The following is a 56,278-nucleotide window of genomic DNA, read 5'->3' as shown; positions in this document are numbered from 1 at the left end:
TCTTCGACATGCGGCGGTTGTTGAGCTTCACGCCGGCGAGCACGTTGTCGCGAATCGACATCGTGGGGAACGGGTTGGGGCGCTGGAACACCATGCCGACCTGGCGGCGCACGAGCACCGGGTCGACGCCGGGGCCGTAGAGGTCATTGCCGTCGATGAGCACCTCGCCCTCCACGTAGGCACCGGGGATGACCTCGTGCATGCGGTTGAGCGTGCGGAGGAACGTCGACTTGCCGCAACCTGAGGGGCCGATGAACGCGGTCACGGTGCGCGGTTCGATCGTGATGTTGACGTCTTCGACAGCGCGGAACTTGCTGTAGTAGACGTTGAGGTCTTTGACTTCGATGCGCTTGGACACTGAGGTTCCTTTTCGGGACGGAGCGGGGGAGAGCCGGGCTGAGGCGATGCCGCAGCTAGCGGCTGAGCTTGGGGGCGAAGAAGCGGCCGATGAGGCGGGCCAACAGGTTCAGGGCCATGACGATCAGGATCAGCACGAGGGCGCCGGTCCAGGCGCGCTCCACGAACGGTGTGGCATTTGGCCCCTGGTTGGCGTACTGCGTGTAGACGAACACCGGCAGGGTCATCATGCGGTCTTGGAGCAGGTCGTAGTTCATGCTCGTCGTGAAGCCGGTCGTGATGAGCAGGGGCGCGGTCTCGCCGATGACGCGCGAGATCGCCAGCATGACACCCGTCGTGAGACCGGCGATCGACGTCGGCAGGATGACCTTGACGATCGTCAGCCACTTCGGCACACCAAGAGCGAAGCTCGCCTCGCGCAGCTCGTTCGGCACGATCTTCAGGATCTCTTCGCTGGAGCGGACCACGACCGGGATCATGAGCACGCTGAGCGCGATCGAGCCGACGATACCGGCACGGTACGCCGGACCGAGAAGGAGGGAGAAGAGCGCAAAGGCGAACAGGCCGGCGACGATGGAGGGGATGCCCGTCATCACGTCGACGAAGAACGTGATCGATCGAGCCAGACGACCCCGGCCGTACTCGACCAGGTAGATCGAGGTGAGCAGGCCGATCGGGACGCTGATCAGTGTCGCGATGGCCGTGATCTCGAGGGTTCCGACGATCGCGTGCAGGGCGCCGCCGCCGTCGCCGATCACGTTGCGCATCGACTCACTGAAGTAAGCGGAGTCGAAGCGGGCGAGCCCGCGTGACAACACCGTGTAGATGAGCGAGATCAGGGGGAGCAGCGTCACGATGAAGGCCGTGGCGACCAGCGAGGTGACGAGGCGGTCCTTTGCCTTGCGACCACCCTCGACGACCATCGAGATCACGACGATGAGGATGTCGAAGAGGATGGTGCCGAAGAAGAGAGCGCCGACGATGTTGAAGTCGCGGGTGGTTCCCGACGCCTCGAGCAGCAGGAAAATGACCACGAAGATCGCCCAGCTGACGATGAGCAGGCCCCACGGGGCGCCCTTCGGCAGCTTGCCGGCGGTCAGCGTGTTGGTGCGAGTGGACGTGTTGCGGACGGCGACCGACATCAGTTGGCTCCCGAGAAGTCTTTGCGGCGGTTGACGACGAACCGGGCCGCCATGTTGACCAGCAGTGTGATGACGAAGAGGATCAGGCCCGACGCGATGAGGGTGTTCAGACCGACTCCCTGCGCCTCGTTGAATTGGAGCGCGATGTTGGCGGCGATCGTGTTCGGGTTCTGACTCGTCAGAAGGAAGATGTTCACGACCGCGGCCGGCGACAGCACGATCGCGATGGCCAGGGTTTCACCGAGGGCGCGACCGAGGCCGAGCATGACCGCGGAGACCATGCCGGAGCGAGCGAACGGAAGCACTGCCATCTGGATCATCTCGAAGCGCGTCGCGCCGAGGGCCAGAGCGGCCTCCTCGTGCAGACGCGGAGCCTGCAGGAAGATCTCGCGCATGACCGCGGTCATGATCGGCAGGATCATCACGGCGAGCACGATGGACGCCGTGAGGATTGTCTTGCCGGTGCCGGAGACGGGCCCCGCGAAGAGGGGAATCCAGCCGAGCTTGTCGACGAGAGTCGAGTAGAAGGGCTGGATGAAGGGGGCGAGCACGAGCACGCCCCAGAGGCCGAACACGACGCTGGGCACGGCTGCCAGCAGGTCGATGATGTAGCCGAGCAACTGGCTGATGCGGCGCGGTGCGTAGTGCGAGATGAAGAGCGCGATGCCGAGCGCGAGCGGGGTAGCGATGATGAGGGCCAGCAGGGCAGCCCAGATGGTGCCGAAGACGAGGGGGCCGACGTAGTCCCAGAAGCTCTTCGCGCCCTGAGGGATCTCGCCGGGCTTGGCGGTCAGGGCCGGGATGCTCTGCACGATGAGGAACAGGGCGACCGCGACGAGCACGACGAGGATCAACGACCCCGAAAGCACCGTGGCGGTGGAGAAGACGCGATCGCCGAGACGAACGACGGACTTGGGTCGGGTGTCTGCCTTGGAGGGGCGTTCCGCGGTAGCGGTCATGAAGAGGAGATCCTGCTCTGGCTCGGTGGGCCGCACGACTGTTCGGGATAGAGGAGCTGGGCACTGGGTGGTGCTAGTGAAGCAGAGGAATCCGGGCCGCGGAAGAGTCCGCGACCCGGATCCTGGTCGTGCTGGTGTTACTTGATGGTGGCGGCAGCCGTCGCGACCTTGGAGGCGAGGTCGCTGGTCAGCTCAGCCGACTTGGCCTGCTCGGCGGCGGCCTTCTGACCGTCGGAGCTGGCTGCGTAGGTGGCGTAGGCCTTGACCAGGTTGCCCTTGGCGCTGTCCTTGTAGGTGTCGCAGGCGATGATGTAGCTCACGAGCACGAGAGGCCAGTCACCCTTGTCGGTAAGCGTCCGGTCGATGTTGATCGCGAGGTCGTTGTCAGCGCGGCCTTCGACCAGCGGGGACTTGGAGACGACCGCAGCGGCGCCGTCGGCGCTGAGCTCGGTGGCGGTTCCGCCGACCATCAGCTTCGCGACGGAAAGGTCGCCCACAGCCGAGTCGTCGAGGTACGTGATCGAGTTCTTCGAGTTCTTGGTGGCGTCGGCCACACCGGAACCACCCTTGGCCGCGTCACCCACGGAGTAGGGGAACGTCTGCGAGGCCTCTTCGGTCCAGACCGACTTGGCCTGGCTCGCGAGGTACTGCGAGAAGTTGAAGGTGGTGCCGGAGTCGTCCGAACGGTGCACGACCGTGATCGCAGCGCTGGGGAGCTTCGCGTCGGGGTTCAGCTTGGTGATCGCCGCGTCGTTCCACTTGGTGATCGTGCCCTTGAAGATGCCGGCGATGGTGTCGGCGTCGAGGGTGAGGTCGGTGAGGCCGTCGACGTTGTACGCGATGGCGATCGGCGAGATGTAGACGGGGAGGTCGATGGCCTTGGAGTCGGCAGCGCACCCGGCGAAGGTCGACTTGAGCTCGTCGTCCGAGAGAGCGGCGTCGGAGCCGGCGAAGTCAGCAGCACCCGAGATGAAGCTGGTGCGACCGGCGCCGGAGCCCTGCGGGTCGTAGTTGACGTTGGCATCGGCGTTGGCCTGCTGGAAGGCGGAAGCCCAGGCGGTCTCAGCGGCCTGCTGAGCAGACGAGCCGATGCCGTTGATGGTGCCGGAGAGGTCGCTCGAGCCAGTGCCCGAGCCGCCCTCGTTCGATGCACAGGAAGACAGTGCAATTGCTCCGACGATGGCGATGGCGGCGATGCTGCCAACTCGCTTGATGTTCACAGATTTCCCTTCGGGGAGGACTAAGTCGTGATGCAGGGGTATGCCCCCGTGAGGGAGCGAGACTCGAATGAGTCACGGGCCGGTGCTGACCCGCGAGCGAGGCTACGTTTCTGCGTTAACGACGTTCGTCTGTACCGGTGAACGGAAGGTGAACGGCCGGAGAACAAGCGCCGGGGATCCGAGGGGTTGGCAGGGTGAGGAGTAGGGCGGTTCGCCAGGACGCGCCTCCTGAGTTCAGGTGGGGTGCTCGGCGAGTCCTGCGTTAGGGCCCTGGCAGCGCCACAACGCCTTGGCTCAGGATCCGGGGCGCCGCTCACGCCTGAGTTGTGCGCCCGTTGTCCTGAATACAAGAGCCCTGAGTGCAGGTGCCCTGGCGGCGGATCCTGAGCCCCTGCCCGCCTACAGGCCTGACCCGTGCGTCTCGATGGCGACGAGCGTCGCGTCAGCGCGAGACAGATGCAGCACGGTGTAGTCGCCGGTGCTCAGCGAGCCGAAACGGCGGAGGTCGAGCGCGTAGCCGCCGTTCGCCTGGGACGCGATCTGGCGGATGATCTCGGGCAGGACAGGGCCGTGGCTGCAGAGGACGGCGTCGACTCGCTTCTTCAAGCGCTTCTTGACGACGCCCGCGACATCGGCGGTGCCGGCCTCGAACGCGTCTTGGCTGAGGGCGTCGGTCTGGCGGACACCCACGTGCGAGGCCGCCGACAGCGGCTCGACCGTGGCCAGGCAGCGGGCGGCGGTGCTGCTGATGATGCGTGCGGGTCGCCAGGAGGCGATTCCCGGTGCGATCGCCTTGGCCTGTTTGCGACCCACCGGCAGCAGGGGCCTCGTCGAATCGGCGCCCGACCACTCGCCGGGTGCGACGGTCTTGGCGTGCCGCAGAGCCACGATCGCGAACGTGCGCGCCTGGTCGGCGGCGACTCGATCGGCGAAGCGGTCGAGGATCTCGGCGTCACGCTCGTAGGTGAGCTGCGCACGAGCCTTGGCAAGGGGGACCCACTCGATCTTCTGCACCTCGTCGTTCGGAGAGAAGGATCCGGCCGCAGCGAACTCGGCATCACCGACCTCAGCGGCCCAATAGTGCACCACCTTGTCGCGCCCGCCCGGCAGAAGGTATTCGGCCGTGCCGAGCGGTGCGCCGAGGGCGACGGAGTAGCCGGTCTCTTCGCGGATCTCTCGCACAGCCGTCTGGGGGGTCGACTCACCGGAATCGACCTTGCCCTTCGGCAGCGACACGTCGTGGTGGTAGTCGCGGTGGATCAGAAGCACCCGGACTTTTCCGTCGACGAGCCTCCAGCACACGGCGCCCGCGGCGACGATCGTGGTGGCGGCCGGCTTCGAGGCCGTCTGCAGGGGCGTGTCTCGCCTGGGTGTCACCGTGTGGAACGCCTTCTCTTGCTGATCTGCTTCATGAGGCCATCTTGCATGTCGGCGAGACGTTCGCCCGAATCACTGCGCGAGTGGCGCTCCCACGAGCCCTCGGGCGTGAGGTACCACGACGATGTCTCGGGCGACATGGCCAGGTTGAAGAGCGCCTCGATCTCGGCGAGGTGATCGTCTTGGACGAGCCGGACCAGCACTTCGACACGGCGATCGAGGTTGCGGTGCATCATGTCGGCGCTGCCGATGAACACCTGCGGGTCGCCGTCGTTGTGGAACGAGAACAGACGGGAGTGCTCGAGGTAGCGGCCCAGAATGGAGCGCACGCGGATGTTCTCGCTGAGGCCGGGGATGCCCGCCTTGAGCGAGCAGATGCCGCGCACCCAGATGTCGATCGGCACCCCCGCGTTGCTCGCGTGGTAGAGCGCGTCGATGATTTCTTCGTCGACCATCGAGTTGATCTTGATGCGGATGCCCGAGGGCTTGCCGGCGGCGGCGTTCTCCGCCTCCACGGCGATGCGCTTGATGAGGCCCTTGCGCAGGTGGAGCGGTGCGACGAGCAGGCGCTTGAACTTCTTCTCGATGGCATAGCCCGAGAGCTCGTTGAAGAGGCGGGTGACGTCTTTTCCGACCTGGTCGTCGGCGGTGAAGAGACCCATGTCTTCGTAGATGCGGCTGGTCTTGGGGTTGTAGTTGCCCGTGCCGATGTGCGTGTAGTGGCGGAGTCGACCGCCCTTCTCCTGGCGGATGACCAGCGCGAGCTTGCAGTGCGTCTTCAGCCCGACGAGGCCGTAGACGACGTGCACGCCGGCCTTCTCGAGCTTGCGCGCCCAGGTGATGTTGTTCTGCTCGTCGAAGCGGGCCTTGATCTCGACCAGTGCGAGCACCTGCTTGCCGGCCTCGGCCGCGTCGATGAGGGCCTCGATGATGGGGCTGTCACCCGACGTGCGGTACAGGGTCTGCTTGATTGCCAGCACGTTCGGGTCGGCGGCGGCCTGCTCGAGGAACGCCTGCACGCTCGTCGCGAACGACTCGTAGGGGTGGTGCACGAGCACGTCACGACGCGAGATGCTCGCGAAGATGTCGGGCTTCATGTTCGGCTCGGTCGGCAGAAGCTGCACGGCCGTGGTGGGGAGGTGCTTGGCGTAGTGCAGCTCGGGGTTGGTGATCTTGGCGATCTCGAACAGGCCGGCGAGGTCGAGCGGCGCCGGAAGGCGATAGACCTCTTGGTCGGTGATGTCGAGCTCGCGGACGAGCAGCTCGAGCGTGACGGGATCCATGTCTTCGGTGATCTCGAGACGGATCGGCGGGCCGAAGCGGCGGCGCAGCAGCTCTTTCTCGAGCGCCTGGATGAGGTTCTCCGACTCGTCTTCGTCGATCTCGACATCTTCGTTGCGGGTGACACGGAAGACGTGGTGCTCGTTGACCTCCATGCCCGGGAACAGGTCTTGCAGGTGGTTCGCGATGAGGTCTTCGAGCGGGATGAAGCGGAGGCGACCGCTGCCGTCGTCGGGCAGCTGTACGAAACGGGGGAGCACCTGCGGCACCTTGAGGCGCGCGAACTCCTGCTTCTCGGTCTTCGGGTTGCGCACTCGCACAGCGAGGTTGAGCGACAGGCCGGAGATATAGGGGAACGGGTGGGCCGGGTCGACGGCCAGCGGCATCAGCACCGGGAAGATCTGGTTGGAGAACACCTCGTGCATGCGCTCGCGGTCGGTCGCGTCGAGGTCGGACCACATCTCGACGTGGATGCCCGCGGCGTCGAGGTCGGGCTTGACCGAGTCGCTGAAGGCGCGCGCGTGGCGGGCCTGGAGCTCGTAGGCGCGCGCGTTGATCGTCGCGAGGACGTCTTTGGGCGAGGTGCCGATGTTGGTCGGCACGGCGAGCCCGGTCGCGATGCGGCGCTTGAGGCCGGCCACCCGCACCATGAAGAACTCGTCGAGGTTGCTCGCGAAGATCGCGAGGAAGTTGGCGCGCTCGAGCAGCGGGGTGTCGGGATCTTCGGCGAGCTCGAGAACCCTCTGGTTGAACGACAGCCAGCTGATCTCGCGATCGAGGAACCGGTCGGTCGGCAGGGTGGCGTCGACGTCGAAGGTGACCATCTCGTCGAAGTCGTCGATCAAGTCGTTCGAGACGGCTGCGCCGTCGACGTAGGGTTCGCTATCCATCTCTCAATCCTGCCACCCGTGGCTCTTCGCGAGGGTCGTGGCGTGTGAACTGTTGGTAACTCCGCTTTGTGCACACGCGGCGTTGTGGCAGTATTTCGTCAATTTGCGAGCGATTCGACGAGGCAGTCACACCAGTTACTGCCGTTCGGCGTCTGCGCCGACGGATCGCTCTCAAATTGGCGTCGCGCGCGGGGTGGGCAGAACGGGCAGGCAGAACGGGCAGGGGGGCGAGGTCAGCGCGAGAGGGTGTACTGCACGTCGATCGCGTGATCGGTGAAGCCCCGCGTCGCGTAGAGACCGAGCGCCGCGTCGTTGTCGCCCTCGACGTAGAGGGTGGCCGTCGCGACGCCGCGCTGAGCAAGCCGTGCCAGGCCGGCGTCGACGATCGCGCCGCCGAGGTGCTCGCCCTGGTGGTCGGGCGAGACGCCCACGGCGTAGAACTCGCCGAACGAGCCCGAGCCCGAATCAGCGCCCGAGCCCGACCCTGAATCAGCACCCGTACCCACCTCCACCTTTAACCAGGCGAAGGCGAGCAGTTCGTCGTCTTTCCACAGCAGTAAAAAGTCGCCCGGATCGAACCAGTCGTCGGCCTTGCGGGCGTCGAGGTCGAGTTGCGTGAGCGACCCCTGCTCCGGGTGCGAGGCGAAGGCGCGCGCGTTGAGGTCGAGCCAGGCGGCGTCGTCGATGCCGGGGCGGAACGCCCGGACAGCCAAGCCTGAAGGAAGTGCAGGATCCGACGCACCCGCATCGACCCTGGCCCGCTGCTGCAGCAGGCGCCGCGTCGGCACGAAACCGAAGCCCTCGGCCAGGCGGCGGGCGGCCGGGTGGTCTCCGTGTGCCCACACGGCGAGCGGCCCTTCGGTGACGTCGATCACCGCGCGCAGAAGGACGGTGCCGAGGCCGGCCCCGCGAACGGCCGGGCGAACGACGAGTTCGGCCTCGCCCGGGCGCAGGATGGCCGCAGCGTCGCCGTCGCCGAGAACGGTCGCGTCGCCCGAACGGGCCTCGACGAGAGCCTGGTCGGAGAATGGCGGCGAGCCGTCGGCGGCGGTGGCCTCGGCGGTGAGCGGGGCGAGCATCGCGGCGGCGGCGGCCCCGCTGCGGTCGGGCTGACCGACCGGGGTGGCGTCAGCTTCTGAGGGCATCTCGCTGCTCGTCGTCGTAGACGTTGAAGCGGTAGCCGACGTTGCGCACGGTACCGATGAGCGACTCGAGGTCGCCGAGCTTCGCGCGGAGGCGACGCACGTGCACGTCGACCGTGCGGGTGCCGCCGAAGTAGTCGTAGCCCCAGACCTCGCTGAGCAGCTGCTCGCGCGTGAAGACGCGCGACGGATGCGTCGCGAAGAAGCGGAGCAGTTCGAATTCTTTGAAGGTGAGGTCGAGGGGCTTGCCGTGCACCTTCGCCGAGTAGCTTGCCTCGTCGATGACGACGCCGGAGGCCTGGATCTTCGACCCGGTCTGGCTTTGGGCGAGGCGGCCGGTGACCAACCTGATTCGCGCGTCGACCTCGGCGGGGCCGGCCGACTCGAGGATGACGTCGTCGACGCCCCACTCGGAGTTGACGGCGGTTAGGCCGCCCTCGGTGAGGACGAGCACGATGGGCACGGTGACGCCGGTGGTGCGCAGGATCTTGCAGAGCGACTTCGCGCTGGCGAGATCGGTGCGGGCGTCGACGAAGATGAGGTCGCTCGAGGGGGCGTTGACGAGATGCGCGGGCTCTGCCGGGATCTGCCGGGTACGGTGACTGAGAAGCGCCAGTGCGGGCAGGACCTCGGGCGTACCGGAGGAAGTCAGGACCAAGAGCTGCGCCACACGACCTCCAGTTGATGTTCTCTCGTGATTCTAATTCACAGAGAAGTTGACCCCGGACCACCCTAGTGGGTGCCCCCATCAGCGCCAGTGGGCCAGGATGGAGGGGTGGAAACCAGCAACCGCCGAGTGCGCCTCCGTCTCGCGACGACCATTCCCGTGTGGTTCGTCGCTCTCGTGGGCGCCGTAGTCGTCGGCCTGACCGTCGACGGTGACGGCTATCTCGTCTGGCTTCCGCTCGTGCTGGGTTTTACCATTGTGCTGACGTTCTGCCTGCAGCTCGCGACCCGCGAGAAAGACGGGCTCGTCGACCGGACGATGCTGAGCCTGTCGGGAAGTCTCGTCGTGCTGGGTATCGCCACCGGGATCCTCGCTCTCCCCTCCCTCTGACCAGGCCTCGCGGGTAGGCTGACTGCATGGATTCTCTGCTTGCCCTCGAGATGTTCTACATCGGTCTGCTCGTCGTCGCGTCTCTCTGCATTGCGTTCGTTGCGGTGACGGTGCTCGTGAAGCTGTTCAAAGGTCAGCGCTGACCCTTGATCGAAATTCCCGTCGACCTGCCCGCCGAGCTCGTTCCCCTCTCCTGGCTCATCGGGGTGTGGGAGGGCACCGGCGTCGTCGACTACAAGACCGGCGACGACCCCGAGTCGCGCCGCACCCATGAGTTCGGCCAGCGCGTGAGCTTCAGTCACGACGGCCTGCCGTTTCTTAACTACAGCTCGTACTCCTGGCTGCTCGACGAAGAGAACACGCCGCTCGTCAGCGAGACCGGCTACTGGCGGCTCGACCGCCCGTCCGAAGAGGGCGACCGGGGCCCTGGCATGCTGCCGGGCGTGGGAATCCAGCCGTTCACCACGCCTCGGGCAGTCGAAGTGCTCCGCACGCCCGACGACGGGTTCAACATCGAGGTGGCGCTGGTGCACCCGACCGGTGTGAACGAGCTCTACCTCGGCCGGGTCAAGGGTCCGCGAATCGATCTCTCGACCGACGCGGTGGTCCGCTCAAGCAACGCCAAAGAGTATTCGGCCGCCACTCGCATGTACGGGCTCGTAGACAACCACCTCCTCTGGGCGTGGGATGTCGCGGCTCTCGGAAACGAGCTGCGCACGCACGCGTCGGGTCAGCTCGCTCGTGTCGAGTAGCGTTCCGGCGACGTCGTTCGCCGCACGACCGGGCTTCGTGGCCGACGACTCCACCGGCGTCGCCGCGCACTTCGGTAACCCCCTCGTCGAACAACGGGCACTTCTTTCCGGATCCGCGGTGGTCCAGGTGCCGTCGAGAGGTCTCGTCACGGTCTCGGGGCCCGACCGGCTGTCGTGGCTCGACTCGCTCACCAGCCAGAGCCTCAAGAGCCTCGCTCCCGGCAGCTCGACCGAGACGCTGCTGCTCGATCCTTCGGGCCGGGTGGAGCACGCGGCCGGTGTGCTCGACGACGGCGAGACCACGTGGTTGCTCGTCGATGCGGCCGAGGCCGAGAGCTTTGCCGCGTGGCTCGATCGGATGCGCTTCATGCTGCGCGTCGAGGTCGCTGACCGCAGCGCCGACTTCGCGGTGCTCGGATCGTTCGCCGACCTCGCCCTTCCCGCAGCCAGCCCCGCCGGCATCCCCCTCGTCTGGATCGACCCGTGGCACGAGGTCGCCGTCGGCGGCGTCGGCTACGCCGCCGAGGCCGGCCACCCGGCCGCCGACTGGAGCTACCGCGAGACGCTCGTCACGGCCGAGTCCCTTGCCGACGTCGCCGCATCCGAGGTGCCCGTCGCCGGTGCCCTCGCGCTCGAGGCGCTCCGGGTCGCCGCCTGGCGTCCGCGCCTCGCGACCGAGGTCGACGAGCGGAGCATCCCGCACGAGCTCGACTGGCTCCGCTCGGCCGTGCATCTGGCCAAGGGCTGCTACCGCGGGCAAGAGACCGTCGCGAAGGTGCACAATCTCGGCCACCCGCCGAGGCGCCTCGTCATGCTGCACCTCGACGGCTCCGACAATGTGCTGCCCGGTCACGGTGACGTCGTGCGCAAGGGCGACCGCGAGGTCGGTTCGATCACCTCGTCGGGCACCCATTACGAGCTCGGCCCGATCGCGCTCGCCCTCGTCAAGCGCAGCCTCGACGTCACCGCGCCGCTGACCGTTCTGGCCGGCGACGACGACACCGTCGTGGCCGCCGCGCAGCAGACCATCGTTCCCCCCGACGCCGGCGCCGCTGCCGGTGTTCCCCGGCTGCCGCGGCTCGGTGCCGTCCGGCGCTGACCGTGCGGTTCTCCCTCCCTCGGGCCGGGGGCTTCGACGTTCGTGCGTCGGCGTTGCGGGTGCGCTCCTCGCTGCCGGCGATGGTGCAGATCGTGCTCGCGGCCGGGATCGCGTACTCGATCGCCCGCCTCGGCATCGGTCACCCGATGCCGATCCTGGCCGTGACCGTCACCATTTCGTCTCTCGGTTTCGCCCGTGACGCGAGGCCACGCCGCGTGCTCGAGAATGCTGTCGGCGTGGTCATCGGCATCGCCCTCAGCGAGCTCCTGCTGCTGGTCTTCGGCAAGGGCTTCTGGCAGTACGGCATCGTGCTCTTCGTCGCGCTTGCCGTGGCCAGGTTTCTGTCGCCGACCAGTGCCTTCGCCATCGCGGCGGCGACGCAGTCGATGTTCGTCATGCTCCTGCCGGATCCCGCGGGCGGGCCGTTCACCCGGTCGCTCGACGGGCTGGTCGGCGGGGCCGTCGCTCTCCTCATCACAGCGCTCGTTCCGCGGGACCCGATCGGCCTCGCCCGGGCCGATGCCCGTCGCCTCTTCGCCGAGCTCGACCCCGCGTTCGCCTCGCTCGTGCGGGCACTCCGGCACGACGACGTCCGGCAGGCCGATGCGGCCCTCGATCGACTCCGCACAACGCAGCCGCTCCTCGACGACTGGGCGGCGACCCTCGACACGGCGTCGTCGATCTCGCGGATCTCGCCATTTCTGCGACGCAAGGTGCCCGTCATAGCTACGGAAGCGCGGATCCTGCGCTATCTCGACCTCGCGGTGCGGAACCTCCGGGTGGTCACCCGACGCATCGACACCACGATCGGCGACGGCCGACGTCGGCCCGAGGTGGCTGACCTCGTGGCGAGCATCGCGCTGGCGACGAGTGTGCTGGGGGAGTCGTTGGAGGCGGTGGAGCGGGTGCCGGCCGCCCAGGAGGCGCTGGTCGCGGTGGGGCGGAGGCTGGATCCTGCGGTCGTCCTGCCCGGGGCGCCCGTGGCCGAGACGGTGCTCGTGCTGATGCTACGGCCACTCGTCATCGACCTGCTCATGGCGACGGGCTTGCCGCATGACGACGCGCGCTCGCGCCTCGCGCCCCTCTGACACCGGTTTTCGGTGTTGACACCGTCTCTCGACGGTGTCGGGCCCGAAATGCGGTGTCGGGCCCGAAAAGCGGCGCCAAGCTCGCGAAGCGGCGTCACGCCGGGGCGACCGCCGACCACGGCACCGAGATCTCGCCGAGCCTCCACCGCGCGCGCCCGTGCAGCACCGGCCAGCCCGCCGACCGCATCCCCTCGACGGTCGCGACCCAGCGCTGCACCGGCGAGTACACGGCGAGGGCGGCGTTGTAGCGCCAGTGGCGGTCGAGCTCCTCGAGGAACGCGTGGATCCTCTCCCCCTCGACATTGCGATGGATCAGCGCCTTCGGCAACCGCTCGGCGACGATCAGGGGGCTCTCGAGCGAGGCGAGACGCAGCGACGCGGTGAATGTCTGCGGGCCGTCCGAGGTCACGCCGACCCAGCTCGCGACGCGGCCCACTTCGTTGCAGGTGCCCTCGACGAGGACGCCGCCGGGGGCGAGGCGCGAGACCATGAGATCCCAGGATCCGGCCACCGCCTCCTCGGGATACTGCCGCAGCACGTTCAGCGCCCGGATCACCGCTGGCCGCCGACCGGCCCGCTCCATTGCATCCGGCAGCGGCACTTCGAACCCGCCGAGCCGGAACGACACCCCCGGCTTGGCAGACAGGGATGCCAGCGCCACTCGTTCGGGCTCGATCTCGATGCCCACGACCTCGACCTCCGGCCGCACCCGAGCCAGTCGGTGGTGCAGTTCGAGCGGTGTCGTCGCGCTGGCGCCGTAGCCCAGATCGACGACCAGAGGATCCGCGGCGGTGCGGAATGCGGGCAGACTCGCGATCCAGCGATCGACCCGGCGCAGGCGGTTGGTGCCCGTGGTTCCGCGCGTGACGTGACCTGTGGGCATGCCACCATCCTAGGAACGACGCGACGATAGGATCGTCAGCATGACTTCGACGCTCATCCTTCTCCGGCACGGCAACAGCGAGTGGAACCAGAAGAACCTCTTCACCGGGTGGGTCGACGTCCGCCTGAGTGAGCAGGGCACCGCCGAGGCGAAGCGCGCCGGGCAGCTGCTGCGCGACTCCGGCCTCAAGCCCGACATCCTCTACACCTCGCGTCTCACCCGCGCGATCCAGACCGCCGATCTCGCTCTCGAAGAGGCCGACCGGCTGTGGATCGACGTGAAGCGCTCGTGGCGTCTCAACGAGCGTCACTACGGTGCGCTCCAGGGCAAAGACAAGGCCGAGACGCTCGAAGAGTACGGCCCCGAGCAGTTCCAGACCTGGCGCCGATCGTTCGACGTGCCGCCGCCGCCGCTCGACGACGACAGCAAGTGGTCGCAGGCGCACGACGAGCGCTACGTCGACCTCGGGGTCGATGCCCCGCGCACCGAGTCGCTCAAGCTCGTCATCGAGCGCATGCTTCCCTACTGGGAGAGCGACATCACCGTCGATCTCGCCGCCGGCAAGACCGTGCTCGTCACCGCGCACGGCAACTCGCTGCGCGCTCTGGTCAAGCACCTCGACGGCATCTCCGACGACGAGATCGCCGAGCTAAACATCCCCACCGGCATCCCCCTGGTCTACGAGCTCGACGACGATTTCAAGCCGACCAAGCGCGGGGCGTACCTCGACCCGGAGGCCGCTGCCGCCGGCGCCGCCGCCGTTGCCAACCAGGGCAAGAGCGACGGGCTCGACGCGACCAAGGCGTAGGTTCTCGGCTCGGCACCGCCTGATCGGCCTCAACCCGCCTGAACGGCCTAAACACCTGCCCTAGGGCGGCTCTTTACGCCGACCAGGCGGGTTTGCTATTGCGCCCCTTGCTTTGTAGTGACACATTGCTACAGTCGTAGGTACAAAGGGGTGGGTATGGATCTGTACTTTTACGTGAGCTTCGCGGTGTACCCCGCGGCGCTCGCCCTGGGCGGCTACTGGGCGGTTATCGGCGCGGGTGGCGGGCCCGTCGATTTGCGCCCCGCTGACGTGGTCATCATGATCGCGCTGCTGCTCGGGTGCATCCTCTTCAGCATCGGGTTCCGCAACACCCGCACCTGGTACCTCGAGCAGTTCTGGCCGGGATCCCGCCGTCGTACACCGGCCGAAGAGGCCCTCAGAATCGCAGGAGCCAGCCCCTCGTGATCACACTCGACCCCCGCTCTCCGACACCACCCTTCGAGCAGCTCCGCGGTCAGCTCGCGGGCCAGGTGCGCGGGGGAGTCCTCGCCGCCGGCCACCGTCTGCCGACAGTGCGGCGTCTCGCCGAAGACCTCGGCATCGCTCCGAACACCGTCGCCCGCGCGTATCGCGAACTGGAGGCCGAGGGTCTCATCGAGACGCGGGGGCGGAACGGCACGGTTGTGCGCGCGCAGGGCGCCGACCCCGAGGTAGCCGCCCAGCAGGCGGCGTGCGTCTACGCCGAGCGGGTGAAGGATCTCGGCGTCGACCCGGCCGATGCGCTCCGGTTCGTTCGCGCTGCGCTTGGATCCTGAACTGTACTGGTTGGGCGAGACGCCGCTCACCGCAGCGGACCTCGGACAAGCCTCGGTCGCCCGCTGTGGCGAGCGTCGTCTCTCCTCGCGACTAGACGAAGAGGGCGCTGATCTCTTGCACGAGGGCGTCCATGTCGACGGTCTCGACGGCGTCGACCTGCACGAACGGGGTGAGGCCGAGCTCGCCGCCGGGGGCGCCGCACCAGACCTCGACGACGCGGGGTGAGCCGGCCAGGTCGATGCCGCCGGTGACCGCATCGGCGTCGGCCCGCTCGAAGAAGGCGTCGACGACCACGCCGGCGTCGATCAGCCCGGCCGTGCGCCACACCGTCTCGATGGCCAGCCGGCGAATACCCTCGCGCGGCGCAACGGGCCCCGTCGCCTGCGTCAGGGTTTCCTGCACGGCGCCCGGCTTCAGCACGGGGCAGCCGAGCAGGATCCCGAGTGCTGACGAGATCTCTGACTTGCGGGGGTCAGGGGTTCCGTTGACGATGATCGCTACCTGGGCCATGCATCGATTCTCTCGCACGCCGGCCTGCCACCAGACCGCCCGCCACCGTTGTATACAGTTCGATCATTGACAGTTCGATATCTAACGGTTAGTGTTCTGATCGTGAACGAAAACGGCCCCGACCTCACCACCAGCCTCGAGCTGCTCCGGTGGATCGGCTGGGCACAGCAGCAGGCCGGCCTCGAATGGGTGCGCGAACGCGGGCTCACTCACGAGCAGAGTTTTGCGCTCGGGTTTCTGGTGCAGTTTCCCGGCTCCATCCAGCGCGACATCGCCGCGATGACCCGCACCAGCGCGGCCAGCGTCTCGAGCCTCCTGCAGGGGCTCGAGAAGCGCGGTCTCGTCGAGCGCCGCGCCGACGGCGAGAGCGCGCGCATCAAACGCGTCTACGCCACCGCCGAGGGCGCCGAGCTCATCTCCGGCTTCGACGTCGCGATGGCGTCCACCGAAGAGACGATCCTCGCACCCCTCTCCACGGCCGAGCGCGCCACGCTCCACTCGCTGCTGACGAAGGTCACTGCAGTGCTGCCGAGGCCCACGCGCGACTAGCCGCGACCGACCCCGTTCCCGCAGGCCGCGGGAGCGGATCCTGAATTCTCCCCTCGCCGTGCCGGCGTCCTTCGGCGCGCGCCAAAGCACCGGGAACAGGCTCGCCTGCCCGGAATAAGGAGCAGCTATGAGCACCTCATTTTCCACCACCGCCGACACGGTCGGCACCAACCGTTGGTACCTTGCCTCTGCGCCGATGGTCCGCGCCCTCCTCCACCTCTGCGTGCCCATGGCCGCGGCGATGATCGTCAGCGCCGTCTACAACGTGGTCAACGCCGGCTTCATCGGCTCGCTCCACGACAGTGCGCTGCTCGCAGCCGTCACCCTGGGCGCGCCGATCCTCGGCCTCGTCATGGCGGTCGGCGGGGTCTTCGGTGTCGGCGGCAGTGCCCTCATCTCGAGGCTTCTCGGGGCGAGCGAGAAGGATCCGACCGAAGCCGCTCAGATCAAGCACGTGGCGTCGTTCGCCGTCTGGGGCGCCGCGATCGTCGGTGCCGTGCTCGCTGCTGCGGGTCTGCTCCTGCTGCCGAACCTCGTGACCGTGCTCGGCGCCCACGGTGCCGCCGTCGCCCCGACCAGCTCCTTCGTCGGTGTGATGCTCGCCTTCGTGCCCGTGCTCGCAGTGTCGTTCTGCCTCGAGCAGCTCGTTCGGTCGGAGGGGGCGGCCCGTCAGGTCATGATCGGCCTCATCGCCTCGACCGTCGCCAACCTCGTCTTCGACGTGCTCTTCATCCTGGTGCTGCACTGGGGTGTGGCGGGTGCCGGCCTCGCGATCGGCCTGTCGAACGTCGTCACGATCGTCTACTTCGTCACCTGGCTGACTCGGCACAGCGAGCACATCAGCCTGGCGCCGCGCTGGTTCACGCTCTCGCCGGCCGTGCTGAAGCCGGTCTTCGGCATCGGCGTGGGGGAGTTGCTCCAGTCGGCGTTCCTCATCGTCACCTCGCTCGTGCTGAACAACCTCGCCTCGGCCTATGGCGACGGGCCGCTTGCCGCGATGGGCGTCGCCGTCCGCATCGCGCAGGTGCCCGAGTTTCTCGTGATGGGCGTCACGCTCGGCGTTCTGCCGCTGCTGGCCTACTCGTTCGGCAAGGGCGACCGGGCCCGTCTCGCCGCCGCTCTGCGGGCCTCGGCCCTCACGGTCGGCTCGATCACCGTGGTGGCAGCCGTCGGGGTGTTCCTCTTCCGCGATGCGATCTTCGGCGCATTCGTCGCCGACCGTTCGGTGCTCGCCATCGGCGCGGTGATCCTGACGGCGCAGCTCGTCGCCATGATCGCCAACGGGTTCACCGGCCTCATCACGTCGCTGTTCCAGGCGACCGGACGCGCCACGGCGGCGATCACGATGTCGATGGCGCAGGGAATCCTGTTCATCCCGATCGTGCTGCTCGGAAACCTGTGGTTCGGGCTCGGCGGCGTGATCTGGGCGCTGACGGTCACCGAGGTGCTCGTGCTCCTCGTCGGAGCCGTCATGCTGTTCGCGTCGCGGCGGGCGATCGACGCTGGGCTGGCCGAGGGGAGCCCGGCGCGCGCCGAGGCCGTGCTCGAAGAGGCGTAGTCGCCGATTCGCTCCAGGTTACGGGCAGGCGCTGACCGGAGCGGGGAGCGCTGGATCCTTCGCCCCGGCTCAGTGACTCGACCCGACCTCGATCAAGAGCACTCCGCCGACGATCAAGACGATGCCGAGGCCCATCAGCCAGGTCAGCGGCTCCTTGAAGAGGAACTTGCTGGCGACGGCGGTCAGGGCCACCCCGGAGGCGGCCCAGATGCCGTAGGCGACGCCGAGCGGAAGGCCCTGGCCGAGGCCGAGCGACAGCGAGGTGAATGCCACGATGTAGCCGATGCCGACGGGGATGTACCAGCGGCGGTCGTCGACGGCCATGCGGAGCGAGAGGGTGCCGGCGACCTCGAAGAGGATCGCGGCGACGAGAAAGAGCCACTTCATCGGGCGATCCCTCCGGTGGTGGTCGAGGTGCCGGCCGCGTCACGGTGGGCGGCCTGAGCCCCGAGCTCGACGCAGAGCACCCCGGCGATGACGACCACGATGCCGATGCCCATGACGAGAGTCAGCGGTTCGCCGAAGATCACGAGCGACAGCACGGCGGTCAGCGCGACACCGCTCGCGCCCCAGATGCCGTAGGCGACCCCGAGCGCCATGCCGGTGCGGAGCACGAGGGCGAGCCCGGCGAAGGCGACGAGGTAGCCGATCGCCACGACGACGTACAGCCCGGGGTGGTCGAGGGCGCCCCTCAACGACAGCGACGCCGACACCTCCGAGATGATGGCGATGACGAGGAACAGCCAGCCGCGCGCTTTCGAAGTTGTCATAGCGACCACCGTAGGGCAGCCGCGCACGGCGAAACCCCCGCCCGAGCCGAAGCTCGTGCGGGGGTTTCGTGGGTAACGAGTGCTGCTACTTGGTGAGCGGCTCGAGGGTCGTGTTGTCTTTGTATGCCTCGGCTGCGTTGTCCTTGGTGACGAGGACGGGGGTCAGCGCCACGGCCGGAACCGTGATGACGCCGTTGTAGTTGTTCTTCTTGTCGATGACCGTCTTGGGGGTCTTGCCCTCGGACAGCGTGGTGACCAGGTCGACAGCGGCCTGGGCCTCCTCGGCGGTGTTCTTGTAGATGGTCGAGTACTGCGTGCCAGACATGATCAGCGGGATCGAAGCGGTCTCGCTGTCCTGGCCGGTGACGATGATGCCGGGCTTACCAGCCGACTTCACCGACTGGATGATGGCGCGGGCCAGGGTGTCGTTCGGCGAGAGGACGCCGTCGAGCTTGGTCGAGCCGTAGTTCTTCTGCAGCAGGTTGCTCATGCGGGTCTGGGCGTTCTGGGCGAGCCAGCCGTCCGTCGACACCGCGCTGAACGACGTCTGACCGGAGACGACCTTGAGGGTGCCGTCGTCGATCTTCGGCTGGAGGATGCTCATCGCACCGTTGAAGAACACCGGAGCGTTGGCGTCGGTCGAAGCACCGGCGAAGAGCTCGATGTTGTACGGGCCGCTGCCCTTGGTCTTGAGGCCATCGAGCAGAGCCTGTCCCTGAAGCTGACCGACCTTGTAGTTGTTGAACGCGACGTAGTAGTCGACGTTCTTGGTGCCGGTGATGTTGCGGTCCCAGGCGATGACCGGGATTCCGGCGGCCTTGGCCTGCTTCACCTGCGTGCCGAGCTGAGCGCCGTCCTGGGCGGCGATGATCAGGGCCTTGTCACCCTTGGTGATCATGCCCGAGATCTGGTTCTGCTGGTCGGGAACCGTGTTGGTGGCGGCGGCGTACTGCACGTCTGCCTTGAAGCCGGCCTTGGCGAGGGAGTCCTCGAAGGCGGCCTTGGCGAGGACCCAGTTCTGCGAGGTCTTCGCGGGGAGCGAGACGCCGATCGTGGAGCCCTTGGGGATGGTGGCGGTGGAACCGCTGGCGCCCGCATCGCTCCGGCCGGTGTTGCCGGAGCAGGAGGTCAGCGTGACCACGGTGAGCGCTGCGACGGCAAAGCCGGCGATGAGCTGTTTCTTCATTGAAATGCTTCTTTCATTGTGGGGATGTGAGTGCGGGATGCACCCGGTGCTGTGGGATGAGTGGTGCGCATCCCGGATTTGTGGCTGGGAATGGAGCGGGCTGAGGGGTTACGGAAGCAGAACCGGCGAGTCGTCGTCGATCGACTTGGGCTGAGCCGTGGCGTCGGGGCCGGGCTTCTGCGCGTCGTCGTTCTTCTTGCGACCGAACCCGCGGGTCAGGTAGCCGATGATCGACGGTCGGCCCTGCGTCTTGTTGTAGACGTCGAAGGCGACGGCGAGCAGCAGCACGAGACCGCGGATGATCTGGACGAGGTTCGTATCGATGCCCTTGAGCGACAGGCCGTTGGCCAGGAAGGCGAGCACGAGAGCACCGATGATCGAGGCGATGACGGTTCCGACACCACCGGCGACCGCGGCACCACCGACGAAGACGGCGGCGATGGCGTCGAGCTCCCAGCCCGTTCCGTCGGAGGGGCCCGAGGATCCCGCATAGCCGACATAGACCATTCCGGCGACGGCGGCGAGAACCGACATGTTCATCATGACCAGGAAGTTCACGCGACGCGAGTTGACGCCCGAGAGCACAGCGGCGTGCGAGTTGCCGCCGACCGCGTAGAGGTGGCGCCCGAAGGTGGTGGTGTTGGTGACGAAGCCGTAGATGATCACGAGCACGCCCATGATGATGGCGACGATCGGCACGCTCGTGTTGGGCTGGCCGGAGGCGAACAGGTAGGTGGCGAAGGCGGTGACGCCGGCGAGTACGACGATGCGGACGATGCTGGTCCAGAGGGGAGCCGGCTCGGCGCCCATCTTGACGCGGTTGGTGCGTCCGCGGAACTCGAAGACGACGATCGCGATGATCGAGACGAGGCCGAGCAGGAGCGTGCCGTTGCTGTAGCCGGTGCCCGGACCGAAGTCGGGGATGAAGCCGCCGCCGATGTTCTGGTAGTCGTCGGGCACGGGGAGAGCGGTCGAGTTACCGATGATCTGGTTCGCCCCGCGGAAGATCAGCTGGCCGGCGAGGGTCACGATGAAGGCGGGCACCTTCACGTAGGCGACCCAGAACCCCTGCCACGCGCCGACGAGGGCGCCGACGGCGAGGCCGATAAGGATCGCACCCCACCAGGCGAAGTGCCAGGAGGCCATCGACTGCGCGACGATGATGCCGGTGAACGCGGCGACCGACCCGACCGAGAGGTCGATGTGGCCAGCGACGATCACCATCACCATGCCGATCGCGAGAATCAGGATGTAGGAGTACTGCTGGAAGACGTTGATGACGTTTCCGGGATCGAGCGTGGTGCCGCCCGTCCAGATCTGGAACCCGACGATGATCACGATGAGCGCGATGATCATGCCGTACTGGCTGATTCCACCCCCCTTGTTGCCGAGGATGCTGTCGATGTTCTTCTTGATGTTCGTCATCGAACCGTGGTCCTTTTCGAGGTCATGCTGACCATGAGCGACTCGGGGTTCGCCTCAGCTGCGGTCAATTCGTTGGTGATGGAGCCCTCGAAGATCGTGTAGATCCGATCGGAGAGGCCGAGGAGCTCGGGGAGCTCGGAGGAGATGAGGATGACGCCCTTGCCCTGGGCTGCCAGGTCTTGGATGATCCCGTAGATCTCGAACTTCGCACCCACGTCGATGCCGCGGGTGGGCTCGTCGAGGATGAGGATGTCGGGGTCGGTGAACATCCACTTCGCGAGGACGACCTTCTGCTGGTTGCCGCCGGAGAGCTTCGACACACCCTGGTCGACGTTGTTCGCCTTGGTGCGGAGGCTGCGGCGGTACCGCTCGGAGACCTCGTACTCCTCGACGCTTGAGACGACGCCGTTGTGCGTGATCTTCGGCAGGCCAGCGGCGACGGTGGAGCGCTTGATGGTGTCGAGCAGGTTGAGCCCGAGAGCCTTGCGGTCTTCCGAGACGTAGCCGAGGCCGTTCTTGATGGCGCGCTTGACCGTGTCGGTGCGGATCTCGTGGCCCTCTTTGTAGACCTCGCCCGACACGTAGGTGCCGTAGGAGTGGCCGAAGACGCTCATGGCGAGCTCGGTGCGACCAGCGCCCATGAGGCCCGCGAAGCCGACGATCTCACCGCGGCGCACGTAGAAGTTCTCGTTCTTGCAGACGAGGCGTTCGGCGTCGAGGGGGTGGCGGACGGTCCAGTTGCGCACCTCGAAGAACTTCTCGCCGATGTTCGGCGTGCGGTCGGGGAACCGGCTCTCGAGCGAGCGGCCGACCATTCCGCGGATGATGCGGTCTTCGTTGACGCCGTCGGCTTTCACGTCGAGGCTCTCGATGGTCTTGCCGTCGCGGAGGATCGTGATGGTGTCGGAAACCTGCTCGATCTCGTTCAGCTTGTGGCTGATCATGATCGAAGTGACGCCCTTGCCCTTGAGCCCGACGATGAGGTCGAGCAGGTGCTGCGACTCACCCTCGTTCAGGGCGGCGGTGGGCTCGTCGAGGATGAGCAGCTTCACGCTCTTGTTGAGGGCCTTGGCGATCTCGACGAGCTGCTGCTTGCCGACACCGAGCGACTTGATCTTGGTGTCGGGGTCTTCGGCGAGGCCGACGCGGGCGAGCAGGTCTTTGGCGATGCGCTGGGCTTCGATCCAGTTGATCACGCCGCGCTTGCCGGGCTCGTTGCCGAGGAAGATGTTCTCGGTGATCGAGAGCTCGGGGATGAGGGCCAGCTCTTGGTGGATGATCACGACGCCGGCGGCCTCGGACTGCTTGATGCCCGAGAACTGGACGACCTGGTTCTCGAAGACGACATCGCCCGTGTACGTGCCGAACGGGTAGACGCCCGAGAGGACTTTCATGAGAGTCGACTTGCCTGCACCGTTTTCGCCGCAGATCGCGTGGATCTCGCCGGCCTTCACGGTCAGGTTCACGTCGGAGAGAGCCTTCACACCAGGGAACTCCTTGGTGATCGAGCGCATCTCGAGGATGGTGGGTTCACCAACCATTGTGCACCGCCATTTGCTAGACATCGTTGTCGGGGAGCTTCGTCGCCCGTTGGGCACCTGGCCCGGGATTACATTAGGCCGATCGCTGGCTGGCGTCAAAAGGTTAACGCAACGAATTTGTAACGGCTTTACGAACCGGCCTCAATGAGAGCGCTCACTTTCGCGGTCACCAGGCTGCGATCGTTGAGTTTCCGCGGATCCTTCAGTTTTTGACGCACGAAGGATCCGACGGGTCAGATCACGCGGACGGCCGCCTGATGGAACACCAGCGCGGCGGCTCCGAGCGCTTCGCCGCGATCGTCCAGCGTCGACGCCACGATTTCGGTCGCGTCCCTGACGAGAGGGAGCACATGCCGTGCGAACGACCGAGACACCGGTTCGAGGAGCAGGTCGCCGAGGGCGGCGAGGGGCCCGCCGATCACGATCACTTCAGGGCTGAGGATGCTGGCGAGGTCGCCGACGACTCGGCCGATGAGCCGCGCGGCATCCTCGATGACGCGGAGCGCGGCCATGTCGCCGGCGAGGACGGCGGCGACGAGCTGCTCGGTGGTCTGGATGGGCGTGACGGTGCTTAGCCGGTCGAGCATGGCCTGGATGGAGGCCTCCGCTTCGAGGCAGCCGCGGTTGCCGCAGCGACAGGCTTGACCGTCGGGCACGACCTGCACGTGACCGACCTCGCCGGTCACCCCGGTCGCCCCGTTGAACGGCTGGCCGTTCAGGATCAATCCGGCGCCGATTCCCGAGCCCACCTTGAGATAGACGAGGTTTCGCGCCCCGCCGTACAGACCCCAGATCGTCTCCGAGACGCTGCCGAGGTTCGCGTCGTTGTCGATCACGACGGGTACCCCGAGGCGGTCTTCCAGCTCGACGACGACGTCGACGAAGGCCCACTCGGCCCATACCGTTCCGATCACCGGCATGAGATCGCGGCGGTCGATCGACCCGGGGATCCCGACCCCCACGCCGCTCAGGGCGTCCCAGGGGATGCCCTTGTCACTGAGCAGGCGGGTCAACACGTCTCGGGCCATGTCGAAGCCGACGCGGGGGTCGTACTGCTGCGGCAACACGATGTTCTCTTCCGCCGCGATCGTGTAGTCGGGGTAGACGAGCACGACCCGGAGGTGCCGTCGACCGAAGCCGATACCGGCCGCGACGGCGCCGTTGTGGGTGAGGAGCTGCACGGAGACGGCGCGACGGCCCGAACTCGTCGTCGGCGTCAGGCTGACGAGGCCGTTCTTGGCCATGAGGCTGACGATGTTCGAGATCGTCGCCGTGGAGAGGCCGGTGCGGCGAGCGAGATCCGCCTGCGTCGAGGCGCCGACACGGACGAGCGCCTCGACGACGCGCTGCTGATTGCGCTTGCGGAGGGAGGTTTGAGAGCCGGGGCTCTGCCCGGTGGGCGCGGACTGGCCCGTCGCGGGTGCCCGTCCCGTCGAGGGGGGCTGTCCCTTCGAGGCTGTTTGGCGGTGGCCCGTCGTTGGACCTTGGAGATGTGACACGGACGAATCATTGCCTCCCAAACGAGTGTCGTCAAGAGTTGAACACAAACCGTGACGCAACGGAAAGAGGCCTGGAGAGACGCCCTCAGCGTCTCACCAGGCCTCGTGGCCGCGCGGATCAGGCTTCGACGCCCACCCAGTCGCCGGTCGCCAGGTACTGGACCTTCTTGGCGATCGACACGGCGTGGTCGGCGAATCGTTCGTGGTAGCGGCTGGCGAGCGTGGCGTCGACAGTGTCGGCGGGAGCGCCCTTCCAGGTCTCGCCGAGAACCTTGTCGAACACGCTCAGGTGCAGCTCGTCGATGCGGTCGTCGTCGTTGCGGATCTCTTCGGCCAGGCTGACGTCTTCGGTCGTGAGCAGCTGCGTGAGCTTGCGGGCGATCGCGACGTCGAGCTCACCGAGCTCGGTGAAAGTCGGTCGGAGGCTCTTCGGCACGACCTTCTCGGGGAACCGGTAGCGGGCGAGCTGGGCGATGTGCTCGGCCATGTCGCCCATGCGCTCGAGGGAGGCCGAGATGCGGAGTGCGCTCACGACGATGCGGAGGTCTCGGGCGACCGGGTTCTGCCGCGCGAGGATGTCGATAGCGAGCTCGTCGAGGCTGATCGCGAGAGCGTCGATGCGGTCGTCGTCGGCGATGACCTGCTCGGCGAGGCCGACGTTGGAGTCGTGGAACGCGCGAGTGGCGTTGTCGATCGACACCGCCACGAGCGACGAGATCTCGACGAGCCGCTCCTGGACCTCCTGGAGCTCCTGCTGGAATACCTCGCGCATAGTCTTGGTCGACCCTTTCGTCGCGGCTCGGCCGCGGTGTCAGTGATGGTGCTGGTACGCGAAACGTCGCCCGCGCAGTCTCGACGAGCCTCTCCCGTCGAGGTTAACGGCGGGTGATGGCCAGGCGAACACTCTCCAACGTACTCGGCACGGATGTGGCTCTGTTCTAGCAGTCCACCAGACGTTCACTAACCTGAGGTTCATGTCCTCCCCCTGGCTGGTGCCGTTGTCTCTGGCATTCGGCGTCATCGTCGGAGCGGGCCTCGTCCTGCTCGTGGTGGCTTCCGTTCAGCGGGGCCGTCGAGCCCGGGCGCTGAGCGATGCGTCTCTGCCCGACGGGATCGGCGCGATGCTCGACACCCTCGAGTCGGCCGGGTTCGTCGTCGACCCGTCGAACAACGTGCAGAAGGCCTCGGCGATGGCGATCGCCAACGGTCTGGTGCAGGCGCACCAGGTGGTCCACCCCGAGATCGTCGATCTCATCGAGACGGCGCGCGACGAAGACCACCCGGTCACCCGGCAGCTGCTTCTCGCACGGAGCCTCCGGCAGGAGACCGACCTGCGCATGCTGGTGCGGGCCTCGCGACTCGGAACGCGATACGTCGTCGTGCTCGCCGAGGATCACACCGAGACGCACCGCCTCGAAGAGGTCCGGCGCGACTTCGTGGCGAACATCAGCCACGAGCTGAAGACGCCCATCGGCGCGGTCGGGCTGCTCGCCGAGGCCATGGAGTCGGCCGCCGACGACCCCGAGCAGGTGCGGCACTTCGCCAAGAGCCTCATGCGAGAGTCTCTTCGCCTCGGCCGCCTCACCCAAGACATCATCGAGCTCTCGCGCCTGCAGTCGGCCGACCCGCTGAGCGGACCCGAGCTCGTCGACGTGCGCTCCGTCATCAACGCCGCGGTCGAGCGCAACCGGGTCGAGGCGGAGGCGCGCGGCATCGAGATCATCACGCGCGGCGGCAAGCACGCCAGCATCGTCGGCGACAGCGAGATGTTGGCCGTCGCCGTGCACAATCTCGTCGCCAACGCGGTGCACTACTCGCCCGACGACTCCCGCATCGGCATCGGCGCGAACGTCACCGACCGGGGCATCGTCGAGATCGCTGTCACCGACCAGGGCGACGGCATCGCCGACAGTGAGAAGGAGCGCATCTTCGAGCGCTTCTACCGGATCGACCCGGCTCGATCACGGCGGACCGGCGGCACTGGTCTCGGCCTGGCGATCGTCAAGCACATCGTTCAGAATCACGGCGGCGACATCCGTCTCTGGTCGCAGCTCGGTTCCGGCTCCACCTTCACGATCCTTCTACCCGAGGCCTCGACGGCCACGGTTCCCGTCCGAGGAGAGAACGAATAATGACCCACATCCTTATCGTCGAAGACGAAGAGTCCCTGTCCGAGCCCCTCGCCTTCATCCTCGAGCGGGAGGGCTACCAGGTCACCGTCGCCGATGACGGGCAGAAGGCCCTCACAGCGTTCGACCGCGAGGGTGCCGACCTCGTGCTCCTCGACCTCATGCTCCCCGGTCTCTCCGGCACAGAGGTCTGCCGTGAGCTGCGCAACCGCTCGCAGGTGCCGATCGTGATGCTGACCGCCAAAGACAGCGAGGTCGACATCGTGGTCGGGCTGGAGCTCGGCGCCGACGACTACGTCACGAAGCCGTACTCGACCCGCGAGCTCCTCGCCCGCATTCGGGCCGTCCTCCGTCGCCGCGTCGACCTGGAGGAGTTCTCCGACTCGCTCCTCACCGCCGGCGCGATCTCGATGGACGTCGAACGGCACGTCGTCACCGTTCGCGGCACCGACATCGCGATGCCGCTGAAGGAATTCGAGCTCCTTGAACTGCTGATGCGGAACGCGGGTCGCGTTCTCACCCGCGGCCAGCTGATCGACCGGGTCTGGGGCTCCGACTACTTCGGCGACACCAAGACCCTCGACGTGCACATCAAGCGCATCCGCTCGAAGATCGAGGAAGTGCCGTCGGAGCCGGTGGCGCTCGTCACCGTGCGCGGCCTGGGCTATCGCATCGAGGCGTAGCTTTATAGTCCGGGCCCGCCCGGCAATCGCGCCGAACTTGAACGACGAAGACCCCGACAAATTGGTCGGGGCCTTCGTGCGAAGCGGGGGCTGTTCTAGCCAGCCGGTGTGGTCTCGGTCTCGGCGGGCTCGGTGCTGCGGGGCTCCGACGTCGCGATCGTGCCGGTCGAAGGGCTCGGCGAGGGAAGCAGCGTGGCGTACTGGGTGAGCGAGCCGTCGAGCACGGGAACGTTCAGCTTCTTGCCGGTGTCGGTGCCCGACTGGATGAAGACGGTGAGCAGCGAGCCCGGCTGCTTGCCGATGCCGTTGAGGATCGTCTGCTTCTGGCCGCCCTGCGTGCCGCGATCGGTCTCGCCGTTCGCGGCCACTGGAATCACGGCGGTCTCGGTCGACCCGAGCGCCTCGTACTGGAACTTGACGTCGGCGGCGGACGAACCGTTGTTGATGACCACGACGCTGAGGCTCGCTTCGTCGCCGTTCTCGGTGAAGACGATGGCGTTGCGCACCTCGATGTCGCCGACGGTGGTGTTGACTCCGTCGCTCGCGTCGTAGACCTCGGTGGTCGTCTGCGGGCTGATGAAGTTGCACCCCGCGGTGAGGACCATCACGGCTCCGGCAATGACGACGGCTGCCGTGGTGCGTGCTCTCACAGGTTCCTCCAGAAAAGGTGACGATTTGCCCTTTCAGCCTAGCCTAGGAGCGTCGGCGCGGTTTTCATGACCGCTCGCCCACGACCGACCCCGTGGTAATCTGGCGCCCCCAGAAACGGAGCCCCCATGCACTTCGAGGTCGGTGAAACCGTCGTCTATCCGCATCACGGAGCGGCCGAGATCACAGCGGTGAAGACGCGTGTGATCAAGGGCACCGAGAAGCTTTATCTGACGCTCCGGGTCGCCCAGGGCGACCTCGTCATCGAGGTGCCGGCCGAGAACGTCGACCTCGTCGGGGTTCGCGACGTCATCGGCAGCGAGGGCGTCGAGCAGGTCTTCGACGTGCTTCGAGAGCCGTTCACCGAAGAGCCCACCAACTGGTCGCGTCGCTACAAGGCGAACCAGGAGAAACTCGCGACGGGCGACGTCGGCAAGGTCGCCGAGGTCGTGCGCGACCTGTGGCGCCGCGACCACGACAAGGGTCTCTCCGCGGGTGAGAAGAGCCTGCTGGCGAAAGCGCGTCAGGTGCTGGTCTCCGAGCTGGCTCTGGCCGAGCACATCGACGAGACCGCGGCACAGACGCGGCTCGACGAGGTGCTCGCATCGTAGGCGCGAGCGCAGACCGGCCGAGCCGCGCGATCATCGTCGTCGCCGCGGGTTCGGGTACGCGCCTGGGTGGGGGCCGGCCGAAGGCCTTCGTGGAGGTCGCCGGTCGAACGATTCTCGAGTGGGCGCTGCGCGGGATCCTCGGCTCGTCCGCTCCGTTCCAGATCGTGCTCGTCGTACCCGCCGACCTCGTCGACGAGGCGCGGTCGATCGCTCTGGCGACTGCGGGGCGCGTGGCCCACCTCGTGACAGTGACATCAGGATCCAGCACTCGCCAATCCTCCGTCGCCCGAGGGCTTGCCCACGTCGCTGACACCGCCCGCACCGTGCTCGTCCACGACGCGGCTCGCTGCTTCACGCCCTCCCCGCAGTTCGATCTCGTGGCCTCGGCTGTCGAGTCGCTCGGCCACGGAGTGGTTCCCGGGCTGCCCGTCAGCGACACGATCAAGCGGGTCGACATGGCGGGCGCGGTCGTCGACACGGTCGACCGGTCGGAGCTCGTCGCGATTCAGACGCCGCAGGGGTTTCCGCGGGCCGAGCTCGACGCCGCGTATGCCGGCGCACTGGCCGGCTCCCCGCCGGTCGACGCCCCGTCCGTCGAAGCAGTGCCCATTGAATACACCGACGATGCCGCGCTCTTCGCCGCGGCCGGCCACGAGGTGACCGTCGTCGCGGGTGCCGCCGAGGCGTTCAAGGTCACCACGCCATGGGATCTGCAGCGGGCCGAGATGCTCGCGGCCGGCCCCGTTGCGCCCAGCGCCCCCGGGCCCGCTGGCCCCGCCGACGTGCAACGCGTCGGCATCGGCATCGACGTGCACGGCTTCGACGCCGACCAGCCCCTTCGCCTGGGTGCGCTCGACTGGCCGGGCGAACCCGGTCTCGCTGGCCACAGCGACGGCGATGCGGTCGCTCACGCGATGGTCGACGCGCTGCTGTCCGCCGCGGGGGAGGGCGACATCGGCTCGCGCTTCGGCACCGCCGATCCGCGCTACGCCGGGGCGTCGGGCGTCGTCTTCCTCGAGGGAACGCGCGAGATCCTCGACGCGGTGGGCGCCACCGTCGTGAACGTCGCCGTGCAGGTGATCGGCAATCGCCCCCGCCTCGCGAAACGGCGGGTCGAGATGGAGACGCAACTGACCAGGATCCTGGGCGCCCCCGTCTCGGTCTCGGCCACGACCACCGACGGGCTCGGCTTCACCGGCCGAGGCGAGGGTGTCACCGTGATCGCGACGGCTCTCGTGTCGGTGCGGTCGACCCCTGTGGAGACCCCGGCGGTACCGCCCGCCTAAACTGTGGCGGTGACCATTCGCCTCTACGACTCCCGAACGCAGTCGGTCGTCGACTTCGTCCCGCTCGTCGACGGCAAAGTCGGTCTCTACGTCTGCGGCCCGACTGTTCAGTCGTCGCCGCACATCGGTCACCTCCGGTCCGCCCTGGTCTACGACCTCTGGCGTCGCTGGTTCGCTTACCGCGGCCTCGACGTGACCCTGGTGCGGAACGTCACCGACATCGACGACAAGATCCTCGCCCTCTCGTCCGACACGACCGAGGAATGGTGGGCACGGGCCTACCGGTACGAGCTCGAATTCACCGCGGGCTACAACGCGCTCGGCATCCTCGCGCCGACCTACGAGCCACGGGCCACCGCGAGTGTGACCGAGATGCAGACGATCGTCAGTCGGCTCATCGAGCGGGGCCACGCGTACCCGGCCCCCGACGAGTCGGGCGACGTCTACTTCGACACGGCGTCCTGGCCCACGTACGGCGCCCTGACCAACCAGAAGCTCGACGACATGGCCTCGGCCACCGACGCCGACCCGCGCGGCAAGCGCGACCCCCGAGACTTCGCCCTCTGGAAGGGCAGCAAGGCGGGCGAGCCCGAGTCGGCCAGCTGGATGTCGCCGTGGGGTGCCGGGCGACCGGGGTGGCACATCGAGTGCTCCGCGATGTCGCGCCGCTACCTCGGGCCCGAGTTCGACATCCACGGTGGCGGGCTCGACCTCCGCTTTCCGCACCACGAGAACGAGCTGGCCCAGTCGACGGCCGCCGGCGACGGGTTTGCACGGCACTGGCTGCACAACGGGCTCGTCAACGTCGAGGGCCAGAAGATGTCGAAGTCGCTCGGCAACTCCATCTTCGCCTCCGAGTTCCTTGCACTGGCACGCCCCATCGTCGTGCGGTACTTCCTCGGTGCCGCCCACTACCGCTCGACGATCGACTACCACGAGGGTGCGCTCGACGAGGCGGAAGCCGCCCTCGACCGCATCGAGGTGTTCCTCGGCCGCGCAGGTCGTCGTTTGGCCGGCACTCGCTTCGCCGGGGTCGGCGCTCGCGTCGTGCCGACGGCCTTCGCCGAGGCGATGGACGACGACCTCAACGTGCCGCAGGCGCTCGCAGTGCTGCACGACACGGTGCGCCGGGGCAACGCCGCGCTCGACGACGACGACCTTGACGCGGCCGCCCGCGAATGGCAGCACGTTCTGGCCATGGTCACCGTGCTCGGCATCGACCCGCTCGCCTCCGAGTGGAGCGGCAGTGGCGACGGCGCCGCTCAGGTGGCGCTCGGCACTCTCGTCGAGAAGCTGATCGAAGCGCGTCAGAGCGCTCGTGCCTCCAAAGATTTCACGAACGCCGACCGCATCCGAGCCGACCTGGCCGCTGCGGGCATCACCATCGAAGACAGCCCGACCGGATCGCATTGGAGCCTGGAACAGTGAAGAACACTCAAGGAGAACGAAAGGGTCGCCCCGGGGCGGTCCGCCAGGGCGGTAAGGGCAAGCAGGTCGGTTCGGGAGGGCAGGGTCGCCAGGCCCTCGAGGGCAAGAAGCCCACGCCTCGCGCCGAGGATCGTCCGTACCACCCCGCCGGCAAGCGGAAGGCTGCTCAGGATCGACTCGTCGCCGCCAAAGGCCGCGCCGGAAGCTCGGCCGAGCGCCCCATCCGCACCGCCCGCACGGCTCCCGATCGCACAGCACCGCCCCGCGGCAAGAAGCAGGCCGACGACAACGAGATCGTGACCGGCCGCAACTCGGTGCTCGAGGCTCTCCGTGCCCGGATTCCCGCCACGACGCTCTACATCGCCGCCCGTCTCGAGATGGACGACCGCGTCAAAGAGGTCCTGACCCTCGCAACTCGCCGCGGGATCCCCGTCCTCGAGGTCATGCGCCCCGAGCTCGACCGCCTCACCGGCCCCGATTCGGTGCACCAGGGGCTCGCGCTCAAAGTGCCGCCGTACGAGTACGCGCACCCGATGGAGCTCCTCGACCAGGCTGAGCGCCGCGGTCAGAAGCCACTGTTCGTCGCTCTCGACGGCATCACCGACCCTCGCAACCTCGGGGCGATCATCCGCTCCGTCGCCGCGTTCGGCGGCCAGGCCGTCATCGTCCCGCAGCGTCGCAGCGTCGGCGTGACCGCGTCGGCGTGGAAGACCTCCGCCGGTGCCGCGTCGCGCGTGCCGGTCGCGATGGCCGCCAACCTCACCCAGACGCTCAAGGCCTTCAAAGACCGCGGCGTCTTCGTGCTCGGCCTCGACGGCGGCGGAGACGTGCAGCTGCCGGGGCTCGACCTCGCCGACCAGCCGCTTGTGATCGTCGTCGGCAGCGAGGGCAAGGGTCTCTCGCGCATTGTCACCGAGACCTGCGACGCAATTGTGTCGGTGCCGATCACGGCCTCGACCGAGAGCCTCAACGCCGGTATCGCCGCGAGCGTGACGCTGTACGAGATCTCGAAGCTGCGCGCCGAGCGCAAGAACCAGAAGTAGCCCCGCCGCACGCCTGCACCCGCACGAACGGCACAGACCCGCACGAACGGCACAGACCCGCACGAGCGGCACAGACCCTCGCCCTAGGAGAGGTGTCTACGCCGACCGTGCGGGTCTCGTCGTCGGTGAAGCAGTGCTTCACACCTTCGAGCGCCAGTCCTCGTCGTCGTCCTCGTCGGCCTGGACGGCCACGGGCAGAGTGATCGCTCCGGTCGGCGGCGCGATGACCATCTGCTCGTCGCGACGGTGCCGCAGCACCTCGTTGATGTACGACGTCAGCGCCTCGGCGATGGGCACGTCGCGGTTCTCCGCCTGCGACTGATACCAGCGGTGCTCCAGCAGCTGGTGGAAGACCTCGGCGGGCTCGAGCCGGCCGCGCAGGTCTCGGGGGATCGAGCGGATCACGGGCTCGAACACGCGGGCGGCCCACTCGTGCGCGACCATCTCTTCGTCGAGCTCCGAGCGGTCGTTCTTCGACCGGTAGGCGTCGAGGTCATTGAGCAGCCGACGAGCCTGGTTCTCTTGGGCGTCGAGACCCGTGAGTCGCAGGAGCCTCCGCGAGTGGTGGCCGGCGTCGACGACCTTGGGCTGGATCTTGACCTGTGTTCCGCCCTCGGTCGTCTTGATCGCGAGTTCTTCGATGTCGAAGCCGAGGTCGTTGAGGCGTTCGACGCGGTCGTTGATGCGCCAGCGCTCCGAATCGGAGAAGGTCTCGGTGCCGGTCAACTCTTTCCAGAGGCTGCGGTACTTCGCGACGATCCCGGCCGAGACCTCGACGGCATCGAGGTCTTCGTCGAGGCGGTCCCCAGCCTCGAGGTCGAGGAGCTCGCCGGCGATGTTGACGCGGGCCACCTCGAGGTCGTTCTCCCGCTGGCCGTTCGAGAGGCCGCCCGGGTAGAGCTTGCCGGTCTCGGCATCGACGAGGTAGGCGGCGAAGGCGCCGGCGTCTCGCCGGAACAGTGTGTTCGACAGCGAGACGTCACCCCAGTAGAAGCCGATGATGTGCAGGCGCACGAGTAGCAGGGCCAGCGCGTCGACGAGCCGCGCGGCGGTGTCGGGTCGCAGTCGCTGGGAGTAGAGGGCGCGGTACGGCAGTGAGAACTTGAGGTGGCGCGTGACCAGCACCGGGTTCAGCTCGTTGCCCTCGTCGTCGTGGCGGTTCGTGATGACGGCGAGCGGGTCGACGCAGGGGATGTCCATCCGCTGCAGTGTTCGCAGCATCTCGTATTCGCCCCGGGCCATCTCGCCCGACGTCTCTTTGATTGCGATCACGTATCCGCTGAGGTAGGCGAACCGCACCAAGTGTCGCGAGATCCCCTTCGGCAGCGTGGCGATCGAGTCTTCCGGCCACACGTCGAGGGGCAGGTTCCACGGCAGGTCGAGCAGGGCGGGGTCGGCCGTCGCCGAGGTGATGTTGAGGGAGGTCACGGGTTTCCGTTCGGAGGGGAGCGCAGGATCCGGGCAGTCGTTACACGAGAACAGCCCGCCCGGCCCCTCGATCGTGATCGGGGTGGCACGGGCGGGCCGTCTCTGAGGTGTGACTAAGCAGACACCACGGCCTTGTCTCCGAGGCGGAGGCCCGACTCGGTGTCGAAGACGTGCAGGTGGTGCGCCTGCGGCGTGATGAACACGGTGTCTCCGGCGGAGGCGTGCGTACGGCCGTCGACGCGGGCGACGATGTCGGCGCGCTGGCCGTTGACGTCGGCGTGACCGTAGAGGTAGCCGTCGGCGCCGAGCTCTTCGACGACGTCGACCGCGACCTTGAGGCCCTCGCCCGAGGTGCTGACGACGACGTCTTCGGGGCGAACTCCGACGGTGACGCTCTTCGAGGTGGCCTGCGAGAGGATGTCGCGCTCGATCGAGGCGACGCTCGAACCGAACTGAACTCCGCCGTCGACGACGTCGGCGGGAAGGAGGTTCATGGCGGGGGAGCCGATGAAGCCGGCGACGAACACGTTGTCGGGCTTCTCGTACAGGTCGCGGGGGGTTCCGACCTGCTGCAGCACGCCGTCTTTCAGCACGGCGATGCGGTCACCCATGGTGAGCGCCTCGGTCTGGTCGTGCGTGACGTAGACCGTGGTGACGCCGAGACGGCGCTGGAGCGAGGCGATCTGCGTGCGGGTCTGGACGCGGAGCTTGGCGTCGAGGTTCGACAGCGGCTCGTCCATGAGGAACACCTGGGGCTGGCGGACGATCGCACGGCCCATGGCGACGCGCTGACGCTGACCACCCGAGAGGGCCTTCGGCTTGCGGCTGAGGTAGGGCTCGAGGTCGAGAAGCTTGGCGGCTTCGAGCACGCGGGTGGCGCGCTCTTCTTTGCCGACGCCGGCGATCTTGAGCGCGAAGCCCATGTTCTCGGCGACGGTCATGTGCGGGTAGAGCGCGTAGTTCTGGAACACCATCGCGATGTCGCGGTCTTTCGGCGGAACGTCGGTGACGTTGCGGTCGCCGATGAGGATGTCGCCCGAGTTGACCTCTTCGAGGCCGGCGAGCATGCGCAGGGTGGTCGACTTACCGCAACCGGAAGGGCCGACCAGCACGAGGAATTCGCCGTCCGCGACCTCAAGGTCGATGCCGTCGACCGCGGGGCGGGTCGAACCGGGGTAGAGACGGGTTGCCTTGCTGAACGTCACAGACGCCATGATGTTTCTCCTTCACCGGCAGGTACGTGCCGGACGATCCGTAGTGAATGGATGACAGTCAGTCGAGGCGATCCTCGCTGACGGCCTCGCTCATTATGGCATTCCGAACCGTCCAGTACACCCCCCGCTTGGGGGTAGAACAATTCGAGGGCATCCACCCGCGTGGACTTTGGTCCGGAAAAGCTTCTACGCTGGTCCGAGATCATGACTGACAATGAACCGGGCCAGACGCCGGAAAACCGCCGGGGCGAGAGTTCTTCCGCCCGAAATCATCGACGGACGGCGGCTCGCCAGAAGGCGCAGCTCGCCCGTCGCAAGCAGAAGGCGCGGGCTCGTCGCGGGCGGTGGGCGATCATCGCCGGAGTGGCCGTCGTCATCATCGCTCTCGTGGTCGGTGCCACCATCGCGATCCGCGGATCGGTTCCCGAGGCCGGAAAGACCCCGGCGAACATGGTCGGCGACGGGATCCTGATCGGCAAGGGCTTCAAGGCCGTATCCGGCGAGGCGACTCCCCAGTCGTCCTCTTCCGGCTCATCTACTCCGCAGTCGTCGTCGTCCGCGACCTCGACGTCGACGCCCTCGTCGACCGCTCCCGCCGCCGACACCGTCACGATCTCGATCTATCTCGACTATCTCTGCCCCGTGTGCGGCGAATTCGAGAAGGCGAACAACGACTACATCAAGGGCCTGGTCGAATCGGGTGCGGCGACGGTCGAATATCACCCGATCGCCATCCTGACGAACATGTCGCTGGGGTCCAAGTACTCCCAGCGCGCCGCCGCTGCGGCAGCCTGCGTCGCCAACTACTCGCCCGACGCCTACTTCGACTTCAATACGGCCATGTTCGACCGGCAACCCGACGAGCAGACCACGGGGCTCTCGAACACCCAGCTGATCTCGTTGATCAAGGGCGTCAGCGGAATGACGAATACGAGCCAGATCTCGAAGTGTGTGAACGATCAGACGTACGCCTCCTGGGCTGTCTCAGCCACCCAGCGGGCGCTCGCCGGGCCGCTCGACGGCACCGCCGTACCGAAGATCACGTCAACCCCGACGGTGCTCGTCAACGGTCAGCAGTATCAGAACATCTCGCCCTTCACCCCCGAGGACTTCAGCAAATTCGTCGTGACCGCGGCGGGCAACAGCTACACCGACACGGCCACCTCGTCGCCGTCGCCCACACCCTCGCCGACACCGACGAAGACCTCGACACCCACGAAGAAGAAGTAGCGCTCAGACGGTCGGAAGCCGGTGCAGCTCGACATCGCGGATCGCCCCGGCGTCGAGCACGAGTGTGAGATAGGTGCGGTGGGGCTGGCGGCGGCGGTCGGTCGGCGATCCCGGGTTCAGGATCCGCAGCCCGGCGTCCGAGGTCGAATCCCACGGAATGTGGCTGTGCCCGAAGATCACGAGGTCGGCGTCTCCGAACTGGGCGTCGAGTCGCGTCTCGCGTCCGACCTTGCTCCCCGTCTCGTGCACGACGGCGAGACGGACTCCGTCGATCTCCGCGCGCGCCACGAGCGGCAGGCGGTCGTCGAACTCGGGCCCGTCGTTATTGCCGCGGACCGCGATCAGGGTGGACGCGCGATCCTCGAATTCGTCCAGTAGGGGTAGGCGGTTCCAGTCGCCCGCGTGCACCACGACGTCGGCGCGGTCGATCTCGGCCCAGACCTCGTCGGGAAGCGTTTTCGCCCGCTGCGGCACATGGGTATCCGAAACAAGAATGAGACGCGTTGGCACGCGCCCAGAATACGGCCGACGGGTACGGTGGTGTGACCGACGACGAAAGCAGAAGACCAGTGGGCCTTTTCCGCCGCAAGACCTCATCGCCAGCCATGACGGAGGCTCCCGACAAAGTTCGGGCCCTCACCTGGTCGGCGCAGAGGAACATCTGGTCTGATGCTTTCGGGCGGCTCGCGACCCGGTGTCTTCAGATCATCCTCGTCATCATCGTGGCGATCGGTCTCGTCTTTGCGATGACGCAGTTGAGCCTCGTCGTCATCCCGGTCGTGCTGGCCCTGATCGTCGCCTCGGCGATCTACCCGCTTCTCGAGCTGATGCGGCGGCACGGCGTCCCGTCGATCCTCGCGACCTGGATCGCGCTGGTCGCCATCATCGTCATTCTCGGCCTCGTGGTGTGGCTCATCGTCAACGCCGTTCAGAACCAGGTCGACGACCTCGCCAAGCAGGCGACCGCCGGTATTCGGCAGCTACAGGACTTCGCCAAAGACGGTCCCTTCCACATCACCGACGACCAGATCCAGAAGGGGCTCGACTCGGCCGTCGAATTCGTGCAGAGCGCCTCGTTCGCGAGCGGCGCGTTCGCCGGCGTCTCGGCCGCGGGCAGCTTCGTCACCGGCCTGGCTCTCTTCGTCGTGGTGCTGTTCTTCTTCATGAAAGACGGCCCCAAGATCTGGGCCTTCATCGAACGCCCCTTCACCGGCGAGCAGTTCGAGCGCGCGCAGCGCATCGGCGAGAAGACGGTGTCGACGTTCGGCGGGTACATCCGCGGCACGGCGACCGTGGCCCTCGTCGACTCCGTCGGCATCGGCATCGGGCTCTTCGCCCTCGGGGTGCCCCTCGCGCTTCCGCTCTCGGTGATCGTGTTCCTGTCGGCCTTCGTGCCTCTGGTCGGAGCGACGGTCGCCGGGATCCTTGCCGCCCTGGTGGCTCTCGTGGCGAGTGGGCTGGGGCCCGCCATTGGCGTCGTCATCATCGTGATCGTGGTCAACCAGCTCGAGGGGAACTTCTTGCAGCCGGTCGTCATGGCGCGCTCCCTGTCACTGCACCCCCTGGTCGTGCTCATCGCTCTGACCGCGGGCACCATCGTCGGCGGCATCATCGGCGCCGTCCTCGCCGTGCCGATCGCCGCCGTCGCCTGGGGCATCGTCACGATCTGGAACGGCCCCGACCGGCCCGCCGAGTTCGCCCGGCAGAAGCGGCTCGAACCGAAGATGTAGCTCGCACCGAGCACGAAAGAACCCCCGGCCGATCGGCCGGGGGTTCTTTCGTCGGGGCTCTGCGAACTAGATCGTCGCGGTGTCGATCACGAAGCGGTAGCGCACCTTCGAGGCGACGACGCGCTCGTAGGCCTCGTCGATCGTGGTCGTGTCGGAGGCGTCGAGCACCTCGATCTCGGCGCCGATGTGGTGCTCGGCGCAGAAGTCGAGCATCTCCTGGGTCTCGCGGATGCCGCCGATGTTCGACCCGGCGAGGCTGCGACGGCCCATGATCAGCGATCCGGCGCCAAACGACTGCGGGTTCTCGGGCAGGCCGACGAACACCATGGTGCCGTTGAGGCGAAGGGTGCGAGCGTAAGCGTCGATGTCCATGTCGGCCGAGATCGTGTTGATGATCAGGTCGAACGACGAGCGCAGATCGGTGAAGGTCGACGGGTCGCTCGAGGCGTAGTAGTGGTCGGCTCCGAGCTTGAGGCCGTCTTCCTGCTTCGAGAGCGTCTGGCTGATGACGGTGACCTCGGCGCCCAGAGCGTGAGCGATCTTGACGGCCATGTGGCCGAGCCCGCCCATTCCGACGACGGCGACCTTCTTGCCGGGGCCGGCGCCCCAGTGCTTCAGCGGCGAGTAGGTGGTGATGCCGGCGCAGAGCAGGGGAGCGGCCTCGTCGAGCGAGATGCCCTCGGGAATGGAGAGCACGTAGTTCTCGTCGGCGACGATCTGCTTGCTGTATCCGCCGTAGGTGTCTTCACCCGAGTACTGGCGGCCGTTGTAGGTGGGCACGTTGCCCTTGACACAGAACTGCTCTTCACCGGCGAGGCAGTTCTCGCACTCGCGGCAGGAGTCGACGAAGCAGCCGATGCCGACGCGGTCGCCGACCTTGTGCTTGGTGACGGCGTCGCCGACGGAGGTGACGATTCCGGCGATCTCGTGGCCGGGAACCATGGGGAAGATGGCCTTGCCCCACTCCTCGCGCGCCTGGTGGATGTCGGAGTGGCAGATGCCGGCGAAGGCGATGTCGATCTGGACGTCGTTCGGGCCGACATCGCGAAGCTGAATGGTGGAGCGCTCGAACGGGGCGCCCGCAGTGGGCGTGACGAGAGCGGAAACGGTGGTGGACAAAGAAAGTACCTCCGGGCAGACGAAACGGCCGGACGAAGAACCGCCGGCCGTCATTGGTGTTGCTTAAGCCTAGACCCGCACCCGTCGTCTGTTCTCAGTGAGCGGAATCAGCCGAGCAGATGCGCCTGGTGCACGAGCGCAGCCGCACCGATGAGCGGGCTTTCGTCGGAGAGGCCCGACTTGACCACCCGGATCCTTGTCGCGTACGAGTTGTACGCGGCCTCGTCGATCACCGCGCGCACCAGGTCGAGGTAGTCCGGGCTGACCCGCGAGAATCCGCCGCCGATGGCGACGACGTCGAGGTCGAGCAGGGTCGTGACCGCTGTGATCGCCTCGCCGAGGGCTGTCGCCGATCGGCGCACCGCCGACACCGCGATCGCATCGCCCGTCGCGTAGCCCGCCGCGAGGTCCTCGCCGCGCTCGCCGGTGAAGCCCTGCTCCTGCGCCCAGCGGACGGTGTGCGGCCCGGACGCGAGCACCTCGAGCGTCACCGACTCGCTGGTCTCGCCGGGCGTGCGGGTGGCGATCTGCACCTGGCCGATGTGGCCGGCGTTGCCGGTGCCACCCGACAGCAGGCGGCCGTTCACGATCAGGCCGCCGCCGACCCCGGTCGAGACGGTGATGGCGAGAGCGTTGTCGACGCCCTGTGTCGCGCCGACCCAGTGCTCGGCGAGCGCGAGGCTCACCCCGTCGAGCCGCAGCGTGATCGGCACGGCATTGCCGAGCGACGAGGCGACGAGGCCCGCGACGAGCTCGCGAATCGGAAACTCGCGCCAGGCGGGCAGGTTGATGGGCGAGACGGTGCCGTGGGGCAGGTCGACCGGGCCGGCGCTGCCGATCCCGATGCCGAGCACTGTCGCGTCTGCCGGGAGTGCGGCGAGGGCGTGCGCGACGACCTCCGAAACGGCGGTCGCGAGTTCTTCCGAGGTCGACCCGTGGCCGGTCGGTCGCCTGTCGCGACTACCGGGCAGCAGGACGCCCTCGGAATCGACCAGCGCGGACTCGACCTTGGTGCCGCCGATGTCGACGGCCAGCGCAAATTCACTCACGGCGTCATGCTAGCGGCGGGTCAGGCCTCCTCGGCAGCCGCCCGCTTCGCGGCCTTGTCGGCGTTCTGTTGCTTCACACGGATCTCTTCGTCACGCACGAGGGCCAGGTTGTAGCGCTCAGAGGAGAGCCACGGCGGCATCTCGACGAGCAGGGCCTGGATCTCGTCGGAGGTCAGGGCGTCGTCGATGCCGGCACGGGCGAGGCCCGAAATCGTGATGCCGAGCTTGCGCGCCACCTCGGGGCGGGGGTGTGGGCCGTTCTGGCGGAGGTCGACCAGCCACTCGGGCGGGTTCGACTGCAGCTCGACCAGCTGCTCCCGGGTCACCGGGTTGTCTTGGAACTCTTGGGGGGTGGCCGGCAGGTAGATGCCGAGCTTCTTCGCGGCCGTGAAGGCCTTCATGTTCTGGTCGGGGCGCGACTTCTTGGTCTGACGCGTGTCGGGGGCGTCCGGCTGATCGCTGATCTCGTTGCTCATGTGAATAAGGCTAGCCGTCCGGCATCGATCCCCGGGTGTCGGCTACTCTCGGGCCTGTGTCCTCCCTCCGTATCGCGTTCGTGCCCGGCGTCACCCTGGGCAAGTGGACCCGCATCTGGGAGGAGCGCTTTCCCGACGATCCGCTGACGTTGATCCCGTCAGAAACCGAGGATCCGACTGCTCACCTTCGTGACGACACCGCCGACATGGTCTTCGCTCGCCTTCCGGTCGAGGCTGACGGCCTGCATACGATTCCGCTCTACGACGAGACCCCCTACGTCGTGCTGCCGAGGGAGCACGCGCTCGCCGATGGCGCGAGCGTAGCGCTCGACGAGCTCGAGGGTGAGACGCGCTTCGACCTCGATCCGGCCCTCGATCTCGCCGGTGCGGTCGAGGTCGTGGCGACGGGCGCCGGTGTCGCCGTGATGCCCCAGTCGCTCGCGCGTCTCCACTCCCGCAAGGGCGTGGTCGGCCGTCGAGTCGTCGGCCTCCCCGAGACCACCATCGCTCTCCTCTGGCCGGTCGGCCATCAGACCGACGAGGTCGAGGCGTTCATCGGCATCGTCCGCGGCCGCACGGCCAACAGCTCGCGCGACCAGGAGCAGGCGCCGGCCCAGCGCCCGACCGCCAAGGCGAAGGCGAAAGCGGCGGAGGCCGCGAGGGCTGCGCGCGATGCGAAGGCCGCGAGGACCAAGGGCGCTAAAGGCATCGTCCGGCAGCCCCGCCGTGCCGCTCCCGGCCGCACCCGCGGCAAGCGCAACTGACACGGGTCGACCTCCTGGCAGACTCGACGCATGACACAGTCGTCGCAGCAAAATCAGCCGTCGCAGCCCAAGGCCGCCCTCCTCACGGGCGTCGGCCGTCGCGAGGGGATCGCCGCCGCCATTGCGCTGGCGCTCGCCGCGGACGGCTGGGATCTCGCGCTCGTCACCTGGACGCCGTACGACCGGCGCATGACGTGGGGGGAGCGGCCGGACGACCTCGCGCGTCTGGTCGATGACGTCGAAGCCCTTGGTCAGCGCGTGGTCGTACTGGAAGCCGATCTGTCGGATCCTGACGTCGCCCTCCAGCTCGTCACCAGGGCGGCCGACGCACTCGGCCCGGTGTCGGGCCTCGTGCTCTCGCACTCCGAAAGCGTCGACTCCGGCATTCTCGACACGACGGTCGAGGCGTTCGACCGGCACTACGACGTCAACGTCCGCGCCGCCTGGTTGCTGATCAAGGGTCTCGCCGAGCAGATTCCCGAGAGTGGTGGCCGCATCGTCGCGCTGACGAGCGACCACGTCGTCGACAACATGCCGTACGGCTCGAGCAAGGGTGCCCTCGACCGCATCGTGATCGCGGCCGCCAGAGAGCTCGGCCACCTCGGCATCTCGTCGAACGCCCTGAACCCAGGCCCGGTCGACACCGGCTGGATGACCGATGAGGTTCGCGAGACACTGACGGCCATGCAGCCGACGGGGCGGCTCGGCCTCCCCGGTGATGTCGCCAACGTCGTGCGATTTCTTCTGGGTCCGGAGGGCGGCTGGGTGTCTGGCCAGCTGATCGTGAGCAACGGCGGTTTCAACGTCTGAGGGGTACCGTCGAAGTCCCGATTGAGGAGCAGTCATGGCATTCAGCAAGGGCGACAAGATCACCTGGAACACCCCGCAGGGCGAGACCCACGGCGAGGTGGTCGACAAGCGTGTCAAAGAGTTCGAGTTCGACGGCCAGAAGTTCAAGGCCTCCTCCGACGAGCCGTACTACATCGTGAAGTCCGAGAAGTCGGGCTCCGAGGCCGCCCACAAAGAATCGGCGCTCACGAAGAAGTAGGTCGGTCGAGGTCGCGGACCCGTCGGCTCGCGGCGACCAGTCCGGCGGCGACCAGCACAAGCGCACCGAGAGCGCTCAGCGTCAGGGGAGCGCCGAACCGGTCGACGGCCGGCCCCACCGCCAGTTCGCCGAGCGGCATACCGGCGAGTGAGGCAAGGGTCAGCCCGGCGTAGACCCGGGCCAGGTAACTGCGCGGCACCTGCAGCTGAATCGTCACGTCGAGCGGGATCGTGAAGATCTCGAGGCCGACACTCGCAGCGAAGAGCGCCACGCTCAGCCAGAAGAACCAGTGCAGCGGGTCGATCACCATCGGTCGCACGCTCAGGATCAGCGCGAGCACTCCGAGCGGCAGCGCCATTGCGGCGATCCCGACCGTCGCCGTGGCCAGTCGGAGTCGCCCACGGAGGCGCCCCGCAACAATCGCCCCGACGATCAGACCCAGTGTCTGCACGGCCCCGGCGAAGCCCCACAGCGTCCTGCCGAACGAGTCGTCGGCCGCGAACGGACCGATCACCTGCACGCCGCCGGCGAAGGCGAACTGGGCGACGAACGACAGCGCGAGCGTGGCGCGGAGCCACGGCGATCTGACGACGAACCGGATTCCTACTCCGAGGTCGGCGGCGAACGAGCCGCCGCGCACGGAGCCGATCGTGTCGCGGGGCAGGCCCGCGAAAGCCGCTATCGCGGCGGTGAACACCAGGGATCCGACGGCGAGCGCGATCTCCGGAGAGAACGCTCCGACTACACCCCCTCCGAGTGCGGTGCCTCCGACGAGCCCGAGGTTCATGCCCACCCGGTTCAGCACGGTCGCGTCCCTGACGTCGTCTTCGGGCACCGTGTCTCTCAGCACCGCGTTCGTCGCCGGGGCGAAGAATGCCGATCCGGCGCCGCCGAGTGCCGCGGCCGGCGCGACGAGGGGAAGCGTCGCCGTCCCGGTAGCGAGGAGCAGGGCCGCGGTGGCGAGCGACGCCGCAGAGAGAACCGACGCCGCCACTGCGACCGACCATTTCGGAAGGCGGTCGGCGATGGCGCCGCCGAAGAGCACCAGGGCGACGTTCGGCACCGATCTGCTCGCGATGACGAGACCGAGCCCGGTGGGGCCGGCACCGAGGTCGATGGCAGCGAAGACGAGCGCGACCGGTCCGAGCCCGGCTCCCACCCACGAGAGCAGCCGACCGAGCCAGAGTGCCCGGAACGCCGGGACGCGGAGCAACGACCAGTTCATGGTCGGAGAGGCCGGAAGCACCTCGCCGGGTCGGTCCCGAGGCTCACGGGCCGAGCCTACTCACGCAAGCCCCCGAGTCGCGCCGCTGTCCCGTATCGTCGGGGTCGTGACCTCCGAGACGACGACCGGCCGGCGTGGCAGTTACGCCAAGGGGGTGGCCAAGCGCGAGGCGATTCTCGACGCAGCTCTTCCCGTGTTCGGCCAGAGCGGTTTCCACGGGGCCTCCCTTCGAGAGATCGCGCGCCAGTGCGGCGTCTCCCATCAGTCGCTCCAGCATTATTTCGCGACCAAGGAAGACCTGCTCCTCGCCGTGCTCCGACGCCGCGACGAACGGCTGCGGAGACACTTCGGCGATGCGTCCGGTATGAGGCTCGGCGAACTCCTCGATCTCGCGGAGTACAACGTCGAGGTTCCCGGCGTGATCCAGCTCTTCAATACGGCCTCCGCCGAGTCGACCAGCCCTGAGCATCCGGCGCACGACTACTACGCCGACTTCTACGAGCAGATCGTCGAGTCGACGAGCCGGTATCTTGCGGTCGCCGAGCGCCGTGGGCTCCTGGCACCCGGATTCACCGCCGAGACGGCCGCCCGGGTGGTTCTCGCCGTGCAGGACGGCCTGCAATTGCAGTGGCTTTACGACCGCGACGCCGTCCGGGTGGCCGAGGCGATGCGGCTCGTGATCGCCACGATCGTCACTGTGCCGCTCGAGCAGCTCGACGAGCTCAGCGCGAGCTGATCGACTCGTACCGGCGGATGCAGAGCGGCACGAACACCACCAGCATGACGGCGATGCCGATCAGAACGGTCGGCAGGGCGTTCTGCAGGGTCCAGATATCGGGCAGGGGCTCCGCTCCCTCGTTTCCGAAGAGCTCTCGCGCCGCCTGCACCAGCGACGACACGGGGTTCCACAACGCGAAGACCCGCAGCACCGTCGGCAGCGTGCTGCTCGGCACGAACGCGTTCGAGACGAATGTCAAGGGGAAAAGGATCATGAACGACGCGTTGTTGATCGTCTCCGGCGATTTCACGCTCATGCCGAGCAGCGCCATCACCCAGCTGAACGCGTAGCTGAAGAGCAGCAGCAGGCCGACTCCGCCGAGGAACTCCATCGGAGACGTGTTCACCCGCCACCCGACGGCGACCCCGGTCGCCATCATGATGACCATCGAGATGGCGTTGAGCACGAGGTCGGAGTTCGTCCGCCCGATCAGCACGGCCGACGACGACATGGGCAGGGTGCGGAATCGGTCGATGATGCCGTTCTTCAGGTCTTGCGCCATGGCCGAGCCCGAGAAGGTCGATCCGAAGACCACGGTCTGCGCGAAGATCCCTGCCATCAAGAATTGTGTGTAGTCGGTGCCCTTCACGGCGATCGCTCCGCCGTAGACCTGGCTGAACAGAAGCACGAACATGATCGGCTGGAGCACGGCGAAGATCAGCATGTCGGGGGAGCGCTTGATCTTGATGAGGTTGCGTTTCGTCACGGCCCAGCCGTCCGAGAACCACGAGCTGAAGCCCGAGGTCTCGCGGGGTCGCGCACGGCCCGGTTCGGTCAACGCGGTCATGCGGCATCCTTCGCTTCGGGGGTGTCGGTGCTCTTTCCGGTCAGGCGCAGAAATACGTCGTCGAGGGTCGGCCGTCGCATGCCGGCGTCGTGCAGTTCGATGCCGGCCTCTCCGAGATCGGCGAGCACGGCCTGCAGTGCTTCCGGCCCATTCGTCACCCCCACGTCGACGGTGCGTCCGTCCGTCGAGACCACCGGCGTGGAATCGCCGTGCCGGCCGAGGATCCGCTCCGCCTCGCTCCGGTCGGCGCTTTCCAGCAGCGTCACCACCACTCGATGCCCGCCCACCTGCTGCTTCAACTGGTCGGAGGTGCCCTCGGCGATCACCCGGCCGCCGTCGATCACCGAGATGTCATCGGCGAGCTGATCGGCCTCTTCGAGGTACTGCGTCGTCAGCAGCACGGTCGTCCCGCCCTTGACCAGATCGGTGATGATCTGCCAGAGAGACAGGCGCGACCGCGGGTCGAGTCCGGTGGTCGGCTCGTCCAGGAACAGGACTTCAGGATCCGTCACCAGTGCCCCGGCCAGGTCGATTCGGCGACGCATCCCGCCCGAGAAGCCCTTCACCGGTCGGTCACCCGCGGCGGTGAGGTCGAACAGGTCGATGAGCTCGTGCGCTCGCCGCTGCGACTCCTGCCGCCCCAGGTGGTAGAGACGCCCGATCATGTCGAGGTTCTCGAATCCGGTGAGGTTTTCGTCGACCGCGGCGTACTGACCCGAGACCCCGATGAGCCGTCGGGTCGCCCGCGGATCGGCCAGGACGTCGACTCCAGCGATCGTCGCGGTTCCCTCGTCGGGCCTCGTGAGCGTGGTGAGCACCTTGACGGTGGTGGTCTTGCCGGCCCCGTTGGGCCCCAGTAGTGCCTTGACCGTCCCCTTCGGCACCGACAGGTCGAGCCCGTCGAGGGCTTTGACCGGCCCGGACTTCGACCGGTACCTCTTCGTGAGGCCGTGCGCTTCGATGATGGCCATTTCCGGAGCCTCTCTGCTCGAGTTCGGGCCTCTCGTGGCGCCCAAAATATCAGCGTTCTCACCGGTCCGATAGGTCCAGGCCGCTCATCACAAAATTAAGAATACCTATGTTTGCTTAATATTCAGACGCGTGGAAAGGTTGGTCCACCGCGAGCTCCGGCTCGCGGCTCGAAGACGAAGGAGGTGACATCGATGAAGAAGGTCAAGACCGCCCCCCTCGCCCCCGGGGCAGCCACACGCTGCGACCGTGGCAACTGTATGTGCACCTGATCGGACGCGGTGGGGTGAGACAGATCGCCCCACCGCATCCCCGTCACGAGGACCCGTCGATGAATCTGCCTCTATTCACTCTCTTCACGCTTCCCGATCACCCGCAGCTCTGGCGAGCGCTTCGGGCGGCCGGGCCCGCGACGGCATGGCGACTCATGTCCGAACTCGCCGCGATCGATCTTCCCCTCTACGAGGCGGTGAACGAGCCGACCCAGCGGGCCGCTCACTTCGCCCGTTGTGCACGTGACTTCATGCTGCAAGCTCCCGACGCGGCTATGCGGGCCGACGGTGCCTCGCAGCGTTTTGCGACCTACGGCCCACGGCTTCAACTCGAGACGTCGTACCTCACGCTTTGGCTCGCTGATCCTCAAACCCTCTTCCGAGAGGTCGTCGAGGTCGAAGGAGCCGAGCATCTTCAGGAGCAACTCGACAAGGGCCGGGGTGTCGTCGTCCTGCCCCTCCATTTCGGTCCTTCGTATGCCATCCCACCGCTCCTCGGGCACTTCGTGAGTACTCGATTCGCCTTCAATCGCATGAATTTCGACGCGTTGAAAGCGCTGGCGTTTCCTGCCCTGGACGTGGGGGCCTTCGACGTCAACGACGACGCGACATTCCTTCGCGGTTTTCGAGCGCTTCGAGAGAACAAGGCCTTCGCCCTCTTTCCCGAACTCGATCCGCGAGGCCAGGAGCGCAATCATGTTCGTGTCCCCTTCCTCGGCACGAGCGTCCTCGCCCCGAGCGGCCCGGTGGCTCTTGCGCGCCGCGCCGGAGCCCCTCTTCTCCCTGTCGTGCTCGACTCGAGAGGAGACGGGCGCTTCATCCTTCGATTCCTCGAAGCGATCGACCCTCCTGTAACCCCGTTCGACGACGAGGCCATCCTCAGGCGCCTCTGGGTCACGATCGGCGACGTGGCCAAGGCGGGCCGGCTCGGCGACTGGGAGATGTGGCTCGAGTTCGATCTGATGAGACCCGAGCCGGAGCAGATGGCATGAGCGGTGCGGTCATCTCAGCCTGCGATCTGTCTCGCGAGTATGTCGATCTCGGAGGTGCGCCCGTCCGGGCGGTCACAAACGTCTCCCTCGACGTGAGCCAGGGCGAACTCGTCGCGATCGTCGGGCCCTCGGGGTCCGGCAAATCCACGCTTCTTCAACTTCTCGGGGGATTGGATCGACCGACATTCGGCCAGATCCGTGTCGCCGGGGTAGATCTGGCCGACGCGTCCGAGAGGCAGCTGACGATCTTCCGGCGTGACCACATCGGATTCGTATTCCAGGCCCTCCACCTCGTCCCGACCATGAGCGTCGTCGAGAACGTCGCCCTTTCTGCGATCGTCAGCGGTCGCAGGCGATCCGACTGGATAGACCGCGCACTGCAGGTCCTGTCGCTGCTCGGTCTGGGTGACCGCCTCGATCGGCCTCAGAACGTTCTCTCGGGCGGAGAGCGTCAACGCGTGGCGGTCGGCCGAGCGATCTTCTCCCGGCCTGATGTTCTTCTGGCGGATGAGCCGACCGGTGCGCTCGACTCCGACAACTCGAGGGTCGTCCTCGAGCTCATTCGCAGCGCGGTCGACGCGGGAGAAAGCGCATGCGGCGTCGTCGTGACTCACGACGTCGAGGTGGCAGCCTTCGCGGATCGTGTTGTGGCTGTCCATGACGGCCGGATCACGGATCAGCTCGTTCTCTCGCCGCGCCCGAGCGTCACGACGACGGGGGAGGAGCGTGATCGTGCGAGCAGCATTCGCGAATGGCTGGCGACAGCTTCGGTCTGAGTCGAAGAGGCACGTCCTTCCGTTCACCACGCTCGCAATCGGTGTCGCCATGCTGTTCGGAACGCTCCTCGCCGCCCAGGGGGCGGCAATGTCAGTCTCCGACGGAGTCCGCTCGCTGACCACGTTCGGTGATATCGGGGTCGTTCCGGCGGCCGGGTACGACGCCATCCCTCAGACTGCGGTGGCCGAGATCAGACAGCTGTCCGGCGTCATGTCGATGCTTCCGACGTTCAGTTCCGCGTCTGCGGTGCAGAATCCCGAGGGTGGGTCGTCTGCGCGAGACGTCATTGTGACCGGTTATCCCACCAGCGCCGACTCGATCGTCGATCGCGTCGTGAGCGAGGGGCGCCTTCCCGACGGAGAGCGTTCCGAGGCGCTTCTCCCGACGGATGTCGCCTCCGCGCTCGGGGTCGGCGTCGGCTCGACTCTCGAGGTGGCGACCAGTGCCGGCCAGAGATCGGTGGTCGTCGTCGGATTGGCCGATCCGTCGTCGCTCGGCGTGTTCGGCCGGGACAACGTCTTCGTGACCCTCGACGAGGCCCAGCGCTTCTTCGACGCCCGAGACGAGGTGACGCGAATCGATCTTGTCGTCAGCGTTCCCGATGCATCGTCCTGGGGGCTGCGGCATGCCCGCGACCTTCCGGCTGGGGCCGCTTTCCAAGACACCGCCGCGGTCGCCGATGCCCTCGATCCCGTCCAGCAGACTCTCGGCCTAGTCCTCGTCGTGTGCGGCGCCGTCGTCCTCCTTGTGGCCGTCCTCCTCACGGCCGTCGCTTTTCGCTCGTCCGTCGCGGCACGTGCACGAACATTCGGGCTCCTGAGAACGGTCGGGGCGACCTCCGGGTGGTTGGCTCGCGGCGTTCTCGCCGAGGCCGGGCTGGTAGGCGTCGTCGGAACGACCGTCGGGCTCGTCTTCGGCTATGCGGGGTCGTGGGCGACGGCTGTTCTCAGTGCTCCCGGTGAATCATCGACCTCGGGACCGCCGACTCTCACGTTCCTCTCGGTCGTTCTCTGCGTCGGGGCCGGAATTGCGGCAGCCCTCGCGGGTGCGGGTCGGGCCGTTCTCGTCGTGTCCCGCACCTCCCCGTCCGACCTCTCTCACAGCAGCGAGGAGTCGACCACGAAGAACTCGATCCTCCCGGTAGTCGCGGGCATCGCACTCCTCGGTGCGGGTTACGTGGTCCTCGCCGTCCATTCTGAGGTGTTCGCTTTCGCGGGCTTCGCCTGCCTCTGCGTGTCCACCCTGTTCATTGCACCGGTCCTGGCACGAATTCTGGCCAGGGGTGTCGCTCGTCATGCCGACTGGCGACTCGCTGCCGCCGGTCGACGAAACTCGGCCACGTCCGTCCTGGGGATGCCTGCGAGGGTGGCCTCCGTCCTCGTCTGCATCTCCATCGCCCTGTGCGTTGGCGTCGGGGCGATCGGCAAGGCGATGGAGGCGCAGATCTCGAAGCAATTCGGGGCCGACGTGCAAGTGACCGCTCCTGTCGCGCAGAATGCGTTGCTCGGGGAACGATTGGCCGCTATCACGGGGGTCGAACTCGTAACGGCGACTGGAGATGGACAAGTCGACGTCTCGCACGGTTCGAATGTCACCTCGGTCGGGTTCCTGGCCGTCGATCCCTCGACCTACTTCTCGGTCGCTCAGCTGCCGTGGCAAGACGGCGACGATCGTTCCACGCCCAGGCGGTTCGACGAGGGGGCGACGGCCATCGTGCCCGTCGCGGTGGCTGACGAGCTCGATCTGCGGCCTGGAGACAGGATGGAGGTCGCTCGAAACGGAGTCGTCGCGCGCGTCGACGTCGTGGCGACGTTCTCCTCTCTGGCGACGGGCAACCAGATCATCCTTCCGCTCGAGGTGGCGACTCGGCTCGGCTCGGCTGGAGTAACCGGCTACGACATCTCCGCAGTGGAGGGCGCCGACGTGCTCGCTGTTCGCGACCGCGTTGCTCAAGAGATGGCCGTGGTCCCGGGAGCGACAGTCATCACCGGAGTCGAGATGAAGGCGCGTGCGAGTAGCCAGCTCACCGCCTACACCTCGGTCGTTCTCGGGGTGATCGGCATCGCCCTGGTATTCGGCGCGGTCGGTGTCAGCTCCGTCTTCGCGAGCGACGTCGCGCGCCGGCGACGGGAGTTCGCCTCGCTTCAGGTGGTGGGGGCGAGACGCAGCAGCGTCCTGGTCCTGGTCTTCGGTGGAACAGGTCTCGTGGCTCTCACGGCGGTGATCCTCGGCGTCGGCACGGGGTGGCCAGCCGGCATTCTGCTGACTTCCGTCGTCGGTGGTTCCCTGGGCGTCGCGATCACGCCAGAGTTTCCGATCGTCTCGACCATCGGTGTTGTGGCGATGCTGATCGCGGCCTTGGTCGCAGCGACAGTGGTTCCGGCCCGAAGGGGTCTCGGTGTGAGCCCAGCCGACGCGCTGAGAGAGGAATAGAAGTGCCTTCGACAACACAATCGGCTGCTTCCGACTACCGGCCCGAGCTGCGCGGAAGTGTCATCGCCGCTCGCAAGAACAGCCGGATTCAATTCACCCGGCTCATGGAGTTGGTCGTGACCGAGTTCGAGGTCGACCCGTACGTCTTCGACCTGGTGTCGTTGCTCGACGGGACGCGGAGCCTCCCCCAGCTCCTTCACGAACTCAGCGCGAGTCATGCGGTCACTCAGGCAGAGGTCGACGATGTGCTCGCTGTCCTCAGCGAAGAGCGTCTGCTCCGGGTTGCCGCTTCCCCTGAGACGGTGCCCGAGCGTCATTCTCGGCAGGCGCTCTTCCTCGACGAGCTCGTGGCATCGCATGCTTTTCTCGCTTCCTCGGCGGAAGACCTGCAACGGCGACTCGCAGAGGCTCACGTCGTGATCGTCGGAGCCGGTGGAGCGGGAAGCTGGGTCATCCAGTCGCTCGCCCTCACCGGAATCGGAACCTTCACGGTCATCGATCCCGACGTCGTCGAGATCTCGAATCTGAATCGGCAGGTGCTCTACCTGCCCGGCGACGTCGGGCGGCCCAAGGCGGACGTCGCGGTCCGCCGCCTTTACGAGCTCGATTCGTCGATTCGTGTCCACTCCGTGAAGCGCGCCGTCGTCTCGACCGACGACCTCGCCGATCTCGTCGCGTCGGCATCCCTCGTGATCAACTGCGCTGACGAGCCGAATGTCACTGCTGCGTCTGATGTCGTCGCGTCGGTTGCGCAGCCCCTCGGTATCCCCCACATCGTCGGCGGTGCTTACGGCGCCAATCTCGGCGCTCCCGGCACCACCATCGTGCCCGGGAGGACCGTCTGCTGGGCCTGCATTCGCGCGGCGACCTCCTTCGACCACGGGGGCGACGCCTGGATCCCCATCCGAGGCAGAAGCAAGTCGAGTGGATCTCTCGCCCCAATCGCCGGGATGGTGGGCAATCTGCTCGCCTGGGAGGCCGTTCGGGTCATCCTGCAGCTGCCTCCGGCCCTGGCGGATGGAATTCGCGAGATAGACCTCATGACTCTTGTCTGGCGCGAGCGCCGTCTCGAGTCGCGGCCCGACTGCTCGTGCGCTAAGCGGCACCCATTCCCGTCGGCTTCATCCGATTCCGGGTGCTTCGACCGGCATTTGTGAAGAACACATTTCGCCCCTTGCGCCGCCAGAACGCGGCGACTTATTCTTGCCGCGTGGCAAACATTGACTCGGCCGAGCGCCCGGTATCCGCAACCGCATCCACGGTCCCCGCGGCCTTCCCGCCCGGGCTGGGCGACGAGGCCGTCGCTCTGGCCCACCGCTGGGTGCACGAGTCGAGCAGCGCACCCGGCACCAAATCGGCCGAGCTTCTCGCCGAGGTCCTCAAAGACGAGTCCGGCCTGGCCTTCACGATCGGCTTCGTCGACCGGGTCGTCCGTCCCGAAGACCTCTCGGTGGCCGCGCGAAACCTCAAGGCGCTCGCCGCGGGCGTCCCGGCGTTCCTGCCCTGGTACATGCGTGCGGCCGTGCGCGTCGGCGGCGCCCTCGCTCCGACCCTTCCGAAGATCGTCGTTCCGGTCGCCCGACGCGTCCTCCGCTCGATGGTCGGCCACCTCATCGCCGACTCGCGGCCCGTCCAGCTCGGACGAGCAATTGCCGCTCTCAAGAAAGACGGCACCCGCCTCAACCTCAACCTCCTCGGCGAGGCCGTCCTCGGCGACGGTGAGGCAGACCACCGCCTGGCCGGCACGCGCGCCCTGCTCGAGCGCCCCGACGTCGACTACGTGTCGATCAAGGTCTCGTCGATCGTCAGTCAGCTGTCGATGTGGGCCTTCGACGAGACCGTCGAGCGCGTCGTCACGAAGCTCACTCCGCTGTACGAGATCGCGGCTGCGTCGCCGACGCCCAAATTCATCAACCTCGACATGGAGGAGTACCGCGATCTCGACCTCACCCTCGCCGTCTTCATGCGCGTGCTCGACCAGCCGCAGTTGAAGAGCCTCGAGGCCGGAATCGTGCTGCAGACCTACCTGCCCGATGCGCTCGGGGCGATGCAGCGCCTGAGCGAGTGGGCCACCCGCCGTGTCGACGCCGGTGGCGCCGCGGTCAAGGTCCGCGTGGTCAAGGGTGCGAACCTCGCGATGGAGCACGTCGACTCGGCCGTCCACGACTGGCCCCTCGCCACCTACGACACCAAGCAAGACAGCGACACCAACTACAAGCGAGTTCTCTCCTGGGCGATGACGCCCGAGCGCACTCGCGCCATCCGGCTCGGAGTCGCCGGCCACAACCTCTTCGACATCGCCTTCGCCCACCTCCTGTCGAAGCAGCGCGGGGTCGAGGGCCGCGTCGAGTTCGAGATGCTGCTCGGAATGGCCGAGGGGCAGGCGGAGCTCATCAAGCAGGATGTCGGCGGGCTTCTGCTCTACACACCCGTCGTCCACCCGCGCGAGTTCGACGTCGCGATCAGCTACCTGATCCGCCGTCTCGAAGAGAACGCGTCGCACGACAACTTCATGTCGGCCGTCTTCGAGCTCGCGACCAGCGACGCTCTCTTCGACCGCGAGAAGCAACGCTTCCTGTCGTCGCTGGCCGAGGTGACGCCCGAGACTCCCGCGGCGCATCGTGTGCAGTCCCGGCCGACCGACGTGCTGGCACCCCGCACCGACGGATTCGAGAACGAACCCGATACCGATCCGGCGCTGGCTGACAACCGAGACTGGGGGCGCAGGATCCTGCAGTCCGTCCCCGACTCCACCCTCGGAGTGGCAACCATCACCGCTGCCGGGGTCACCGACTCCGCCGTGCTCGAGGGCATCGTGCAGTCCGCGGTCGCCGCAGCCCCCTCGTGGGCAGCACTCGGCGGAGCCGGGCGCGCGGCCGTGCTCCGCCGTGCCGCCGTCGAGCTGGGTCGACGCCGGGCGCAGTTCATCGAGGTGGCTGCCTCCGAGACCGGCAAGACGATCGCCGAGGGCGACGTCGAGGTCTCCGAGGCCATCGACTTCGCGAACTACTACGCCTCACTCGCCGAAGAGCTCGACGCCGTCGACGGCGCGGTCTACTCGGCGCCCACCCTCGTCGTCGTCACTCCGCCGTGGAACTTCCCTGTTGCGATCCCGACCGGTTCCACTGTCGCGGGCCTCGCCGCCGGAGCCTCCGTGATTCTCAAGCCGGCTGGGCAGGCAAAGCGGTGCGGCGCCGTGCTCGCCGAAGCCCTCTGGGCGGCGGGCGTGCCGAGCGAGGTGCTCCGACTCGTCGACGTCGAGGAGGGCGAGCTGGGTCGCCAGCTCGTCTCGCACCCTGCCGTCGACCGTGTGATCCTCACCGGCGCCTTCGAGACCGCCGAGCTCTTCCGCTCCTGGCGCGAAGACCTGCCCCTGCTCGCTGAGACCAGCGGCAAGAACGCGATCATCGTCACGCCGAGTGCCGACCTCGATCTCGCCGCCTCCGACGTCATCAAGTCGGCCTTCGGTCACGCCGGGCAGAAGTGCTCGGCCGCCAGCCTCGTCATCCTCGTGGGCTCGGTCGGCACCTCGGAGCGCTTCCGCCGGCAGCTCGTCGACGCCGCGTCCAGCATGCGCGTCGGGCTGCCCTCCGACCCCACCACGCAGATGGGCCCGATCATCGAGCCCGCTGCCGGCAAGCTCCTCGGCGCGCTCACGACGCTCGCGCCGGGGGAGTCCTGGCTCGTCGAGCCGAAACGCCTCGACGACACGGGTCGTCTCTGGTCGCCGGGCATCCGCGCCGGAGTCGCGCCCGGCAGCCACTTCCACCGCACGGAGTTCTTCGGCCCGGTCCTCGGCATCATGACGGCCCGCACCCTCGACGAGGCGATCGAGCTGCAGAACGCGACCGACTTCGGGCTCACCGCGGGTCTGCACACCCTTGACCGCACCGAGCTGGGCACCTGGCTCGACCGGGTCGAGGCGGGCAACCTCTACGTCAACCGGGGGATCACCGGGGCGATCGTCCGCCGTCAGCCGTTCGGCGGCTGGAAGCGCTCAGCGGTCGGAGCCGGCGGCAAAGCCGGGGGCCCGAACTATCTCGTGCACCTCGGATCCTGGGCTCCGGCCCCGCTTGCCGAGCAGCCGACGACGCCCCTCTCGGCCCCGGTCGAGCGATTCGTCGAAGCGGTCGAGAAGGCCGAAGGATCCCACGGGTCACTTCGTGCCGCTGCTTCAGCCGATGAGCGCGCCTGGTCGGCCACCTTCGGCGCGGCCGTCGACGTCTCGCAGGTGGGCCTCGAGCGCAACGTCTTTCGCTATCGCCCGCTGCCGGTCGTGGTGCGCCTCGCCGAGGGCGGCTCGGTGCGCGATCTGGCGAGGGTCGTCGCCGCGGGGCTTCGCGCGGGCTCGGCGATGACCATCAGCTCGGCGCTCGCGCTTCCGCCCGCCGCGGTCACTGCGCTCGGCACGGTCTCGTTCGTCCGTGCCTCCGACGCGGCGTTCCACGACACAGCCGCACGGGGCGAGCTCGGCGCCGCCCGTGTCCGCCTCATCGGCCCGGCCGATGCATCGGGGCGTCTCGCAGTCGCTCTGCACGGCGACCCGGCAGTCGCGGTCTTCGCCCAGACCGTCACTCCTTCCGCCCGTCTCGAGTTGCTGCCGTTCCTTCGCGAGCAGGCTGTGACGATCACGGCCCACCGCTTCGGCAACCCCGACGCCTGGAGCGATGGCGTCATCTGACCGGAGGCCCAGGCCCGGAGCGGGGCGAGCAAGTAGGCTCGCCCCGTGAAGATCGCACGTTTTGCCAGCCCAGGAGAAGACCCTCGATTCGGCGTCGTCGACGGTGAAGACCTCGTCGTTCTCGCCGGAGACCCGATGTACGCGGGGTACGAGACCACGGGGGAGCGCGTTCCGCTCCGCACGACGAAGATCCTCGCGCCGGTGATCCCGCGCTCCAAGGTGGTGGGCATCGGCCTGAACTACTACGACCATGCCGACGAGATGGGTCAAGAGGCGCCGGAGTTCCCGATGGTCTTCCTCAAGCCGAACACGACGGTGGTCGGCCCCGGCGATCCCATTCAGATCCCGCCCGTCGAGGGGGAGATCCACCTCGAGGGCGAGCTCGCCATCGTTATCGGTGCCATCGCCAAGCGCGTCAAGGCCGAAGACTATGCCGATGTCGTCTTCGGCTACACGATCGCCAACGACGTCACCGCCCGTGGTGTGCAAGAGACCGACGGCCAGTGGACTCGCGCCAAGAGCTACGACACGTTCTGCCCGATCGGCCCGTACATCGAGACGGAGCTCGACTGGACCGACCTCAAGATCCAGTCGCGAGTCGACGGCGAAGTTCTGCAGCGCGAGACGACGCAGCAGATGATTCACAAGATCCCCGAGCTCATCGCGTACGTCAGCGACATCTTCACGCTGCTTCCGGGCGACATCATCCTCACCGGAACCCCGGCCGGAGTGGGCCCGTTCACCGAGGGGCAGACCGTCGAGATCAGCATCGAAGGCCTCGGCTCGCTGATCAACCCGGCCAAGGCTCGGGCCTAACCACCTCCGAGGCCCGAGAAACCAAGGATCCATCGGGGTGTGTCATCCGCGACACGCCCGGGATGCGCGTGAGATTTGGCCCATCGGCCATCCACACGTATTGTTTTCTCTTGTCAGGCCAAAGGAACGAAACGGGCCGGGAGCGAAAGCCCCGGTACGGACTTCCTCAAGTGCTGGCATCCTCCCCCCAAATTGATTCGTTCAGAATCTGGCTCGCTTGCGAGTCCGCAGGGATGTGGTTAGGATTGCAAAGCTCCATCCGGCAAGCAACGCTTGCAAGCGCTTCCTAGCGAAGCGAAGTCTAATCAACCGGGTTATAAACACGGTTTGACAGGGCCCGAACGGACGGATAAGGTTTCAAAGTTGCCTCCGACGAGGTTCGAACAGTACTGATTTAGGTCAGGTTCGGGCGGGTTTGGGGTGCGTTTGGTCCTTGAGAACTCAACAGCGTGCACATTGTCAAATGCCAAATTATACCTCGGCATTCAGTGGATCTATGCCTTCGGTGTAGTGGTTCTGGGTGTTGGGTTTCTTTGAGATTGAAATGGACAACAATCGTCAGATTGTTTTGTTCTTTTGGTCAGCATCAAACTTGCTGTCACTGGCTTCGGTTGGTGATGGTGTTTTTCTTTTACGGAGAGTTTGATCCTGGCTCAGGACGAACGCTGGCGGCGTGCTTAACACATGCAAGTCGAACGATGAAGGGGAGCTTGCTTCCTTGGATTAGTGGCGAACGGGTGAGTAACACGTGAGTAACCTGCCCTTGACTCTGGGATAAGCGTTGGAAACGAC

Annotated in this window: 54 protein-coding genes and 1 rRNA gene (1 of these 55 cut by a window edge); 28 read left to right on the top strand and 27 right to left on the bottom strand. The window is 67.1% G+C overall.

What is annotated here, in order from left to right; translation table 11 throughout:
* The 8 genes from pstB to ITJ49_RS06520 all read right to left on the bottom strand — a co-directional run.
* On the bottom strand, positions 1 to 358 hold the start of the coding sequence (gene pstB / locus ITJ49_RS06555) for a phosphate ABC transporter ATP-binding protein PstB (protein ID WP_055965229.1). The gene continues 422 nt to the left of window position 1, outside the view; 358 of the gene's 780 nt are visible here — the first part of the coding sequence; the start codon lies at positions 356 to 358; its stop codon lies beyond the left edge, outside the window.
* A gap of 55 nt (positions 359 to 413) precedes the next feature.
* Positions 414 to 1,499 (bottom strand): phosphate ABC transporter permease PstA, encoded by a 1,086-nt coding sequence (gene pstA, locus ITJ49_RS06550; RefSeq protein ID WP_194603061.1) that lies wholly within the window; start codon positions 1,497 to 1,499, stop codon positions 414 to 416.
* Positions 1,499 to 2,458 (bottom strand): phosphate ABC transporter permease subunit PstC, encoded by a 960-nt coding sequence (pstC, locus tag ITJ49_RS06545; RefSeq protein WP_194603058.1) that lies wholly within the window; start codon positions 2,456 to 2,458, stop codon positions 1,499 to 1,501. The genes pstA and pstC overlap by 1 nt, the downstream gene beginning before the upstream one ends.
* Positions 2,459 to 2,595: 137 nt before the next feature.
* On the bottom strand, positions 2,596 to 3,678 hold the full coding sequence (gene pstS / locus ITJ49_RS06540) for a phosphate ABC transporter substrate-binding protein PstS (RefSeq protein WP_194603055.1): 1,083 nt from the start codon (positions 3,676 to 3,678) through the stop codon (positions 2,596 to 2,598).
* 399 nt (positions 3,679 to 4,077) lie between these two features.
* Positions 4,078 to 5,055: an NUDIX domain-containing protein gene (locus ITJ49_RS06535; RefSeq protein WP_370544398.1), complete on the bottom strand. Its 978-nt coding sequence runs from the start codon at positions 5,053 to 5,055 to the stop codon at positions 4,078 to 4,080.
* Complete coding sequence (locus tag ITJ49_RS06530) at positions 5,052 to 7,226, bottom strand: RNA degradosome polyphosphate kinase (RefSeq protein ID WP_055965238.1); 2,175 nt, start codon at positions 7,224 to 7,226, stop codon at positions 5,052 to 5,054. The genes ITJ49_RS06535 and ITJ49_RS06530 overlap by 4 nt, the downstream gene beginning before the upstream one ends.
* Positions 7,227 to 7,459: 233 nt before the next feature.
* Complete coding sequence (gene mshD, locus ITJ49_RS06525) at positions 7,460 to 8,371, bottom strand: mycothiol synthase (RefSeq protein WP_194603052.1); 912 nt, start codon at positions 8,369 to 8,371, stop codon at positions 7,460 to 7,462.
* Positions 8,355 to 9,038, bottom strand: a complete 684-nt coding sequence (locus ITJ49_RS06520) for a winged helix-turn-helix domain-containing protein (protein ID WP_055965244.1) — start codon at positions 9,036 to 9,038, stop codon at positions 8,355 to 8,357. The genes mshD and ITJ49_RS06520 overlap by 17 nt, the downstream gene beginning before the upstream one ends.
* 105 nt (positions 9,039 to 9,143) lie before the next feature.
* Here ITJ49_RS06520 and ITJ49_RS06515 point away from each other — a divergent pair, with 105 nt between their 5' ends.
* The 4 genes from ITJ49_RS06515 to ITJ49_RS06500 all read left to right on the top strand — a co-directional run bounded on the left by ITJ49_RS06515 (position 9,144) and on the right by ITJ49_RS06500 (position 12,364).
* On the top strand, positions 9,144 to 9,425 hold the full coding sequence (locus tag ITJ49_RS06515; RefSeq protein ID WP_194603049.1) for a hypothetical protein: 282 nt from the start codon (positions 9,144 to 9,146) through the stop codon (positions 9,423 to 9,425).
* A 146-nt stretch (positions 9,426 to 9,571) separates the two neighbouring features.
* Positions 9,572 to 10,177: an FABP family protein gene (locus tag ITJ49_RS06510; RefSeq protein WP_055965250.1), complete on the top strand. Its 606-nt coding sequence runs from the start codon at positions 9,572 to 9,574 to the stop codon at positions 10,175 to 10,177.
* The gene (locus ITJ49_RS06505; RefSeq protein ID WP_370544397.1) at positions 10,167 to 11,276 is read left to right on the top strand and encodes a folate-binding protein YgfZ; all 1,110 of its coding nucleotides are present in this window, start codon (positions 10,167 to 10,169) and stop codon (positions 11,274 to 11,276) included. Before ITJ49_RS06510 ends, ITJ49_RS06505 begins: the two co-directional genes overlap by 11 nt.
* Before the next feature lie 2 nt (positions 11,277 to 11,278).
* The gene (locus tag ITJ49_RS06500; protein ID WP_194603044.1) at positions 11,279 to 12,364 is read left to right on the top strand and encodes an FUSC family protein; all 1,086 of its coding nucleotides are present in this window, start codon (positions 11,279 to 11,281) and stop codon (positions 12,362 to 12,364) included.
* 94 nt (positions 12,365 to 12,458) lie between these two features.
* Here the strand turns inward: ITJ49_RS06500 and ITJ49_RS06495 are convergent, their stop codons facing one another.
* Positions 12,459 to 13,247 (bottom strand): class I SAM-dependent methyltransferase, encoded by a 789-nt coding sequence (locus ITJ49_RS06495; RefSeq protein WP_194603041.1) that lies wholly within the window; start codon positions 13,245 to 13,247, stop codon positions 12,459 to 12,461.
* 40 nt (positions 13,248 to 13,287) lie between these two features.
* On the opposite strand from ITJ49_RS06495, the gene ITJ49_RS06490 reads away from it, so the two are divergent.
* The 3 genes from ITJ49_RS06490 to ITJ49_RS06480 all read left to right on the top strand — a co-directional run bounded on the left by ITJ49_RS06490 (position 13,288) and on the right by ITJ49_RS06480 (position 14,831).
* Complete coding sequence (locus ITJ49_RS06490; protein WP_194603038.1) at positions 13,288 to 14,055, top strand: phosphoglyceromutase; 768 nt, start codon at positions 13,288 to 13,290, stop codon at positions 14,053 to 14,055.
* A 156-nt stretch (positions 14,056 to 14,211) separates the two neighbouring features.
* Positions 14,212 to 14,481: a hypothetical protein gene (locus ITJ49_RS06485; RefSeq protein ID WP_194603035.1), complete on the top strand. Its 270-nt coding sequence runs from the start codon at positions 14,212 to 14,214 to the stop codon at positions 14,479 to 14,481.
* Positions 14,478 to 14,831 carry a GntR family transcriptional regulator gene (locus ITJ49_RS06480; protein WP_194603032.1) on the top strand — a complete coding sequence of 118 codons (354 nt, stop codon included), beginning with the start codon at positions 14,478 to 14,480 and terminating at the stop codon, positions 14,829 to 14,831. The genes ITJ49_RS06485 and ITJ49_RS06480 overlap by 4 nt, the downstream gene beginning before the upstream one ends.
* Positions 14,832 to 14,922: 91 nt before the next feature.
* On the opposite strand, the gene ITJ49_RS06475 is transcribed toward ITJ49_RS06480, so the two are convergent.
* Positions 14,923 to 15,342 carry a hypothetical protein gene (locus ITJ49_RS06475; RefSeq protein ID WP_194603029.1) on the bottom strand — a complete coding sequence of 140 codons (420 nt, stop codon included), beginning with the start codon at positions 15,340 to 15,342 and terminating at the stop codon, positions 14,923 to 14,925.
* A 102-nt stretch (positions 15,343 to 15,444) separates the two neighbouring features.
* On the opposite strand from ITJ49_RS06475, the gene ITJ49_RS06470 reads away from it, so the two are divergent.
* Together ITJ49_RS06470 and ITJ49_RS06465 are read left to right on the top strand one after the other, a co-directional pair.
* Positions 15,445 to 15,891: a MarR family winged helix-turn-helix transcriptional regulator gene (locus ITJ49_RS06470; RefSeq protein WP_370544396.1), complete on the top strand. Its 447-nt coding sequence runs from the start codon at positions 15,445 to 15,447 to the stop codon at positions 15,889 to 15,891.
* Between the two features lie 127 nt (positions 15,892 to 16,018).
* Positions 16,019 to 17,449 carry an MATE family efflux transporter gene (locus tag ITJ49_RS06465; RefSeq protein WP_194603026.1) on the top strand — a complete coding sequence of 477 codons (1,431 nt, stop codon included), beginning with the start codon at positions 16,019 to 16,021 and terminating at the stop codon, positions 17,447 to 17,449.
* Between the two features lie 69 nt (positions 17,450 to 17,518).
* Here ITJ49_RS06465 and ITJ49_RS06460 read toward each other — a convergent pair whose 3' ends face one another.
* The 7 genes from ITJ49_RS06460 to phoU all read right to left on the bottom strand — a co-directional run bounded on the left by ITJ49_RS06460 (position 17,519) and on the right by phoU (position 24,642).
* On the bottom strand, positions 17,519 to 17,836 hold the full coding sequence (locus ITJ49_RS06460) for a multidrug efflux SMR transporter (RefSeq protein ID WP_194603023.1): 318 nt from the start codon (positions 17,834 to 17,836) through the stop codon (positions 17,519 to 17,521).
* On the bottom strand, positions 17,833 to 18,219 hold the full coding sequence (locus ITJ49_RS06455) for a multidrug efflux SMR transporter (RefSeq protein ID WP_194603020.1): 387 nt from the start codon (positions 18,217 to 18,219) through the stop codon (positions 17,833 to 17,835). Before ITJ49_RS06455 ends, ITJ49_RS06460 begins: the two co-directional genes overlap by 4 nt.
* 85 nt (positions 18,220 to 18,304) lie before the next feature.
* Positions 18,305 to 19,405, bottom strand: a complete 1,101-nt coding sequence (locus tag ITJ49_RS06450) for a sugar-binding protein (protein ID WP_194603017.1) — start codon at positions 19,403 to 19,405, stop codon at positions 18,305 to 18,307.
* Positions 19,406 to 19,513: 108 nt separating this feature from the next.
* Positions 19,514 to 20,830, bottom strand: coding sequence for a multiple monosaccharide ABC transporter permease (mmsB, locus tag ITJ49_RS06445; protein ID WP_194603014.1), 1,317 nt, complete (start codon positions 20,828 to 20,830; stop codon positions 19,514 to 19,516).
* Positions 20,827 to 22,371, bottom strand: a complete 1,545-nt coding sequence (mmsA, locus tag ITJ49_RS06440) for a multiple monosaccharide ABC transporter ATP-binding protein (protein ID WP_228514182.1) — start codon at positions 22,369 to 22,371, stop codon at positions 20,827 to 20,829. Before mmsA ends, mmsB begins: the two co-directional genes overlap by 4 nt.
* Before the next feature lie 233 nt (positions 22,372 to 22,604).
* Positions 22,605 to 23,870 (bottom strand): ROK family transcriptional regulator, encoded by a 1,266-nt coding sequence (locus tag ITJ49_RS06435; protein ID WP_194603010.1) that lies wholly within the window; start codon positions 23,868 to 23,870, stop codon positions 22,605 to 22,607.
* A gap of 118 nt (positions 23,871 to 23,988) precedes the next feature.
* Positions 23,989 to 24,642, bottom strand: a complete 654-nt coding sequence (gene phoU / locus ITJ49_RS06430; protein ID WP_055965290.1) for a phosphate signaling complex protein PhoU — start codon at positions 24,640 to 24,642, stop codon at positions 23,989 to 23,991.
* A 202-nt stretch (positions 24,643 to 24,844) separates the two neighbouring features.
* On the opposite strand from phoU, the gene ITJ49_RS06425 reads away from it, so the two are divergent.
* Together ITJ49_RS06425 and ITJ49_RS06420 are read left to right on the top strand one after the other, a co-directional pair.
* Positions 24,845 to 26,002 (top strand): cell wall metabolism sensor histidine kinase WalK, encoded by a 1,158-nt coding sequence (locus tag ITJ49_RS06425; RefSeq protein WP_194603007.1) that lies wholly within the window; start codon positions 24,845 to 24,847, stop codon positions 26,000 to 26,002.
* Entirely contained in the window at positions 26,002 to 26,682 is a 681-nt protein-coding gene (locus ITJ49_RS06420) for a response regulator transcription factor (protein WP_055965295.1), read from the top strand. Before ITJ49_RS06425 ends, ITJ49_RS06420 begins: the two co-directional genes overlap by 1 nt.
* A 95-nt stretch (positions 26,683 to 26,777) precedes the next feature.
* On the opposite strand, the gene ITJ49_RS06415 is transcribed toward ITJ49_RS06420, so the two are convergent.
* Positions 26,778 to 27,332 (bottom strand): hypothetical protein, encoded by a 555-nt coding sequence (locus tag ITJ49_RS06415; protein WP_194603004.1) that lies wholly within the window; start codon positions 27,330 to 27,332, stop codon positions 26,778 to 26,780.
* Between the two features lie 126 nt (positions 27,333 to 27,458).
* On the opposite strand from ITJ49_RS06415, the gene ITJ49_RS06410 reads away from it, so the two are divergent.
* The 4 genes from ITJ49_RS06410 to rlmB are packed head-to-tail and all read left to right on the top strand — an operon-like array spanning position 27,459 to position 31,698.
* Entirely contained in the window at positions 27,459 to 27,941 is a 483-nt protein-coding gene (locus ITJ49_RS06410; RefSeq protein ID WP_194603003.1) for a CarD family transcriptional regulator, read from the top strand.
* On the top strand, positions 27,935 to 29,227 hold the full coding sequence (ispD, locus tag ITJ49_RS06405) for a 2-C-methyl-D-erythritol 4-phosphate cytidylyltransferase (RefSeq protein WP_194603967.1): 1,293 nt from the start codon (positions 27,935 to 27,937) through the stop codon (positions 29,225 to 29,227). Before ITJ49_RS06410 ends, ispD begins: the two co-directional genes overlap by 7 nt.
* Positions 29,228 to 29,236: 9 nt before the next feature.
* Positions 29,237 to 30,655 carry a cysteine--tRNA ligase gene (gene cysS / locus ITJ49_RS06400; protein WP_194603001.1) on the top strand — a complete coding sequence of 473 codons (1,419 nt, stop codon included), beginning with the start codon at positions 29,237 to 29,239 and terminating at the stop codon, positions 30,653 to 30,655.
* Complete coding sequence (gene rlmB / locus ITJ49_RS06395; protein WP_055965310.1) at positions 30,652 to 31,698, top strand: 23S rRNA (guanosine(2251)-2'-O)-methyltransferase RlmB; 1,047 nt, start codon at positions 30,652 to 30,654, stop codon at positions 31,696 to 31,698. Before cysS ends, rlmB begins: the two co-directional genes overlap by 4 nt.
* 138 nt (positions 31,699 to 31,836) lie before the next feature.
* On the opposite strand, the gene ITJ49_RS06390 is transcribed toward rlmB, so the two are convergent.
* Together ITJ49_RS06390 and ITJ49_RS06385 are read right to left on the bottom strand one after the other, a co-directional pair.
* Entirely contained in the window at positions 31,837 to 33,126 is a 1,290-nt protein-coding gene (locus ITJ49_RS06390; RefSeq protein WP_194602999.1) for a DUF4032 domain-containing protein, read from the bottom strand.
* Between the two features lie 113 nt (positions 33,127 to 33,239).
* On the bottom strand, positions 33,240 to 34,340 hold the full coding sequence (locus ITJ49_RS06385) for an ABC transporter ATP-binding protein (protein ID WP_055965316.1): 1,101 nt from the start codon (positions 34,338 to 34,340) through the stop codon (positions 33,240 to 33,242).
* 204 nt (positions 34,341 to 34,544) lie between these two features.
* Between ITJ49_RS06385 and ITJ49_RS06380 the strand changes: the two genes are divergently transcribed.
* Positions 34,545 to 35,570, top strand: coding sequence for a thioredoxin domain-containing protein (locus tag ITJ49_RS06380; protein ID WP_194602996.1), 1,026 nt, complete (start codon positions 34,545 to 34,547; stop codon positions 35,568 to 35,570).
* A gap of 3 nt (positions 35,571 to 35,573) precedes the next feature.
* On the opposite strand, the gene ITJ49_RS06375 is transcribed toward ITJ49_RS06380, so the two are convergent.
* The gene (locus ITJ49_RS06375) at positions 35,574 to 36,080 is read right to left on the bottom strand and encodes a metallophosphoesterase (protein WP_370544395.1); all 507 of its coding nucleotides are present in this window, start codon (positions 36,078 to 36,080) and stop codon (positions 35,574 to 35,576) included.
* 59 nt (positions 36,081 to 36,139) lie between these two features.
* On the opposite strand from ITJ49_RS06375, the gene ITJ49_RS06370 reads away from it, so the two are divergent.
* A complete protein-coding gene (locus ITJ49_RS06370) occupies positions 36,140 to 37,300 on the top strand; it encodes an AI-2E family transporter (RefSeq protein WP_370544426.1) in 1,161 nt (386 codons plus the stop codon).
* A 66-nt stretch (positions 37,301 to 37,366) separates the two neighbouring features.
* Here ITJ49_RS06370 and ITJ49_RS06365 read toward each other — a convergent pair whose 3' ends face one another.
* From ITJ49_RS06365 to ITJ49_RS06355, 3 genes are all read right to left on the bottom strand, one after another.
* Entirely contained in the window at positions 37,367 to 38,419 is a 1,053-nt protein-coding gene (locus ITJ49_RS06365; RefSeq protein ID WP_055965327.1) for an NAD(P)-dependent alcohol dehydrogenase, read from the bottom strand.
* A gap of 107 nt (positions 38,420 to 38,526) precedes the next feature.
* Positions 38,527 to 39,468 carry an ROK family protein gene (locus ITJ49_RS06360; protein ID WP_194602991.1) on the bottom strand — a complete coding sequence of 314 codons (942 nt, stop codon included), beginning with the start codon at positions 39,466 to 39,468 and terminating at the stop codon, positions 38,527 to 38,529.
* 20 nt (positions 39,469 to 39,488) lie between these two features.
* Positions 39,489 to 39,869 (bottom strand): DUF5997 family protein, encoded by a 381-nt coding sequence (locus tag ITJ49_RS06355; protein WP_055965508.1) that lies wholly within the window; start codon positions 39,867 to 39,869, stop codon positions 39,489 to 39,491.
* Between the two features lie 131 nt (positions 39,870 to 40,000).
* Between ITJ49_RS06355 and ITJ49_RS06350 the strand changes: the two genes are divergently transcribed.
* From ITJ49_RS06350 to ITJ49_RS06340, 3 genes are read left to right on the top strand one after another with little or no spacing between them, the layout of a single operon-like run.
* Positions 40,001 to 40,708 carry a LysR family substrate-binding domain-containing protein gene (locus ITJ49_RS06350; protein ID WP_194602988.1) on the top strand — a complete coding sequence of 236 codons (708 nt, stop codon included), beginning with the start codon at positions 40,001 to 40,003 and terminating at the stop codon, positions 40,706 to 40,708.
* Positions 40,709 to 40,738: 30 nt separating this feature from the next.
* On the top strand, positions 40,739 to 41,518 hold the full coding sequence (locus ITJ49_RS06345; RefSeq protein WP_194602986.1) for an SDR family oxidoreductase: 780 nt from the start codon (positions 40,739 to 40,741) through the stop codon (positions 41,516 to 41,518).
* Between the two features lie 34 nt (positions 41,519 to 41,552).
* Entirely contained in the window at positions 41,553 to 41,756 is a 204-nt protein-coding gene (locus tag ITJ49_RS06340; RefSeq protein WP_055965335.1) for a DUF2945 domain-containing protein, read from the top strand.
* On the opposite strand, the gene ITJ49_RS06335 is transcribed toward ITJ49_RS06340, so the two are convergent.
* Positions 41,743 to 42,981 carry an MFS transporter gene (locus ITJ49_RS06335; protein WP_194602984.1) on the bottom strand — a complete coding sequence of 413 codons (1,239 nt, stop codon included), beginning with the start codon at positions 42,979 to 42,981 and terminating at the stop codon, positions 41,743 to 41,745. The genes ITJ49_RS06340 and ITJ49_RS06335 overlap by 14 nt on opposite strands.
* Before the next feature lie 106 nt (positions 42,982 to 43,087).
* Here ITJ49_RS06335 and ITJ49_RS06330 point away from each other — a divergent pair, with 106 nt between their 5' ends.
* Positions 43,088 to 43,717: a TetR/AcrR family transcriptional regulator gene (locus ITJ49_RS06330; RefSeq protein WP_194602971.1), complete on the top strand. Its 630-nt coding sequence runs from the start codon at positions 43,088 to 43,090 to the stop codon at positions 43,715 to 43,717.
* Here ITJ49_RS06330 and ITJ49_RS06325 read toward each other — a convergent pair.
* Both ITJ49_RS06325 and ITJ49_RS06320 read right to left on the bottom strand, forming a co-directional pair.
* Entirely contained in the window at positions 43,704 to 44,546 is an 843-nt protein-coding gene (locus ITJ49_RS06325) for an ABC transporter permease (protein ID WP_194602968.1), read from the bottom strand. The two genes, ITJ49_RS06330 and ITJ49_RS06325, sit on opposite strands and share 14 nt — an antisense overlap.
* On the bottom strand, positions 44,543 to 45,517 hold the full coding sequence (locus tag ITJ49_RS06320; protein ID WP_194602965.1) for an ATP-binding cassette domain-containing protein: 975 nt from the start codon (positions 45,515 to 45,517) through the stop codon (positions 44,543 to 44,545). Before ITJ49_RS06320 ends, ITJ49_RS06325 begins: the two co-directional genes overlap by 4 nt.
* A 329-nt stretch (positions 45,518 to 45,846) precedes the next feature.
* Between ITJ49_RS06320 and ITJ49_RS06315 the strand changes: the two genes are divergently transcribed.
* The 7 genes from ITJ49_RS06315 to ITJ49_RS06285 all read left to right on the top strand — a co-directional run.
* Complete coding sequence (locus tag ITJ49_RS06315; RefSeq protein ID WP_194602963.1) at positions 45,847 to 46,779, top strand: lysophospholipid acyltransferase family protein; 933 nt, start codon at positions 45,847 to 45,849, stop codon at positions 46,777 to 46,779.
* On the top strand, positions 46,776 to 47,555 hold the full coding sequence (locus ITJ49_RS06310; protein ID WP_194602960.1) for an ABC transporter ATP-binding protein: 780 nt from the start codon (positions 46,776 to 46,778) through the stop codon (positions 47,553 to 47,555). The genes ITJ49_RS06315 and ITJ49_RS06310 overlap by 4 nt, the downstream gene beginning before the upstream one ends.
* The gene (locus ITJ49_RS06305) at positions 47,512 to 49,989 is read left to right on the top strand and encodes an FtsX-like permease family protein (RefSeq protein WP_194602957.1); all 2,478 of its coding nucleotides are present in this window, start codon (positions 47,512 to 47,514) and stop codon (positions 49,987 to 49,989) included. Before ITJ49_RS06310 ends, ITJ49_RS06305 begins: the two co-directional genes overlap by 44 nt.
* Positions 49,990 to 49,991: 2 nt before the next feature.
* The gene (locus ITJ49_RS06300) at positions 49,992 to 51,146 is read left to right on the top strand and encodes a ThiF family adenylyltransferase (protein ID WP_194602954.1); all 1,155 of its coding nucleotides are present in this window, start codon (positions 49,992 to 49,994) and stop codon (positions 51,144 to 51,146) included.
* 53 nt (positions 51,147 to 51,199) lie between these two features.
* On the top strand, positions 51,200 to 54,670 hold the full coding sequence (locus ITJ49_RS06295; RefSeq protein ID WP_194602951.1) for a bifunctional proline dehydrogenase/L-glutamate gamma-semialdehyde dehydrogenase: 3,471 nt from the start codon (positions 51,200 to 51,202) through the stop codon (positions 54,668 to 54,670).
* Between the two features lie 45 nt (positions 54,671 to 54,715).
* The gene (locus tag ITJ49_RS06290; protein WP_194602949.1) at positions 54,716 to 55,486 is read left to right on the top strand and encodes a fumarylacetoacetate hydrolase family protein; all 771 of its coding nucleotides are present in this window, start codon (positions 54,716 to 54,718) and stop codon (positions 55,484 to 55,486) included.
* A 630-nt stretch (positions 55,487 to 56,116) separates the two neighbouring features.
* Positions 56,117 to 56,278, top strand: a 16S ribosomal RNA gene (locus ITJ49_RS06285); the annotation flags it as partial.

It is taken from the genome of Frondihabitans sp. VKM Ac-2883 (genome assembly GCF_015350875.1).
Taxonomy (GTDB): Bacteria; Actinomycetota; Actinomycetes; order Actinomycetales; family Microbacteriaceae; genus Frondihabitans.
This window is presented reverse-complemented; position numbering and strand designations above follow the sequence as displayed.

What these genes read in the sequence shown, in the direction of transcription:
- ITJ49_RS06410 (WP_194603003.1), top strand. Translation starts at nt 27,459, where the DNA reads ATGCACTTCGAGGTCGGTGAAACCGTCGTCTATCCGCATCACGGAGCG.
- ITJ49_RS06420 (WP_055965295.1), top strand. Translation starts at nt 26,002, where the DNA reads ATGACCCACATCCTTATCGTCGAAGACGAAGAGTCCCTGTCCGAGCCC.
- ITJ49_RS06450 (WP_194603017.1), bottom strand. Translation starts at nt 19,405, where the DNA reads ATGAAGAAACAGCTCATCGCCGGCTTTGCCGTCGCAGCGCTCACCGTG.
- ITJ49_RS06335 (WP_194602984.1), bottom strand. Translation starts at nt 42,981, where the DNA reads ATGAACTGGTCGTTGCTCCGCGTCCCGGCGTTCCGGGCACTCTGGCTC.
- ITJ49_RS06385 (WP_055965316.1), bottom strand. Translation starts at nt 34,340, where the DNA reads ATGGCGTCTGTGACGTTCAGCAAGGCAACCCGTCTCTACCCCGGTTCG.
- ITJ49_RS06475 (WP_194603029.1), bottom strand. Translation starts at nt 15,342, where the DNA reads ATGGCCCAGGTAGCGATCATCGTCAACGGAACCCCTGACCCCCGCAAG.
- pstA (WP_194603061.1), bottom strand. Translation starts at nt 1,499, where the DNA reads ATGTCGGTCGCCGTCCGCAACACGTCCACTCGCACCAACACGCTGACC.
- ITJ49_RS06355 (WP_055965508.1), bottom strand. Translation starts at nt 39,869, where the DNA reads ATGAAGGCCTTCACGGCCGCGAAGAAGCTCGGCATCTACCTGCCGGCC.
- ITJ49_RS06320 (WP_194602965.1), bottom strand. Translation starts at nt 45,517, where the DNA reads ATGGCCATCATCGAAGCGCACGGCCTCACGAAGAGGTACCGGTCGAAG.
- ITJ49_RS06530 (WP_055965238.1), bottom strand. Translation starts at nt 7,226, where the DNA reads ATGGATAGCGAACCCTACGTCGACGGCGCAGCCGTCTCGAACGACTTG.
- ITJ49_RS06460 (WP_194603023.1), bottom strand. Translation starts at nt 17,836, where the DNA reads ATGAAGTGGCTCTTTCTCGTCGCCGCGATCCTCTTCGAGGTCGCCGGC.
- ITJ49_RS06495 (WP_194603041.1), bottom strand. Translation starts at nt 13,247, where the DNA reads ATGCCCACAGGTCACGTCACGCGCGGAACCACGGGCACCAACCGCCTG.
- phoU (WP_055965290.1), bottom strand. Translation starts at nt 24,642, where the DNA reads ATGCGCGAGGTATTCCAGCAGGAGCTCCAGGAGGTCCAGGAGCGGCTC.
- ITJ49_RS06325 (WP_194602968.1), bottom strand. Translation starts at nt 44,546, where the DNA reads ATGACCGCGTTGACCGAACCGGGCCGTGCGCGACCCCGCGAGACCTCG.
- ITJ49_RS06485 (WP_194603035.1), top strand. Translation starts at nt 14,212, where the DNA reads ATGGATCTGTACTTTTACGTGAGCTTCGCGGTGTACCCCGCGGCGCTC.
- ITJ49_RS06340 (WP_055965335.1), top strand. Translation starts at nt 41,553, where the DNA reads ATGGCATTCAGCAAGGGCGACAAGATCACCTGGAACACCCCGCAGGGC.
- ITJ49_RS06465 (WP_194603026.1), top strand. Translation starts at nt 16,019, where the DNA reads ATGAGCACCTCATTTTCCACCACCGCCGACACGGTCGGCACCAACCGT.
- ITJ49_RS06380 (WP_194602996.1), top strand. Translation starts at nt 34,545, where the DNA reads ATGACTGACAATGAACCGGGCCAGACGCCGGAAAACCGCCGGGGCGAG.
- pstC (WP_194603058.1), bottom strand. Translation starts at nt 2,458, where the DNA reads ATGACCGCTACCGCGGAACGCCCCTCCAAGGCAGACACCCGACCCAAG.
- ITJ49_RS06425 (WP_194603007.1), top strand. Translation starts at nt 24,845, where the DNA reads ATGTCCTCCCCCTGGCTGGTGCCGTTGTCTCTGGCATTCGGCGTCATC.
- mmsB (WP_194603014.1), bottom strand. Translation starts at nt 20,830, where the DNA reads ATGACGAACATCAAGAAGAACATCGACAGCATCCTCGGCAACAAGGGG.
- ITJ49_RS06315 (WP_194602963.1), top strand. Translation starts at nt 45,847, where the DNA reads ATGAATCTGCCTCTATTCACTCTCTTCACGCTTCCCGATCACCCGCAG.
- ITJ49_RS06345 (WP_194602986.1), top strand. Translation starts at nt 40,739, where the DNA reads ATGACACAGTCGTCGCAGCAAAATCAGCCGTCGCAGCCCAAGGCCGCC.
- mmsA (WP_228514182.1), bottom strand. Translation starts at nt 22,371, where the DNA reads ATGGTTGGTGAACCCACCATCCTCGAGATGCGCTCGATCACCAAGGAG.
- ITJ49_RS06310 (WP_194602960.1), top strand. Translation starts at nt 46,776, where the DNA reads ATGAGCGGTGCGGTCATCTCAGCCTGCGATCTGTCTCGCGAGTATGTC.
- ITJ49_RS06455 (WP_194603020.1), bottom strand. Translation starts at nt 18,219, where the DNA reads ATGACAACTTCGAAAGCGCGCGGCTGGCTGTTCCTCGTCATCGCCATC.
- mshD (WP_194603052.1), bottom strand. Translation starts at nt 8,371, where the DNA reads ATGCCCTCAGAAGCTGACGCCACCCCGGTCGGTCAGCCCGACCGCAGC.
- ITJ49_RS06490 (WP_194603038.1), top strand. Translation starts at nt 13,288, where the DNA reads ATGACTTCGACGCTCATCCTTCTCCGGCACGGCAACAGCGAGTGGAAC.